We start from the raw sequence: 57671 nt of genomic DNA on the forward strand, positions 1-57671 counted from the left end.
TGAGGGTCCACCCGTTCCCATTCCGAACACGGAAGTTAAGCTCATCGATGCCGAAGATACTTGGCTGGCAACGGCCCGGGACAATAGGAAGGTGCCAACACATAGCGATAGGGACGCCCGAAAGGATGTCCCTATGTTTTTGTTTTGCATCAATTTATACATGAAATTTTTTTAAACCCCGTGATGGGTTGACATAAACTTGCTTTTTCGGTATTATAAAATATGTGCTGTAAAAAAATAAAATAATTCCACGTATAACCCCGCAAATTGGTAGGGCGGGGGTTTCTACAGGGAGCCTTAACTTCCTAACTACGGATACTTTTATCGGTAGTTAGGATTTTTTTGTCTATTGAAAGCTTTTTACATAAATCAGGAGGGAAATGAATGAAGTATTACGTTTCAGTTTTTTTAGGAGCAATGAGTTATGGAATTTTATCAACGATCGTTGTGCTGGCCTATGGAGAAGGGTATCACCTCGGCGAGGTGGTAGGCTCCCAAATGTTCATGGGCTTCGTCTTGTCATGGCTGCTGGCATTTTTTATCAAAATGAAAGAACGGTATTGCCGCAGGAAGGGCGCCTTGTCAACATCCTGCGGTTCTGCTAAGGCTTTAACATGGAAAAATCGGCTGCTCCTTATGCTGGCCGGAACGGCGACCGTTGCAACCAGTTTGGTATACTATCAATCACTCCGCTACAATTCAGCGTCGCTGGCGGTCGTGCTACTATTCCAGTTTACGTGGATGACTACACTAATTCAGGCGGTTTCCAGGCGTCAGCGGCCTAATCGCGTCATGATACTGACGCTGCTGATTCTTCTTGGAGGAACCGTGTTTGCTGCCGGATTACTGGAACAGGGTTCAACGCACCTAAGCATGCCAGGGATCGTGTTGGGGCTTCTTTCGGCAGTCACTTACACCCTGTTCGTGTTGTTTAACGGAAAAGCCGTGCCGGACGCCCATCCCGCTTACCGTAGCGCCTGGATGATAACCGGAGCATTCACCGTTCTCTGTATTGTTTTTCCGCCGCGCTTTTTGTTTCAGGGCTTTTTTGGTGGGAAATTGATGTTATTCGGTTTCCTATTAGGAACATTCGGGGCTTTTATTCCACCTTTATTATATGCCTTCGGGGTGCCGCACATCGGTGAGAGTATGGCCGGTATTTTAGGGGCTGTGGAGCTTCCGGTTGCTGTATTTATGTCTTCCACCGTTTTACACGAGCAGGTCAGTTTTGTGCGGTGGGCCGGAGTCGCCTTGATTTTATTCGGCGTGATGTTCCCTAAACTGCATACGTTAAAACAAAATCGGGATACTTCCCAGTTAAAAACAAAAGCCCATAAGTCCGTATAGAAAACAAAATTTGTTTCAGAAGTCTGGAAACCCGCCCTTTTTTGGGGCGGGTTTTTCGGTACAAAACTGAAATGTGTATGGGAGTAAATTTCTTTTTTCTCGAACCGATATACTATAGGAACGATTCCCTTATCCGGCTGAGAACAATAAATCCTCGACTGGACATCCTGTTTCCGCAAGGGTACTGGATCGCTCTTTCGTAAGCATACGTTTATAAAATGCGAATTTCACAGTTAGGAGAATGCATCATGGTACGAATCGGAATTGTAGGTACGGGCAATATGGGAGCCGTACATCGCAGCAATTATGCCCTTATGGATGACTGTCAGGTTGTTGCGGTGGTAGGGAAATCTTCCCGGGGAAAAGAGAGGGCGAAGGAGTGGGGATTGCCGGTGTATGACTCCATTTCCGAGATGGTTCAGCAGGAAACGATCGACCTGGTAGATATCTGTACGCCGACTTTCCTGCACAAACAGCAGGTCATGGAAGCGCTGGAACTGAAAAAGCACGTTATCTCGGAAAAGCCGCTTGCCCTTTCAAAAAAGGACGCGGAAGAAATGTATCGTACTGCTTCGGAAAAGGGGGTACAGCTATACGTAGCACAAGTGCTGCAGTTTACGAAAGAAACAGAGATATTGCGCAATCTGGTGCAAAGCGGGGTATACGGTTTGGCATTGGACGCGCAGTTTGAGCGCCTTTCGGCTTGCCCGCGCTGGTCGCAGGGAGGATGGCTGTTCGACAGGGAAAAAAGCGGCCTTTTGCCGTTTGACCTGCATATTCATGATCTTGACCTGATGGTCAGCCTGTTTGGAAAACCGGAGGCTTTTTCCTATACCAGCTGCGCCGGCAGGGGAAGAGATTATCCGGAGCATTGCCGCTTTCTGTATTCCTATAAAGACCGGAATGTTTGCGCCGAAGCGGCATGGCTGCATGCGGATATTCCCTTCATAGCCCGATGGAGGGTCTATTTTGAAAACGCAATGGTCATCTATGATGGAACGCGGGTTACAGCATATTTGTTAGCTCACGAACCGCTCGTGCTGGTTGCAGAGGATAAAGTGCAAACGGACCGAAAGAAAGCCCTGTCCGACGGATGGTATTACAGGGAATTGAGCCATTTTATCGAGTGCGTAAAAAATGGTGTCCCTTCTCCCTATGTCCGACGCGAACAGGTGCTCACGGTTCTGGATATACTTGAAAACATTGCAAGGGATATTCCTTCGTAATTTCATATCGTTTGTTGTTAAATGGAAAAAGCGCCCGTTATCCGGACGCTTTCCTTTATACCTATATTTTTGCTTCTACACGGGGTTCCGTATTTCGCGTTTGCCCTTTTCCCGGCATAATTTTTTTCACAATGCTTTTGATTGTCTGCGTAGCTTCTATCAGCGCGGCTTTGTCTTCTTCGGAAATTTGCTTAAACTGTAACCGGAGAAGCTCGACCGCCTGCTGCGTTGATTTTTGTATTTGGACGCGCCCGAACTTAGTTAGCTGGATGAGAACAAGGCGGCGGTTCGTTTTATCTTCCACCCGTTCCACATACCCCTTCTCCACCAACGCATTGATGATTTTGGTCATATGCTGCTTGGAAATATCCATTTCGGTTGAAAGCTGTGTCATACTGAGCAGTTCCCTTGACTCCAAAATGCGGATTGCGCGAACCTGCGTAGGGGTAAGATTGCCCAGCGACTTTTGTTCGATCGGCCGTAAGAAGGTTTCGTTAATCTGCGGAACAATGCTTAATAAAGCGGCAATCAGCTCGTTAAAGTTTGCGGAATCCATCTATATTCACCTGCCGGTTGTGTTTATTTGCTTACGTATTATAGACTTAAAGTAAACAAATGTCAATAATTAACTTTTTGTTAACTTTCAACCATGGTTTACTTTCCTATTTACTTTGAAAAATAAATGCGCTATACTACAATACACTGGAGGAAAAATACGACATAAAGAGGTGATTTCTTGTGAAAGGAGTGGGGTAGCCATACTGTTTTACAGGAAAAGGACTGAACACGAATTTTTATCTCATCCATGAAAGGAAGGGTATCGAATATGAAAAAAGCCGTCAGTTTTCTTATCATGTTTGCGTTTGTGTTGTCCATCACGGTTCCGGCGTATGCAAAAACAAAATCGGAAACCGTTACCGTATCGCTGGACAAAATAGAGGATCTTCTGATAAACCCAACCAGTGAAGAACTGCTAAACGCTCAGCTGCTATACCTCACCTGCTGCAATGACGCGCTGAAAACTGCTACCAATGCCAATACATATGACAGCAAGGCGCAGGAACTGGCCATTGCAGAAAAAAAGCTGGAACTTGGCTATATCTCCCAGAAGGAGTATGAAGACATAGCAAAAAGCTTGAAAGATACGTCCACCAGCCAGGTAACGGATACCAACACCCGCGCCCAGAACCTGCTGAGCCTTCGGCATATGTTCGGTTTGGACGACGATGACAAGATGATCGTTAAGGCGGCGGACTACAGCAAAATTAACCTTAATAAAATCAATAACGCAAGCTATAAGAGAGATTTAAAGGACAATGATTTGAATGACCTTTCCGGCAGCGACGCGACCGACACGGAGCTTACAGGGAAAGTGGAAGCGTTAAAGCGTTCGTATGACGCCTTATATCAGGCCAGCCTGACGTATCAGACTTCGCTGGCGGATTACCAGAAGAAAGAGGCTGACGCCAAGCTGACGCAGTCCAAGTACCAGCAGGGATACGCAACCAAACAGGAGGTTGACGATATTAACCGGGAGCTTTCCACAATGAAAATCACGGTGGATATAAACAGGAATAATCTGTACGCCGCATATTTGAAATATGATTTCCTGCGCAATAACCCCGACGAATATCAATCCTTTCATTAATGAGTAGAATGGTGTTCGTTGAATAGGAGTATTTTAGGGATGAAATTGAATATTTTCAGTAAATTGTTCGGTAAATTGAACTTCAAAAAAATTAAAAAGAAAAAACGTTTTCTTATACTTGGCGTTCTTATACTTGTTGTAGTGGGATTTTTTACGCTGAATAAACCGGCTGCCGGCAAAGAGATGGGGCTGGCGAAAACCAGCACGACGGTGCTGCAAAAAGGGAACCTTCGGGATACCGTGAATGTGTCCGGAACGGTAAAAAGCAAAACGTCCAAAAATGTTTATACAACGCTGACCTTTCCGATAAAGGAAGTAAAAGTCGAGGTAGGGGATAAGGTGAAAGCCGGTGACGTACTGGCGATTTTGGATACCTCTACGCTGGATAAGGAATTGGAAAGCGCCAAATCTAGTACAGATTCCGTGGAGGCGACCAATAAGCTCACTCTTGAAAAGGCAAAAGCGGATTATGACAATGCCCTTTATCAGTACAAAAACAACCTGAACAGCGAGCTGATTAATGCGAAATCGGCTGTCGATGCCGCCCAGCAGGATCTGAAAGCAGCACAGAATAGCTATAATTACAATAAATTTATGTATGATCAGGGGCAGCTTTCCAAAATGGCGCTGGATCAGGAACAGATCAAGCTGCAAAATGCGCAGAATGCATATGACAAAGCTGTTGTTAACTTGAAAGCTACACAAAATAAGGTGCAGCAGGATTTGCAGACAGCGAAAAATACATATGAAGCCACGTTGGCGAAATCAAAGGACAAGAGCCAGCGAATTACTTTGGAAAAGCAGCAGAAAACCTTGCAGGATTCCATTATCAGGGCGCCTGTGGACGGTACCGTTACCGCTTCCAATGCAACCGTCGGCTCCACGCCAAATGGCGCTCTGTTTACCATTGACGACACAGACAATTTAAAGGTAATCGCGGAAGTGAAGGAATTCGATATCGGTAGGGTTGCTGTTGGCAAAAAAGTGGATATTAAGACAGACTCCACCGGAGATAAGGTTTTTTCCGGCGTCGTAACGAAAATCGCCCCTGCGGCAACGGCCAGCACACAGGGAACCAGCAACGTTACTTTCTCGACCGAGATTACGATTACTGACAAAAGCAAGGAAATCAAAATTGGAATGAAGGCGCGTATGAATATTATTATCAATGAAAGAACCGATGTTTACACCGTTCCTTACGATGCTGTACAGTACAAGGAAGACGGCAGCGCGTTCGTATACACAGCGGTAAAGGAAAAGGACGTTTACGTAGCCAAGGAGCTGCCGGTTAAAACCGGGCTTGCCAACGATATTTCCATTGAAATTTCCGGTCCCGGCGTCAAAGACGGGGTGCAGGTTGTCAGCAATCCGGATAATATAAAAGCCGGTTCCCCTCTAAACCTGTAAAGGGGGCTGAGGTATGAGCGGTAAAGTAATTATTGATATGCAGCACATCGTAAAAAATTTTTACATCGGGACACCGAACGAGCTGCATATTATTAAGGATATCAGCTTGACGGTAAACGAAGGGGATTTCGTATCGATCGTCGGCGCTTCCGGTTCCGGTAAAAGCACCCTGATGAATATGATCGGTGTGCTGGATCGCCCCACTTCGGGGGAATATGTGCTGGACGGTATTCCGGTTGCACAAATGTCGGACAATGAAATGTCCGACGTTCGCAATCGGAAAATCGGGTTTGTGTTTCAGACCTATAACCTGATTCCCCGCAGCAGCGCATTGAAAAACGTGGAGCTGCCGATGCTGTATGCGGGCGTGGACAGAAAGATGCGCACAAGGCGCGCTAAAGAGCTGCTCGATCTGGTCGGAATGAAGGAGAGAATCCACCATAAGCCCAATGAGCTGTCCGGCGGACAGAAGCAGAGGGTGGCCATCGCAAGGGCGCTTGCAAACGATCCGGCAATGATACTGGCGGATGAACCCACCGGCGCGCTGGATTCTTCAACCGGCCGCATGGTCATGGATCTTCTGCATAAGGTTCATAAAGAAGGCGGCAAGACGATCGTCCTGATTACCCACAACAATGATTTGGCCTCCGAAACAGAACGGATTATAACCATTAAGGACGGGATGATCATATCCGACGTTTCCAATAAGCCGAAGCAGGAAGAAAAGGTGGAAGCTTCATGTTCCTGAAAGAAAACATACTTCTTGCGATTGCAGGATTAAAATCAAATAAAGTCCGGGCGTTGCTTACCATGCTCGGCATCATCATCGGCATCGGCTCGGTCATTGCCATCGTTACCATCGGAAATGCGGTAACTTCCAGCGTGTCGGATACGTTCTCGTCCATGGGCGCCAACAATATCATGGTGAACGTGGCGGAGCGGGACGACCAGGATGGCAGGGGCCCGAGCGGAAAAATCGACGATGACGATTTAATCTCCCTGGAACAGCTGGAGCGGTTTCAGGAGCGGTACGCTGATCAGATCGGCGCGCTGTCGGTTACGTGCGGCGGGGGCAGCGGCAAGGTAAAGGATGGTCGGCTGTACGCAAATGTAAGCATTGAGGGCGCAAACGAAGGCACCAAGGAAATTAGTAATATAAAAATGCTCAAGGGTCGCTTTCTGAAGGCGAAGGACGTCAATGCCATGCGCAAGGCGGCGGTTGTATCGGATAAGCTGGTACACAATATCTTCAAGGATAAAACGGACCCACTAGGAAAGGAAATCAATATCTACAAGGATGACGGCGTTGATTCCTATACGATCGTCGGCGTGTACAAGTACGAGCAGAACGCCTTTCAGGGAGGGGGGCAGACCGCTTCGGATAAGGATATCAGCACCACGCTGTACATTCCCGTTACGGTCGCGCAACAGACGGCGGAAAATAAGAATTTCCAGTACTTTATGGTAAAATCGAAGCCGACCGTCGACACAGCCGTATTCGCGGATACCGTGCAGAAGTACTTTGACGGGCTTTATGCCAACAATGAGAAATACACTTGCCAGATTCAGAATATGGAAAGTTATTTGGAACAAGCTACCTCTACACTAAATACCATTTCCGTCGCTGTTGCGGCGATCGCGGCGATTGCGCTTTTGGTAGGCGGAATCGGCGTAATGAATATCATGCTGGTTTCCGTAACCGAAAGGACGCGCGAAATCGGTACCCGCAAGGCGCTGGGCGCGCGAAGCATTTATATTAAAATGCAGTTCATCGTGGAATCGATTATCATTTGTGTAATCGGTGGAATTATCGGCGTGCTTTTAGGAATAGGGTTAGCGTCCATCGGCGTGAACCTGCTCCATGCCACCTTAAAGATTTCCATACCGGTCATCATCATCAGCGTGGGCTTCTCCATGTGCATCGGCATATTTTTTGGCTACTACCCCGCAAGCAAGGCGGCGAAGCTCGATCCGATCGAAGCACTGCGTTACGAATAACCAAGCAAAAGGCGGGCGCATTTGCACCCGCCTTTGAACTTGTTTTCCATTGGCAGGGCGGAAATTTACACCGCTCTGCGCTTTTTTTTGCTTACTCCTGATTTTATAATATATTCAAAAAATGTAATTGCGAAAAGAGAGCAGCTACGCTATAATGGTAACAATTATAACTTGGAAAAGCGCGCCGGGGATGCGCGCGAGTAAAGGAGGAAATAGAAAATGTCATACAACCGCGTTATTGAAACATTGCTCGAACGGCGCTCTGTCCGCTCCTACCGGCCGGAACAGGTTTCAGAAGAAGAGCTGGCCGATATTCTGCATGCAGCAAAATATGCACCAACGGCAAGGGGGCTTCAAGCGAGGCATTTTACCGTTATTCAGAATAAGCAGTTCCTTGCGGAAATCGCTGCCGCAGCTACTGGAAACGAAAACGATTCCCCGTTCTATCATGCGCCGACGGTCATTGTGCTCTCCGCTCCGCAGGAGGCGAAGTATGGGCGCGAGGACTGTGCCTGTGCAATTATGAATATTATGCTTGCTGCCGAGGCGCTGGGGATTGGCACGTGCTATATCTGTTCCGCTTTGGATGCTTTGCGGAGCGACAAAATTCTTAGCCGTCTGAAGCTGCCGGAGGGGTATGTCCCATATGGCAGCGTTGCGGTAGGTTACGCAAAGGAGCACGCGGCGCCTCCCAAGGAACGCTGCACCGACGACATCAGTTATATTCAGTAAAGCATTGAAAAACGGGGGCGCCGCAATCGGCGCCCCCGTTCTCTTATATTTCTTAACTTTCCGGCTGCCGGCGGATGATTCCGCGCGGCAGTTTTATTTTTTAATAAGCTGGACCAGAAGCTTCTCCGCTTCGATTGCATCTGCTTTTCCTCGTGTAGCCTTCATTACGGTGCCCAGAATGGCCTTCAGGGCTTTTTCTTTGCCGCCAAGGTAATCGGATACCGCGTTTTGATTCGCGGAAATTGCTTGTTCGCAGGCGGCTCTGAGCGCATCCGGATCCAAGCCGCCCATATCGCTTTCGCTGATCAGTTCACTAGGTTTTTTTCCGGTGTCGAGCATTTTTTCAAGCGTAGCCTTTAATAGGTTCATCCGAATTTTTCCTTCATCCAAAAGGCGTACCAGAGCGTTCAGATTTTCAGGTGTTACCTTTACCGAGAAGTTTTCTTTCGCGCCTTCGCCTTCCAGACGGCTGAACATCTGGCCGATTATGCAGTTTGCGACGGTTTTCGGATTCTTTACGCCCTTTATGGCCGCTTCAAAATATTCGGAGATCCTGCGGTACTGCGTCAAGAGCAGGGCGTCGGCTTCCGGAAGCCCAAGTTCTTCCATATAGCGTTTCGCCTTTTGCTGCGGAAGTTCGGGAAGTTTTTTCTTAAGCTCGCTGATCATTTCCTCCGATACCTGAATGGTGACCAGATCCGGCTCGCGGAAATAGCGGTAGTCATGCGCGTCCTCTTTGCCGCGCATGCTTTCGGTGCTTTCTTCCTCTTCGTTATAGCGCCGCGTTTCCTGCACAACTTGTTCTCCGCTTTCCAAAAGGTCAATCTGGCGGTTTATTTCATAATCCATCGCTTTTGCCATGTGGGCGAAAGAGTTCATATTTTTGATTTCGGTCCGTGTACCGAATTCCTCCGACCCCACCGGGCGTACGGATATGTTTACGTCGCAGCGCATGGAGCCTTCCTGCATTTTGCAGTCGGAAACGCCGATAAAACGCATGATGAGCTGCAATTTTTCAAGGTATTCCTTCGCTTCGTCAATGCTGCGGATGTCCGGCTCCGAAACAATCTCAATCAGCGGCACGCCGCCGCGGTTGTAATCCACATAGGTGTTGCTGCGCTGATGGACCAGCTTACCGGCGTCCTCTTCAATATGGATTCTTGTCAGCCGGATTTTCCGGCCATTGCTCAGTTCCACCCAGCCGTTTTTGCACAGCGGCATGTCGTACTGGGAAATTTGGTACGCTTTTGGCAAGTCCGGGTAGACATAGTTTTTACGGTCCATTTTGGAAATGCGGCTGATTTCGCAGTTCGTTGCAAGACCGGCCAAAATTGCGTACTCCACCACCCGTTTGTTCAGCTTTGGCAGCGTGCCGGGAAGCCCAATGCAGATGGGGCAGCAGTGCGTGTTCGGCTCGCCGCCGAATTCGGTGGTGCAGGAACAGAAAATTTTCGTTTTGGTAGCGAGTTCAATATGTGTTTCCAGTCCGCAGACCAGTTCATACTTTGTCATAGCTTAACCCCCATTTCCGCCGTGCGGAACATCTGGCCGTCTGTGGCAATTTCATACTGGTGCGCGACATTCAGGATGGTTGCCTCGCAGAAGCGGTTGCCGATCAGTTGCATGCCGATCGGAAGCCCGGCAGTGTCAAACCCGCAGGGAATGGAAACAGCGGGGAGCCCGGCAATATTCACTGGAACGGTGCAGATATCCGTCTGATAGGTTTCGACTGCGTCCTTCGCTGTGAAATTCAGCGGAAAGGCGGTCATGGGGACGGTGGGCGCCAGCATGACATCACATTTTTGGAACGCGTCTTCAAACGCTTTGATCAGCTCGCCGCGCAGGTTCTGCGCCTTTTTATAGTAAGCGTCGTAATACCCGGCGCTCAACACATAAGTGCCGAGCAGAATCCGGCGCTTCACTTCTTTTCCAAAGCCCTCGTTGCGTGTTTTGCACACCATTTCGTTGCGGTCGGCGTAATGGGCGGTTTTGTAGCCGTAGCGAATGCCGTCGTAACGTCCCAGATTGGAGGAAGCCTCCGCACAGGCCAGAATATAGTACACCGGCAGGCTGTATTTCAAAGAGGGCATATCAAAATAGACAATCTGTGCCCCCAGCGATTCGAAAACCTTAATTGCGTTTTGTATCGCGCTGTTCACGTCGTCTCGGATGCCGTTGAAATATTCCTTCGCAATGCCGATTTTTCTGCCCTTGATGCTGTTTTTTAGGCTTTCGCAGACCGGCGCGTTGACTTTTCCGCGCGAAGTGGAATCTTTTTCATCATAGACCGAAATAGTGTCGTAAACGATGGCAGCGTCTTCCACGTTCTGCGTAATCGGTCCGATCTGGTCGAAGCTCGACGCATAGGCGATCAGGCCGTAGCGCGAAACCGCGCCGTAGGTCGGCTTTAGGCCGGTCAGCCCGCAGAAGCTGGCGGGCTGGCGGATGGAGCCGCCGGTGTCGGAACCCAGCCCGTAAACGGCAAGATTGCCGCCGACTGCCGAAGCGACGCCGCCGGAGCTTCCACCCGCGACGCGGGACGTGTCGTGCGGATTCAAAGCGCCGCCGAAGCAGGAGGTTTCACAGGAAGAGCCCATGGCGAACTCATCCATGTTTGTCTTGCCGAGCAGAACGGCATTCTGCTTTTGCAGCAATTCCCAAACCGTCGCGTCATAGATCGGCACATAACCGGTCAGAATTTTGGAACAACAGGTTGTTTCGATTCCCTTTGTGGAAATATTGTCCTTGAGGGTCATCGGAATCCCTTCCAAAGGGAGAAGGGGTTCGCCGGACGCAATTTTCCGGTCGACGCGTTTTGCCGTTTCAAGTGCCGTTTCCGGAGTGAAGCGGACGTAGGCGTTGATTTTTTGATTGTCCTTTTCCATTGCCTCAAGGTAGGCCTTTGTAAGCTCTAGGCAGCTAATCTGCCCGGAAGCCATCTGTTCGCTTAGTTTTTTAATCCGACTTTCCATCCGTACCTCCTACATGCGTTTTTTAACCAGAAAATATCCCTCGTCCTGGCTTTCCGCGTTTTTAAGAATTTCCTCCCGGTCATAAGAAGGAACGACAATATCCTCACGGAAGGCATTGGACAGGCCGTTGATATTATCAAAATCGGTTGCCTGCGGGCAGGCGTCGTTAATGGTATTGGCAAAGCCGATAATCTCATTCATATCCTTTGTAAGCTCGTCTAATTCTTCGGGGCTGACGGAAAGCTTCGCCAGATTTGCAATATTCAGGATGTCTTCATGCGTGACCATAAAAATGCCTCCTTCGGCTTTACTTTCTCAGGCGGATATGCACTTCGCGCAGCTGCCGCTCGGTTACCTCGTTCGGCGCGCCCATCAATACGTCCTGCGCGTTAGAATTCATCGGGAAAGCGATAACTTCGCGGATGTTTTCCTCGCCGGTAAGCAGCATAATCATGCGGTCCACGCCCGGCGCCATACCCGCGTGCGGCGGCGCGCCGTACTGGAAGGCGTGATAAAGCGAAGTGAACTTATTTTTAATGTCTTCTTCCGTATAGCCGGCAATTTCAAAGGCTTTCACCATGATTTCCAGGTCGTGGTTGCGAACTGCGCCGGAAGAAAGCTCAACGCCGTTGCAGACAATGTCGTACTGGTAGGCAAGGATATCCTCCGGCTTTTTGTTCAGAAGCGCGTCCATACCGCCCTGCGGCATGGAAAACGGGTTGTGGGTGAAGACATAATTGCCGGTTTCCTCATCGATTTCATACATGGGGAAGTCAACGATGAAGCACAACTGATAGGAATCCTTGTCAATCCGGTTCAGCCGTTCACCAAGCTCGGTGCGGATTTGCCCGGCAAACTTCGGCGCGTTTTCGCGGTCGTCTGCAATAAAGAAAATGACGCAACCGGGTTTTAGCCCTGCGCGGCGGATAAGCTCTGCACGGTCTTCCTCGGACAGGTATTTGTTGATTGGGCCTTTATATTCGTTTTCACCGGTTACGCTGATGTAGCCGAGCCCCTTCATGCCGATATCTGTTGCAAATTTCAGCATGTTCTCAAAGAAGCTCTTCGGCTGGGAAACGCAGTCCGGCACGTTGATTGCCCGGACGGTTTTGCCCTTAAACGGGGCAAAGTCCGTGTTTTCAAATAAATCGGAAATATCGATGATTTCCAGCGGATTGCGCAGATCCGGTTTGTCTGTGCCGTATTTCAGCATGGCTTCCTGGAACGGAATGCGCGGAAACGGCGCTTTGGATACGGTTTTATCGGAAAATTTCGAAAATGTCTCGCTCAGAACTTCCTCCGCAACGGAGAAAACATCCTCCTGCGTGGCAAAGGCCATTTCGAAGTCCAGCTGATAAAATTCGCCCGGAGAACGGTCCGCGCGGGCGTCCTCGTCCCGGAAGCAGGGCGCAATCTGGAAATAGCGGTCAAAGCCGGATACCATCAGAAGCTGCTTGAAAATTTGCGGAGCCTGCGGCAGCGCGTAGAATTTGCCCGGGTGCTTCCGGCTTGGAATCAGGTAATCGCGCGCGCCTTCCGGAGATGAAGCGGAAAGAATCGGGGTTTGGATTTCCAGAAAGCCCAGCTCCGTCATCTTGTTACGCAGAAAGGAAAGAATCTGCGAACGCAGAACAATATTTTTGTGCACCTTCGGGTTGCGCAAATCAAGGAAGCGGTACTTTAAGCGAAGATCCTCCTTGGTTTCTTTCGACATTTCCACCTCAAACGGCAGGTTGGAAAGCGATTTGCCCAGAACGGTGAGCGAAGTTACCTTCACTTCCACAGTACCGGTCTTTATTTTGGGATTAATGGTATCCTGGTCACGCAGCACGACTTTACCGGCGGCGGAAACAGTGGATTCTTTTGTGACATTATTCAGCAGATTATTGTCGTAGATGACGATCTGAACGATGCCGTAATGGTCACGCAGATCGACGAATTTTACGCCGCCGTGGTCGCGGATATTTTCGACCCAGCCTGCGACGCGTACTTCGCGGCCAATGTCATTCTCGCTGATTTCACCGCACAGATGCGTGCGATATTGGTTGACACAAATCATAATCCCATAGTCCCCTTTAGCATTTCTATATTATAAAACAAAATTATACCATAAAGTACCTTGCGCTTCAATGAAAATTCAATAATCTTCGGGAAAAAAGCAACTGCACTTTATCACTTTACTATATCATATTTTTGAATAAAATGCGATACAAAAATTCAAAATGCTTTCAAGATATTAATTATTACTTCGACCATGCTGTCCATTGCCTGTACCGGGATGTACTCGAAACGGCCGTGGAAATTGTGCCCGCCGGTGGAAAGGTTGGGACAGGGCAGCCCCATAAACGACAGGCGCGCGCCATCCGTTCCGCCCCGGATCGGCACGATTTCCGGCTCCACGCCCGCGTCGCGCATGGCTTTCTTTACCCGGTCGATGATGTGCATATGCAGTGAGATTTTTTCCTTCATATTATAGTAGGAATCCTTTAGGTTCAGTTCAACCGTATTTTTCCCGTATTTTTCATTCAGGTACACGGCGATTTTCTCGAAACGGGCTTTCTTTTCGGTGAATTTGTCCATGTCATGGTCGCGGATTATATAGTGGAGGACTGCCTTTTCTTCGTCGCCTTCCATGTGGCACAGGTGATGGAAGCCTTCGTAACCTTCCGTGCAGGAAGGAATTTCGTTCGGCGGAAGCATGGAATTGAATTCTATCGCCATGAGCTGTGCATTTTTCATCCGGTTTTTCGCGTCGCCCGGATGAATGTTTACGCCGTTAACCGTTACGACGGCGGACGCCGCGTTAAAATTCTCGTACTCGATTTCGCCCAGCTTCCCGCCGTCCACCGTATAGGCAAAATCCGCTCCGAAGCGTTTTACGTCGAACCTGTCCGCCCCGCGCCCGATTTCCTCGTCCGGCGTAAAGGCAACCGCGATTTTTCCATGTTTTATTCCGCTGTTTTGCAACTGTTCGACGGCGGTCAGGATTTCCGCAATACCGGCCTTGTCGTCGGCGCCCAGAAGAGTGGTGCCGTCCGTCACAATCAGGTCCTTGCCTTTGTAATCCACAAGGCTTCCGAACTCCGCCGGGCTAAGGACAATATTGCGTTCCTTATTGAGCAGAATGTCGCCGCCGTCGTAATTTTTCACAATCCGGGCGTTGATATCCGCGCCCTTTGCGGAGGGGCTTGTATCCATATGGGCAATCAGCCCGATTACAGGCGTTTTTTCGCCGCAGTTGGCGGGGAGCGTGCCGTAAACGTAGCCGTCCTTGTCCATTTCGGCGTCGCTGATGCCGAGGGCTTTCATTTCCTCCACCAGCGCCTTTGCCAGCAGCTTTTGGTTGTCCGTACTGGGACAGCGGTCCTCCGGCGCATTCTCGTCCGAGGTCGTGTCAAAGGTCACATATTTTAATAATCTTTCATATGCTTTCATCCATTAATGCTCCTTTTGTCGGTATTTTTTTCTATTTTACTCCTTCGAATAGGAAATAACAATTCAGAGCTGCAAAAGTACATCCCTTCATGATTCGATTTCTATTTGCAATGGCTATAGGGCAAATTTCCATGCGCTTTTCAGGTACGCAACCGCATCTTCAATGTCATCAATGGGAATGCCCGCAAATCCGAGCATCACCTTTGGAAAACTGGAACCCTTTGCCGGCATAATGGCAACGCCCTGTTTTTCCGCGAGCTCGCACAGCTTCGCCGCGGTTTTATCGGTTTTTACCGTCAGGATTACACTAAGGAGGGTTTCTTCCAGCAGGATTTCAATTCGGTCTCCGAATGCGTTTTTTAAGGCCTTTATCAGCTGCGTGCTTTTTGCGGCGTAAAGCTTGCGCAGCCGCCGAAGTTGGCGCTCCATTTGCCCGCTTTTAATATAATTGCTCAGGGCGAGCTGTTCGGTTTTTGAAGCGGTTTGATTGTAGCGGTTTGCCCGCGCGCGGTAGCGTTCCAACAGCTTCGGGGGAAGCACCATGTATCCGATTCGGACGGAGGGCAGAAGCAGTTTGGAAAACGAACCAATATAGACGATCTGCTCCCCGTTCATGCCCTGCATAGCGGGGATGGGTCTGGCCTTATAGCGCAGTTCGCCGTTGTAGTCGTCCTCAATAATAATCGCTCCGGTTTCCTGCACCCAGTTTAACAACTCGTAGCGTCGGTTCATCGGAAGGCTCATCCCGGTTTGAATCCGGTTGGACGGACTGATAAACAATACTTTTGCTTCGCTTTCCTTTAGTGCGTCCATGCGGATCCCGCTCTCGTCGGAGGGGAGACGCACAACCGTCAGGCCACAATCGCCGAATACCTGTTCCGCCTGTAAAAAGCCGGGCTCTTCCATCGCAACGCGACGGCTGGTTTTGCCTAGCAGGCCGCACAGAATGGAAAGCAGCGGCTGCGTACCCGCGCCGATGACGATTTGCTCTGGGGCGGCGACAACGCCGCGCACGCCATAGCTGTACGCCGAAAGGGCTTCGCGCAGCGCCTGCTCGCCCTGGTGCTCGCCGTAGGAAGCTAAGACATCATGTCGGTTCAGCACGTCGCGGATATGGCGGCGCCAGGCTTTGAGGTCAATGTTTTCACTATCTACGCTGTCGCTTCCGAAATTGTAGCGGATTTTTGCGCGGCGGGTCGGATTCGGGCTGATCTGTACGGACTTCTGTCTTGCGGTTTCGTCGCGGACAGAGGTCAGCACGAAATATCCGCGCCGAGGGCGGGATTGAATGTATCCTTCCACGCTGAGCTGCTGATAGGCCGTTTCGACCGTCGTGCAGCTTAACTTCAAATCTTCCGCCAGTTTCCGTATGGAAGGGAGCCGGTCCCCTTTTTTCAGATGTCCCGCATGAATGGCAGACTGAATGGAAAGGTAGAGCTGCTGATACAGCGGCGTATCGGATTGATTATCTAAAAGAAGAAAGTCGTATGTCATGCTTTGCTCCTTGAACTGTACTGGTCAAATTTTTATAAACTGTATATTTTAATACGAACAGTTATCCGCTATTATTATAGCACAGCTTTAAAGCAGTTCAAGAAAAGGAGTGGTTTTTATGGAGACGAAACAATACAATACAAAAACCTATGTTTTGACGGCTTTGTTTGCCGCACTGATTTTTTTGGTTACAGCATATGTTCTTCACATTCCAACCCCGGCGACGGGCGGATATATCCATTTGGGCGACGCGGTGCTTTACCTTGCGGCAAGCGTCCTGCCTACGCCGCTTGCCGTTGCGGCGGGAGGAATCGGGGAGGCGCTGTCCGATGCGATGACCGGAAGCGTTGTTTACGCCCTTCCGACCTTCCTGATAAAATCGGCAATGGTTCTTTGCTTTGCTTCGGCGGGCAGGAAAATTGTTACGAAGCGGAATATTGCCGCTGCGGTTTTTGCAGGTGCTATCTGTGTCGGCGGATACTATCTTACGCAAGTGTTTCTCTACCACAGCTTTGTATCCCCGCTGGTGGAAATCCCCGCAAACCTGGTTCAGGCTGGTTCGAGCGCGGTTATTTATATTCTTGCCGGCAATGCGCTGGACAGGGTGAATATCAAAAACCGCCTCGGCGGGACGGAACTGCGTGGCTAAGGAGGACTTTTTATGAATATGCTGAAGAATAAAAAAACGACGGTAAGTATTGCCTTAACTGGGCTGATGGGTGCTTTGGTGCTGGTTGGAACCTATATGAATATCCCAATTCCTGTTTTGGGCGATAGAACGATGCTCAGTTTGGGAAATGTGTTCTGTATCCTGTCCGGCCTTGTGCTCGGGCCGCTTTACGGGGGTCTTGCCGCGGGAGTCGGTTCGTTTATTTTCGACATAACCGGAGGCTGGGCCTCCAGCGCGCCTTTTACGCTTGTCTTTAAATTTATCATGGCGTTTGTGTGCGGAACCATAGCAAACGGCGGGAAGCAGGCGAAGAAAAAACTTTCCCGCCTGATCATAGCCGCGGTTTCCGGGTCCCTTACCTATAGTATTTTGTACCTGACCAAATCCTATATTGAAGCGGTGCTTTTGGGAAATTCCGCACAGGCGATTCAGATGCTCCTAATAACCAAGGGCTGCGCAAGCCTGACCAATGCCATTATCGCGGACTGCGTGGCGGTCCCCTTATTCCTTGCCATCTCTAAGGCTCTGTTTGATTATAAAATTACCGGCCGCCTGCGGCAATAATTCCCCAAATATTGTTATCTTTCATCTGCCATGCTATAATATACCTTATGCATGTTTGTACAGATTAAGGTATTAGGAGTTTCGTTGATGAAAGATAAAAAAGAACCGAAAATCAGAAGTTCGATCGTGCGTGATGCACTCAGTACCTTCGGAACCACCCTTTTCGGCGCGGTTATGGGCTTTGTTTCCTCGCTTGTTATCACCGGCATTCTGGATCCGGCTTCCAAAGGGTATATTACCCAATTGCAGTATGTAGGCACGCTTTTGGTTACTTTCCTATCCATGAGCGTCAGCTCGGCGGTTATTTATTACACCTCTCGCTACGGCTTGAAAAATGTGAGAAAGGCGCTCACAACCATTTGTATCTGGATTATTGTGCTGATTGCCGTTGTGGGCTTTGCCAGCGTGTTCATCCTTCGGGACAGTTACTTTGCCGATACTCCGTTTCTTTACAGCGCGCTCGCCGTTGTTTACGGTGTCTTTTCCTTTTTATCCACGATTTACACCTGTGTTCTGCGCGGGGAAAATAAATTCAGCGCGTACAATATCATTACGCTGATTCAGCGGATTCTGACGACGGTTTTCGCGTTCAGCGTATTTTTCTGGAAAACGCCGATGGTGATTATCCTTTCCAGCATCCTGATTATGGTTGCGATGATTTTTATGTGCATTTTTGCACTTCGTCGCGGCCCGGAGCAAGAGATTCCGGAGGAAAACGACATTGTTGTCGGCGCCGGGGCGATTGTAAAATACAGCTTGAAATCCCATATTTCCAATATTTTGACTTACCTAAATACTTACGCCGCAAATTTTATTGTAAAGGGGTATTATAAAGTCGCTGCGCTCGGCGTTTATTCCTTTGCGTCCACTTTGATGGAGCAGGTTTGGCTCTTGCCGAATGCTGTCAGCATGGTCATCATGTCGCGGATTGCCGGAATGAGGGTACAGGAGGATAAGGTGAAGCTGACGCTGATGTCCTGTAAAATCGTGACCTATATCACTTTCATCTGTGCCTTTTTGCTGACTGTAGTCGCACAGGTTTTCGTACCGATTATATTTCCGAAATATATTGCGGCTGTTCCCGCGCTACGCATCCTGATTGTGGGTTCTATTTTTATCACTTACGCGAAGGTGCTTAATAATTCCATCGCGGCTTATGGCAAACCGGAATTGAACATTATCCCTACTGCCATCGGCGTGGCGTTTAACATCATCTTTAGTTTTTTGCTAATTCCCGGTTTGGGGATCAATGGCGCGGCATTGTCGACCTCTGTTTCCCTGACAGCGCAGGGGGTAACCTCCATTGTTATTTTCTGCCGTTTTACACAGACGCCGTTTTACAAGTTGCTTTTCCCCAGCAAGGAAGAAATTGCAATCGTAAAGCGGGTGCTGAAAAGATAAATACAGATTGTATTTATTTCTGAAATATTACAAAAAGTACTTACAAGCAAATTACAGAAGGTATAATTTAAGCCATAATATACAAAGCCGCTCCGCGTTTTGCGGGGCGGTTTCTCTTTTCGGAATTTTAAAACCGAAGTAAAATGCAAACAGCGGAGCAAAAGTAGACAATCAAAGGGGCGTACCGTACATACGGGACGCCCGATTTATGCTTTCATACTTTTGTACTTGCCGCTATGCAAAATAAGGATTAATTTTTATCTTGACTTTTCACAATAATCGGATTAAAATAGTTAACCGGTTAATTTTTAACCGGTTAAATTATAAGGAGGGGATTTTGATGAATGACGATATACGCTTTATCGTTGGTCTGTTGGGACAGATCCATATCCTTCACCGAATATACGTTCACCGCGCACTTTCGGCGACGGATATTTATTTTGGGCAATTTCCAATTTTGGAATATGTGGAAAAGCACGAGAAATGCACGCAGAGAGAGCTTGCGGATACGCTTCAAGTGTCCCCGCCTTCCATAGCGACTTCCGTTAAGCGTATGCAGAAAACCGGACTGCTGGAAAAAGAAAACGATGAAAATGATTTGCGGCGCACCCGTATTTCGATTACCGAAAAGGGAAGGGCTCAGATGAATCAATGCCGCCGGGCGTTTGATATGATTGATTTGCAGATGTTCGAAGGTTTTTCGGAAGAGGAGACCGCTCTGTTTAAAGAGTATCTGAGCCGTGTGATAGCAAACTTGACAACGGATGAATTCCGAGGTAAAACGATGTTCTCTCTTATTCAAACGATGACAAATGAAAAACATGCGCAATTGCGGGGAAAGGAAGGATCCATTTGATAAAGAGGCTTGCACCTTTTGTGCGTAAATATTGGTGGGCTACGCTCCTTGCGCCGGCAACCATTATTTGCGAGGTGTTAATTGAAATTCGGATCCCGGTGTTAATGGCCGAGATTGTCGATAAAGGGATTTCCAGCAAGGATATCTCCTATGTGGTTAGGACCGGCGGGATTATGGTTATCATGGCGCTGCTATCCCTTTTGATGGGAACTGTTTCCGCGCGCTTTTCGTCGGTTGCCAGTATGGGCTTCGGCAGCGAGATACGCGCCGGATTATTTGAAAAAGTACAGGAATACTCCTTTTCGAATGTGGACAAATTCAGTACCGCGTCGCTGGTTACCAGGCTGACAACGGACGTTAGCAATGTGCAGATGGCGTTTATGATGCTGATTCGCATTGCGGTGCGCGCGCCGATTATGCTGGTGGGTGCTACCTTTATGGCGTATTATATCAATTCCAGGCTGGTAACCATTTTCTTGGTGGCGATTCCCGTACTGGCGTTCATGCTGTTTACCATCGGAATTGCCACATTTCCAAAATTTCAGGCGATGCTGCGGAAATACGACGCGATGAACGCTTCGGTGCAGGAAAACCTGATATCCATCCGTGTGGTAAAGGCTTTTGTGCGTTCCATGCATGAAAAGATGAAATTCAAAAATGCAAACGATGGCCTGATGACCGCCTCTATTAAGGCGGAGCGCATCCTTCAATTGAATATGCCCGTCATGCAGTTGACCATGTATGCCTGCATTGTGTCCATCATGTGGTTCGGGGGCAACATGGTTATCGTCGGCGGGATGAAGACCGGTGAGCTGATCGGCTTTGTCAGTTATGTTACACAGATTCTCATTCAATTGATACTTCTCTCCATGGTGTTTATTCAGATGATTATATCCAGGGCTTCCGCAAGCCGCATTGTGGAAGTGCTGGAAGAACGTATTGATATAACGGACGAGGGAGCGGAGGAAGGGCTTAAGGTCAAGGACGGCTCCATTTGCTTCGAGGACGTTTCGTTCCGCTACAACCGCAGCGCGCACGAGAATATCCTCAAGCATATTAATCTGGATATTAAATCGGGGGAAACCATCGGCATTATCGGCGCGACGGGTAGTGCGAAAAGCACGCTGGTCCAATTGATTCCGCGCTTGTACGATGCGACCGAGGGCCGGGTGCTTGTCGGCGGCAGAGATGTTCGGGACTATAAAATCAGGGAGCTTCGCGACGCGGTAAGCATGGTGCTGCAAAAGAATGTGCTGTTTTCCGGAACGATCAAGGAAAACCTGAAGTGGGGAAATGAAAACGCGACGGACGAGCAGATTGTGGAGGCCTGTAAAGCAGCACAGGCGCACGACTTCATTATGAGCTTCCCGGACGGTTACGAAACCGACTTGGGGCAGGGCGGCGTCAATGTGTCCGGCGGGCAGAAACAGCGCCTTTGCATTGCGCGCGCGTTGCTGAAGAACCCGAAGATTCTGATTCTAGACGACAGCACCAGCGCGGTGGATACCGCAACGGACGCAAAAATCCGCGAAGCCTTTCGGGAAAAGCGCCGGGATATTACCACCATTATCATTGCACAGCGCATTACCTCGGTATGCGATTCCGACCGGATTATCGTAATGAACGAAGGAGAAATCAGCGCGGTTGGAACCCATGAGGAATTGCTGCACACCAGCGAAATTTATCGCGAGGTATACGAATCCCAACAGAAAGGGGTTGCTGACTGATGCCGGGACCGAGAAGAGCTGCAACGGGTGCAAAGCCGAAAAGCATCCGGAAAACCTTATCCAGAGTTATGGGCTACATTGTCCGTCAGAAGGTAAGGTTCATTCTTATCATTCTTTTTGTTTTGATTGCTTCCTGCGCAAATGTTGCGGGTACGTATTTTATAAAACCTGTGGTGAACAGCATTGTGCCGCTGATCGGCAAACCGGTTACGGCCCAGGATCTTTTGCTGTTTGTAAAGATGGTTTTCATAATGGGTGGCGTCTACTTTGTCGGCGTCCTCGCCACATTTCTATATACCCAGCTTATGGTAAAGGCGGCAAACCGGACGCTGAATGCTGTGCGTACGGATTTGTTCAACCGGCTGCAGGACCTTCCAATCAGCTACTTTGATACGCATACGCACGGGGAACTGATGAGCCGTTTTACGAGTGATGTCGATACCCTGCGCGAGGCAATTTCCATGGGCGTAACGCAGCTTTTGTCCTCCGCGATTACCGTGGTAGGAACTTTTATCATTATGCTCGTGCTCAGCCCGATCCTGACGCTACTTATTGTGCTTATGCTTGCGGTTATGCTGCTGATTATTAAGAAAGTCGGTGGCAATTCCGCCGATTACTTTAAAAAACAGCAAAAGGCGATCGGCGCCGCAAACGGATATATTGAAGAATTGATTGAAGGGCAGAAGGTGGTTAAGGTTTTCTGCCATGAAGACCAGGTGAAGAAGGAATTCGGCGTACTGAACCAAAATCTGCGCCGGGCGGCGACTAACGCGAACTTTTTCGCAAATGTCCTGATGCCGATTATGGGCAACCTTACCTATGTAAACTACGCAATGACGGCCGCCGTCGGCGCGGCGCTTGTGATTACCGGAAGAATGGACATCGGTTCGATCGCCTCCTTCCTGCAGTACACAAGAACCTTTTCGCAGCCGATTACCCAGATTTCGCAGCAATTCAACGTGGTTCTGGCGGCGCTTGCCGGTGCGGAGCGTATTTTTGAAGTAATCGACGCCGAGCCGGAAACGGATGATGGCTACGTAACGCTTGTCAATGTAAAAGAAAATGAGGACGGAAGCCTTTCGGAAACGTCGGAGCGCACAGGGCTCTGGGCATGGAAGCATCCGCACAGCGACGGTACGACCACGTATACGAAGCTGAACGGCGACGTCCGTTTCCAAGACGTTACCTTCAGCTATGACGGAAAGAAAACCGTTCTGCATGACGTTTCCCTTTATGCGAAACCGGGGCAGAAGATTGCGTTTGTGGGTTCCACCGGAGCGGGGAAAACCACCATTACCAACCTGATTAACCGTTTTTACGACGTAAACGAAGGAAAGATCGTATACGACGGCATAAATATCAAAAAGATCCGCAAGGACGACCTGCGCCGTTCGCTTGCCATGGTTTTGCAGGATACCCATCTGTTTACCGGGACCGTGCGGGAAAATATCCGCTACGGTAAGCTGGATGCCACCGACGAAGAGGTTGTTGCGGCGGCAAAGTTGGCAAACGCCGATTACTTTATCCGGCATCTGCCGCAGGGTTACGATACAATGTTGACCGGCGACGGCTCGAACCTGAGCCAGGGCCAGCGCCAGCTTCTGGCTATTGCCCGCGCGGCGGTTGCCGACCCTCCGGTACTGATTCTGGATGAAGCGACAAGCTCGATTGATACCCGGACAGAGGCCCTAATTGAAAAGGGAATGGATAAGCTGATGAAAGGGCGTACGGTGTTCGTAATCGCGCACCGCCTGTCTACGGTTCATAACGCGAATGCCATCATGGTTCTGGAGAACGGGGAAATCATTGAGCGCGGTAGCCATGACGATCTGATTCAGCAGCGTGGGAAATACTATCAGCTTTATACAGGGCAGTTTGAACTGGAATAAAGAAAGAGAAAGAACGGGCCATCCGCGGGAGCAATTCCCGCGGATGGCCCGTTTTGGCTGTGTTTTGTTTCACCAGTTTCCGCCTTAAATGCACTTTTGATTTCTTAAATATCTTCCGAAAGGCTTTTGCGCTCTTCGCTTGCCTTTTTAAGACGGATGCCGGGTATGAACGAAAGAAAGGAACCAATAATAATCAGAAGAATGCCGATGGACATTTGCATTGAGATGGGTTCTTTCAGCACAATAAAAGCAAAGATCGGCGCAAGCACAGGTTTAATATAGAAAACAAGGGAAGCGGTTGCGGCTGAGGTTTCCTCCATTGCGCGGAAGTAAAAGGTGTATCCCAGACCGGTGACAAATATACCGACGTAGATCAGCCCCGGGAGCAAAGACGGTTGGATTCCGGCAAGGATCGGCACGTTTGCGAACATGGGGAATCCCACGCCGGCAAACCAATCTGCTGCGGCGGAAATGTGCGTAACCGCAATAAAAATAAGCATTTCGGCGCATCCGAACAGAAAGCTGAAACAGGTCAGCGTAATGCCTCCGTAACGGTCGCTCCTTGTCCGGCCGATTACATTATATAGAGCGAAAGTGATTGCCGCGCCGATGGAAAAAACAATCCCCGCCGCATTGCCGGATAGGTGGGCGGGATTAATAATGACAAGCATACCCGCGACGCTGATCACAATCGAAAGGATTGTATGGCGGTATATTTTTTCCGCTAAAACCAGATAAGCAAACAGGATAACAAAAACCGAGTTGCAGCTGAACAGGACAGCAACTACGGAGGCTTTGGAAAATACAATCCCGAGCTGATATAAAATCATACTGACAACGACGCAGATGAATCCGGTTAATGAGAAGAATTTCCAGTCGCTAAAGCGGAAAGAAATCTGCTTTTTCCGGATTTCACGCACCGCCAGCGGCAGCAGCACCAGCGCGCCGATCAAGAACCTTAAAAAAGTTAGCTGAATGGGGTTGTAACTACCGGCGGAAATTTTCAAGGCGATTTCCATTGAGCTGAAAAAGAAAGTTGCGAGAATGATGTAAAGATAGCCTTTCTTCAAAAAATAGACCTCCTAACGTAATAGCCAATATATAAGTTTAGCACAAAACAGGATTTATGCAACGCGGCGGGCGTTTGAAAACGCACGAAGATGGGGAGCTTTTTTAAAAAAATTTAGATAAAATCCAGTTGACAAAAGGGATATCCGAGCTTATACTGACTATACACCCCACCGGGGTGGGAGGTGTTTTGATGAATCAAAAATTTCAAGTTACAGGGATGACCTGTTCCGCCTGCTCGGCGAATGTGGAAAAGAGCGTCAGCAAGCTGGAAGGCGTGCAAAAGGTTAATGTAAATCTGCTGACAAACAGCATGACTGTTGATTATGACCCCGCGCTGACCGGGGACAGCGCCATTATAAAAGCAGTAGAAAAAGCGGGCTACGGCGTGTCGGTTTTTCACCGGGGGGAAGTGCAGGCCCAAAAAGATACGCGCAGCAATTCCGTCGAAGAACAGTACCGATCCATGAAATTCCGGTTGCTTGTTTCCTTCGCGTTCCTGATTCCGCTTCTGTATCTTTCCATGGGGCATATGCTGGGCTTTCCCCTGCCGGATTTGGTGCATGGGACCGAGAATGCCTTTGCCTTCGCGTTTACCCAGTTCCTGCTCACCCTTCCGATTGTGTATGTCAACCGGAAATATTATCAGGTTGGATTTAAAACCTTGTTTCACGGAGCGCCCAATATGGACTCGCTGATCGCCGTCGGTTCGTCGGCTGCTCTGCTGTACGGTGTGTTTGCCCTTTATGCAATCGGCTACGGGCTTGGGCACCATAAGATGGAACTGGTAATGCAGTACAGCATGGATTTGTACTTTGAGTCGGCCGCAACCATTCTGACATTGATCACGCTTGGCAAATATCTGGAAGCGCGGTCAAAGGGAAAAACATCCGAGGCGATTGCAAAGCTGATGAACCTGGCTCCGAAAACGGCGACCGTCCTGCGCGGGGAAACCGAAGCGGAGGTGCCGGTCGAAGAGGTTGTAGTGGGGGATATCGTGCTTGTCCGGCCGGGACAGAGTATTCCGGTGGACGGCACAGTCATGGAAGGAAACTCGGCGGTTGACCAGTCCGCGCTTACGGGCGAAAGCATTCCGGTAGAAAAACAAGCGGGCGACAAGGTGGTTGCCGCAACTATGAATAAGTCCGGCTTCTTAAAATTCAGGGCGGAAAAAGTAGGAAACGACACCACGCTGGCGCAGATTATTGCGCTTGTGGAGGACGCAAGTGCCTCCAAAGCGCCGATTGCCAAGCTTGCGGATAAAATCAGCGGCGTTTTTGTTCCGGTGGTCATCGCGATTGCCGTGCTGTCCGCAGCCGTATGGCTTTTTGTAGGACAATCCTTTCCCTTCGCCCTGTCCATAGGAATTTCCGTGCTGGTTATTTCCTGTCCGTGCGCGCTGGGGCTGGCCACGCCGGTGGCGATTATGGTAGGAACCGGTCAGGGGGCGTCGAACGGTATCCTTATTAAATCCGCCGAGGCGCTGGAAACCGCCCATATGGTAAAAACGATTGTCCTCGACAAGACGGGAACCATAACGGAGGGCAGGCCGGTTGTAACGGATATGGTCGCTTCCAAAGGTGTGACGGAGCAGGAATTGCTTACAGCGGCGGCATCCATTGAAAAGCTTTCGGAGCATCCCCTGGCAGAGGCAATCGTAGAGAAAGCAGAGGAAATGGGAATCCACCCTCAACCCGTACAGAATTTTAACGCCTTGTCCGGGCTGGGAATCACGGCGGAAATCAACGGAGAACCGTACTTCGCCGGGAATTTGGCCTATATGAACCGCATGGAAGTGGATGTGTCGTCTCTTGGGGAACAGGGGGATGCGTTCGCGGAAAGCGGGAAGACACCTCTGTATTTTGCAAAAAGCAAAAAGCCGATGGGCATCATCGCCGTGGCCGACGTGGTAAAACCCACTAGTGAACAAGCAATCCGGCAATTAAAATCCATGGGACTGGATGTTGTCATGCTCACGGGCGATAATCAAAAAACAGCCGAATCCATCCGGAAACAGCTTGCGATCGACCGGGTTGTGGCTGAGGTGCTCCCGCAGGATAAGGAAAGCGAAATCCGTAAAATCCAGCAGTCCGGCCGGAAGGTTGCCATGGTGGGGGACGGCATCAACGACGCGCCGGCTCTAGCAAGGGCGGATATCGGCATCGCCATTGGCGCGGGAACGGATATTGCAATGGAATCGGCGGATATTGTGCTTATGAAAAACGATTTGCAGGATGCGGTAACCGCCATTCAGCTTAGCAAAGCGGTTATCCGGAATATCAAGGAAAACCTGTTTTGGGCGTTCTTTTACAACAGCATAGGCATTCCGCTTGCGGCCGGCGCGTTTTATTCCCTGTTCGGCTGGAAGCTGAACCCGATGTTTGCCGCGGCGGCAATGAGCCTGAGCTCGGTCTGTGTGGTGACAAACGCACTCCGGCTGAAGTTTTTCCGGCCTGACTGGGGCGTGCGGAAGCAACAATTATTATCAGAAACGGAAGGAGATTCAATGATGAAAAAAGTAATTCAAATCAACGGCATGAGCTGTGAGCACTGTAAGGCTAGGGTGGAAAAAGCCCTGAACGCCATCGAGGGGGTCGTGGCGAAGGTGGATCTGAAGCAAAAAAAAGCCACAGTAACGCTGAAAGCGGATGTCTCCGACGAGGTTCTGAAAAATGCGGTAAGCGAAGCCGGCTACGAGGCGGTTTCTATTCAAGAGAAAAAGGGATTGTTCGGGAAATAATGAAAGAAAAGGCGGAGGGCAAAAATGAAAGCGGATAAAGCGAAAATAACCCGCTTGTTGAAAACGGCCAGAGGCCAGCTGGACGGGCTTCTGAAAATGGTGGAGGACGACCGCTACTGTATTGATATATCCAACCAGTTGATGGCAACGCAGGCGATTTTGCGCAAAACAAACCTTGAAATTATGCATGCGCATCTGGATTCCTGTGTGCGGGAAGCCCTTGAAAAGGGGGATTCCACCGACTCAAATGAAAAATTGAATGAAATTATGAACATATTAGATAAAATTCTAAAGTAGCAAATAAATTCAGAAAAAGCTTCCATTTCTTTGGAAGCTTTTTTACTAATCTGTTTAAATATTCAGTATATTTCACCAAAATTTAAAAAAATATTCATAAGGTAATTTTAATTGACAAAATTTTACACCTGAAATATAATACATATAAGTTTGTCGTTGTGAAATTTAAACATGGAATAAACGTAAAAGAGTAAAATTTTAATCAGTTTTGAACTGAATTTCAAGGCGGTAGGGAAATGAATACGACTTTCAAAAAACCTTTGCTGATTTCCTTAGCGGGAATTGTTCTCCTGCAGGGAATAGCATTGCTATTCCATTTTAACGGTGTGGCGGGGTTCCTTTTCTCTGTTATCGGCAGCGCTCTTATTCTTTTCGGCGCCAACGCTATCTTTGGCGAAACGGGCGAAGTTTCCTATTCTACGGCGCAGAACCCGCAAAACGAAAGTGATTTAGGCGAGGAACTGTTTCGTGTGGCGGAGACGATGGGGTTTGATTCCCAGCAGCTCATTTGGCTTTCAAAGGATAATATGAAAACGTTTGAGAAACTTACGGAGATTTCTTATGATATTGAAAGGCTGAGTGAGCAGAATGCCGCCAGTACCGAAGAAATCAATGCAAGCATCAATGAATTGGCTGGCATATGCAACGCGCTAAATTCCGGTATCGTGAAAATCAAGGAGCATTCCGAAACCTCGGTGGAAATGCTGGATAAAAACGAACAAACCCTGCGCGGGATCGGCGACTTTATTCTCGACCTTACCTCCAGGGTGAAAGTGGCTTCCGACAGCAATCTTGAGCTTCAGGAATCCTCCAATAAAATTAATGAAATTGTGGATTATATCCGCAAAATTTCCAGCCAGACAAATTTGCTTGCCCTGAACGCCGCGATTGAAGCGGCCAGAGCCGGGCAGGCGGGGCGCGGGTTTTCGGTGGTTGCCGGCGAAATCAGAAGGCTTGCGGTTCAGACGGACGAAGCGATTTCTGTTATTGAAGGCGTTGTTAAAAACATTATCGAAAAAATCGATACGTCCAATACGGCGATGTCCGATATCCGGGATAAGATGAAGAATGTGGATAATATCGTCAATGAGTCGACGGAAATTATTCAAGGCATCAATTCAATTTTAAAAGATGTTCAAAGTTCGCTTGTTGCCATTACGGAAGAGTCCATCATGCAGAAAAACACGGCCAGCGAGATTGAAAGCGCCGTCAGTACTGTTGCGAACGCCGTACAGGAAACGCACGATGTTTCCTACAAAGCGATACAGATGGTGGATGTACAGCAAAAGAAAAACCAGACGGTTCTTGATTTCTGCAACAAAATCGGGGAAACGTCGGAATCGCTGCAGCTTAACGCTTTGCATTTTAAAAAGGCAAACGAAATCATCTTTGGAGTCAATCCTTTTGTTGAGCCAGAGCGCATAAAAAAGACTTATGTGCCTATTTTGGAGCGTGTCTGTTCCAGCATCGGGCTGAAATGCCGCACGCTGATTGTACGAAGCTACGACGCGCTGAGTGAAAGTGTTGGAAAAGGGATTATTGATATCGGCTGGTTTTCTCCTTTTGCGTATGTAAATGCACACCAAAAATTCGGTGCGAATGTTCTGGTAACGCCGAAGGTCAATGGCCGCTGTTCCTATAACGGCTTCATCATCGCGCGCAAGGACGGCAGGGTGCGCTCCATCAACGACCTCCCGGGAAAAACTTTCGCTTATGTCGATGAAAAAAGCGCTTCCGGTTATTTGTATGCTAGGGATATGATCAAGCAAAACCATATGAATCCTGATACGATCTTCGAAAAGGTTGTCTTTTTGGGGAATCATAATAATGTTCTAAACGCGGTTCTTTCCGGGGAAGTGGATGCCGGAGCGACCTATGACGAGGTTTATGACCAGGCCCGCGCAGACGGTTTGTTTACGGATGAGATCTGTATTATCGCCCGCACCGAAGAGATTCCGAAGGACGCGCTTGCCGCAAGAAAGGATTTCCCGCAGGAGCTTGCGGATATGCTGAGCAACGCTTTTGTGGAATTCAATGATTACAGCGGCATTGATACGACTGTGCAGGGCTTTATTAAAAATACGGATCAGGCGTATGATATTATTCGGAAATTGAATTCCTAACCAGAATATGGATTAGTTTACATAATTTTCAGTATTGTCTTCTTAACCCGATGGTGTTACTATTGGTAATAAGAAAAGTTACAAATATGTAACCTTTCAATCGGGGACCCCAGAAGAAAAGAAAAGGAGATAATACATGAAAACGAAAATACTTGCTTTAATAGCTTGTGTGTTTGTGTCCGGTACAGTAGGCGCGATTATTAATAACAACGCATCGGCCATACCAACCAATGGTAACACGGTAACAAGTACCGTTGCGAAGAATTCTCCTGCAGTAGCGGCAATCACACAAAACAGCAACTGTATTTCCACGAAACAGAACGCCAGTACTTCAAGCACCTGCCGACAGGCGGCGGGCAAAACAGCAGATACAGCTTGCCAAACGGCTTCTGACTGTGCGGGGAATACTGTATGCAGCAGCGGAAGTTGTGTGACTGCAAACTGCAAGACAGGGAATACCTGCGGCAGCACTTGCAGCTTGGGAAATTATACAAATAGCGCAAGCAGCAATTGCACGAAAAACGCAAACGGGAACGGTATATGTGTTATTGGCAACAAGAAAATAACGGTTAGTGAAATCCTGTCGAAATTCAATTGCACGTCGGGCTCCGGCTCTTTGTCAAAACCGAATTCTTCAAGCTCCAAATCCGCAACCAGCTCCAAACCTGCTTCCCAGAGTGATTCTTCAAACACAGCCTTAACCGGAAGCTATTCCTCTTTCCAGAATCAGGTCGTTCAGCTTGTCAATCAGGAAAGAGCAAAAGCCGGTTTAAAAGCGCTTACGGTAAATTCTCAGCTTACTAAAACAGCAACCCTGAAGTCCGAAGATATGGCGAAGTTAAACTATTTTGACCATACTTCCCCGACTTATGGTTCGCCGTTTGATATGATGAAGCAGTTTGGCATCAGCTACCGTACTGCTGGTGAAAATATTGCAATGGGCCAGACTTCTCCCCAGCAGGTTATGCAGGGCTGGATGAACTCCTCGGGCCATAGAGCCAATATTCTGAATTCCTCCTTTACGCAGATCGGCGTAGGCATTGCAAAAAATGCAAAAGGACAGTATATCTGGACACAGCAATTTATCGGGTAAGTAAAAAATCAGGGGGCTGCCATTTGGCAGCCCCCTTTTTTAACCCCGTTTTACATTACCCTGACCGGGAACAGGGCGTCCAGAACACCAATTACCAAGGCACCGAGTATTGCGCCGATAATGGAAACACTCATACCGGGCACCAAAAATTGTGTGACGTATATAATGACCGCGGAAATGAAGAATCCAGCTAATCCTTTGCCGAATGGCGAAGCATCAATGCCCATGATTCTTTCCACAAGATAATCGAGTAGGCTGATCACTACCGCAGCCAGTAAGAACGACCACAATCCCTGGATGGTAAATCCGGGGGTTAAGAAGGATACAACCATAAGGATAATTGCTACAATGACAAACCTTCCTATCCACCGTAAAAGTTCTGAACCTCCGCTTGATGGTTTGGTTTCTGTACGCGTTTCATGTGTCGTCATTCGCTTCTCCTCCTAAATATAAAGTCTGCGAACAGATATAGCTTTGCCAGAATCGCGAGCACTATCCTTCTGAACCGCTAGTATATTTTGTTATAGGAAAATGGAAAAGAATATATGGAATCGAGGCCTTGCACAAAAATTCGCCTGCTGCATTATTATAGAAATAAAAGCGCTTGGCGGGTGAATGCATGTGAATTTTCTTTCTGCGTTTCTATTTGCTCTTTCTGCAAATCTAGACAATTTTGCCGTTGCAATCACATTTGGCATGCGTAAGATTAAAATTGGATTTTTTATTAATTTTTTCATTGCCGCCATTATTGGCGCCGGTACTTTTTTTTCTATGTCGATTGGGAAAACGGTATCCGGATATCTTCCTGCAGGCGCATCCAATCGAATTGGCAGTATTTTATTGATCGGAATTGGGATCTGGTTCTTAAAGGATTTTTTTAAAAAGCCGCAGAAGAAGGAACCGGAAGAACAAGGACAAAAAATCGATCTGAACCGTATGCTGAAAGAGCCTGAAAAAGCGGATATGGACTGTTCGGGCACGATTGATGCAAAGGAATCCGCCGTTCTCGCTCTGGCACTAACGATTAATAATTTCGGAATGGGCGTAGGCGCAAGCTTTGCAGGCCTTGAAATTTATACCACAACCCTCTGCACTTTTATCGTAAGTATGCTGTTTATTGCCCTGGGATACCATGTGGGAGAACGCTGCATCCCAAAATTTCTGTCCCGTTACGTTTCGCTTCTGTCTGGCGCGATTGTCATTCTTCTTGGCATTTATGGAATGCTGTTTTAGCCGCCGAGCGTGACGTCCTGTTCCTGATACCATTCCAATGCTCTGTAGAACTGTTCCGGTTTAAAATCGGGCCAAAGCTCATCCAAAACGTAAATATCCGCGTAGATCGACTGGATCGGCAGGAAACCGCTTAAACGCCGCCGACCGCCCCAGCGGATAATCAGGTCGATTCTTGAAATATCGGCGGATGCGATCGTATTTGCCAGATTTCCGTTAAATTTTGCATCCGTATTTTTCAGCGAACAGCTAAGATCCCAGTTCCAGCCGTAATTTACGAGAAAATTGATTTTCATAAGCCCGCGGCCGAATTTGACCCGCTCGGAATAGGGAAGCAGTTCCGGAGGAAACAAAGGGGAATTCGTATTGCCGACGATCAGAAGGTCGGCGTCCTGATTTGCCAAATTCTGAACCGCGTCCACGCAGGCTTTCTGAAACGCCCAGGTCTGTACAGCTGGGCGTTTGGTATTGTCAATCGTAAAGCCATAAAATGTCATTTCCTGAATGCCCAGTTCCAGGCAAAGCCTGTAAAGCTCAAAACCGGGCTGGATGCCGAACCGGTATCCGTCCTGTTTTTCATATCCGTTTTTTACCGCCCATCTTCGATTTCCGTCGGGAATAATTCCAATATGCCGGGGCAGCCTTTTAAAGCGTTTTTCGTTCATTATTTTCTCCGATTCTGTTATTGTTATTTGAATAGTTTATGTTTTTCTTATGTTTTTATACCGCTCCGGAAGAAGAATCCTGTAGAAACAAAACTGCACCTGTGTTCCAATGGAACAACGGTGCGGTTTCAGTAAATCGTTCAGTTTTCCTGTTTCAGACTGACGGCGCTCAGCGCAACAACCGCCGCGCCGCATAATGCGGTAATGATTCCGAGCACAAACTCGGCAATGGACAAGCCTTTTCTCAATTTTATCACCTCTTTTTTAGTATAGCGTAAAGACGTGCATATGGCAATGAAGAATTATATATCCTTTGGAAACCCGAGTCGGTTAGACGGACGGCCCCGATTATGTTATAATTCAATACAACGAAAACCGGATGGAGAAACCCGATTTCCCGCAAAGGTTTTTCATCGATACGGGCTAAAAAAAACCGCCGTGAAAATTTCGCGGTGGTTTTTTATACCATAGAGGTGCTGTTTATAGTTTAAAATCATCCGCGCGGTAGCGCTTTAAAGGCGGAAGATTATTCGGTGAGCGTTTCAGCGGGTCGTAGGAGAAACGGCTGCAGCTTCCGTCCGGCTGAAGATACCTTCCAAGGGTGCAGACGTCCGCTCCGTCAAAGTCGGTACTGTTTGCGCAGTATTTGCAATTGATTTCAATATTATTGCCAAATAACTTTTCTTTTTTCTTCCCAAACATTTTCTGCTCTCCTAAAATTCAAAAATGTAATCTTCGGGTGTATAGAATTTCTTTGACAACCCTATTATAGCATTAGGTATCTTCAAATTCCAGTTTTTCACGAGGAAGGCAGATTATGAGTGCGATGCAAAGAAAAATTAATGCCGCAGAAGCGGGAACCGAGCCGGAAAGAGCCGGAGTAAGCGGTTTTGCGATATTGCTGAACGCTTCGGTATCAACCGGAAATGCCCGTATCAGCAGTACGGTGGTCAGCGCGGCGAGCAGCCCGTGCAGCACGCGGTAAAAAACAAATCGGGCAAGAGGAACCTTGACGTTGGTAAAAAAGGAGAGAATCTGGAAATGGACGCTGACCCCGCCCCAGCCGATGGCAAGCGAAAACGCCCACAGCGGAACCCCAAGCTTTGTAAGGTCGGAGCATCCGCCCGTTACCTCCATGAATGCCGATAGTGCCGCCGAGGCAGCCGGGTGCGTTACCCAGATTCGGAACAGATTTAAAAAAGCGGCGAATAAGATGACAAAGCAGCACATCCCGACCATTGCGTGAGCGGCGTCTGCCGCCGAAAGCACAAGCGCGTCCGCCATCCCGGTTTTCCGCTGCTTTCCGGTTCCGCGTGGCACCGTTTCATTTTTTGCCGGGATGCTGCACAGGATGCTTAGGAAAAAGGAGGCAATCAGCTGCGAAGCAAAAAGAATCCCGCCTGCGCGGGCATTCCTTAAAAAACCGGCGCCTACCGCGCTGATTACAAAGGCGGGCCCGGCGTTTACACAGAAGCACAGCATGCGCGCCGCCTGCTTTTCCGTTAAGGAGCCGCGTTCATACAGGGAGGCGATCCCGCGCGCGCCGGTGGGGTACCCGCCGACCGCGCTCATAAGAATGGTCGCGGCGGCGCTTCCCGGAAGCTTTAGGACCGTGCGGCAGGGGCCTTCAAATATTTTTCCAATTTTATCGGAAAGTCCGGATTTTACAATGAATACGGATAATACCATGAATGGGTACAGGGATGGAACCAGGATTTGCAGGCAGTAGCAGATTCCGTTTTTTGCGCCGGTTGCCGCTTCCGCCGGGAAAATGAGCAGCGCACACGCGGCGAGAAATGTAAGAATGAGCAGAAGGCTCTGTCTGATTTTCATATATCTACCACCATTTCTACCATTATTCCCTGCTTTATCTGAGCACTACAAAATTATATATATGCCGCCGCGCGGATATTTACGCCACCGTTCGCATAGGCTTTATGTGACAAAACGTTGAGGGCGGCGATGAGATTGGTTAAAAAAGTGAATATCCAAAAGCTGACGGCGCCGCTGAAAATGCCGTCCCATATGGAAATCAACGGGAATCAGGAAGTAATTGTAGACGGCTGCAGCGGCGTGCTTGAGTATGATACCGATGTAGTTCGGATTAAAACGGGCAAGCTGATTGTCCGCTTTTCCGGCCGTGGCCTTGTGATTAAATGCCTTACCGCAGACTCTTTGGTGGTGACGGGCTTTTTAACCGGGATTGAGTTTATTGTGTGAGGTGGAGGGATGATTTCTTTACGTCTGACGCGCTGGCTTCTGGGCTACGTGCACTTCAAAGCGCCCGGCGGCAGTTCCGAACGTTTTCTGAATCACTGCGCCCGTTCCGGAATCAATTTATGGAATATTAAGGGCGGCAGGGAATGCGAAGCCTGCGTGGCCGTTCAAAACTACCGCGACCTTCGCTCCTGCGCGCGAAAGGCGAACGCGAAGCTAAAGGTGCTGGATAAACACGGCTTTCCGTTCGCGACAAAGGGAATCCGGAAGCGCAAAGGGATTCTTTACGGTGCGGTTCTGTTTTTCCTTGTGCTGTATCTGCTTTCCATTCGTGTCTGGAGTATCGAAATTGTTGGGAATGAAACCATCCCAACCCAGCAGATCCAATTGGAGCTCACCCAGCAGGGGATAACCACCGGCACTTTGAAGTCAAGGGTGCGTCCGTTGGAGCTGCAGCAAAAGCTAATGCTGAAATTTCCGAAAATCAGCTGGATGTCGGTGAACACAAGAGGCTGCTGCGCCGAAATCCATCTTCAGGAAAAGATCGATCGGCCGCCCATAATCGAAAAGGAAAAGCAGAATTTCTGCAATATAAAAGCCTCCCGGACGGGACAGATCGTTTCCATGGAGGTTTATACAGGTACTCCGCAGGTGAAGGAAGGCGACGCCGTCGTCGAAGGGCAGCTTCTGATCAGCGGTGTGGTGGAAAATAATGCGGGCGAGGTCTCCCTTAAGCATGCGGGAGGGAAGGTGATTGCGGAAACATCACACAATTTTACTACAGAAGTCGATTTAAAACAGATGGTTAAAAAGCCGACGGGAAAGACGGTAACCAGGCGCAGCTTCTGCCTGTTTGGTGCCCGCATACCGCTGACTTTTGTTGGGAAACCGGACGCGAGCTATCAGGTGGAAGGGGTACATACCGACATAAAGCTTATGAACTCGGTTCTGCCGATTAGCATCTACGAAGAAACGTGGACGCAGGAGGAGATGCAAGCGGTCACGCTTACAAAGGAGCAAGCGGTGGCGCAGGCGCAGAAAATGATACAGGAGAAGATAAAGGGGGAACTGAAAGATGCAAAAATCATTACCTCCAGTACGACGGAAAGGATAACCGGAACAAGACTGAATTATGATTTGTTTATAAAATGTGAAGAAAATATTGCCCAAGAATCAGAAATATTAATAGAATAGAAACAATTTTTAACATTTATTGTGGTGACGAAATTGAATTGTTGTGTTATAATAAAAACAATTTATCGAGTGACATTTGCCGCCGATACTTCTTTAAGGTGATTGGATGTTTGAACAAAGGATTAATATAGACCGTATGGAGCAAGCGGTTGCCCTTTTCGGCAACTTTGACGAAAATATCAAGCTGATTGAGAAAGAGTACCATGTCAGCATCGTTGGAAGGGACAGCGAAATAAAAGTTTCCGGGGAACCGGAAGAGGTGGCTTTGGCGGTTCGCACCATCGACAGCCTTTTAACGCTGATCAACCGCGGAGAAGCATTGAGCGAGCAAAATGTACGCTACTGTAATTCGTTAGTAAACGAAGGCAGTGAGTCAAAAATTGAAATGCTTGCAGGCGACTGCATTTGCATAACATCGAAAGGGAAGCCGGTCAAGGCGAAAACGCTGGGGCAGAAAAAATACTGCAACGCGATTAAGAAAAATACGATTACGATTGGGATTGGCCCCGCAGGAACCGGCAAGACTTACCTTGCCGTGGCGCTCGCGGTAACGGCGTTCCGTGCGCAGGAAGTGAACCGTATCATCCTGACGCGCCCGGCGGTAGAAGCCGGGGAAAAACTGGGGTTTCTGCCGGGGGATCTCCAGCAGAAGGTAGACCCCTATCTGCGCCCCCTGTATGACGCGCTGTTCGATATGCTTGGAGCAGAAACGTATCAGCGGTATGTCGAGAGGGGTAACATTGAGGTGGCCCCGCTGGCATATATGCGCGGAAGGACGCTGGACGACAGCTTTATTATCCTGGATGAAGCGCAGAATACCACGCCGGAGCAGATGAAGATGTTTCTTACCCGGCTGGGGTTTAATTCGAAGATGGTCATAACGGGCGATGTAACGCAGATTGATCTGCCCGACGGCCGCAGATCCGGTTTAAAAGATGTTATTAAAATTTTACGGGATGTGGACGATATAGCACAAGTAAGGTTTAATGAAAAAGATGTTGTGCGCCATAAGCTGGTGCAGGACATAATTAAAGCATATGAAAAAAACGAGGAGGCCGGGCGTTAATTAATTATGGAAAAGATTAGAGTAATTATTGAAAACAAGCAAAAAGAAGTAAAGATTCCAACGGGCTTACGCATGCTGGTTCGCAGGTGCTGCAACGCCGTACTTAGGCTGGAAAAATTTGATTCGCCTGCAGAAATCAGCGTAACCTTTGTAAACAACCAACAGATTCAGGAGCTGAATAAACAGTACCGGAATAAGGATGTTCCAACGGATGTTCTTTCTTTCCCAATGGGGGAAAACGGTGTTTACGATATTAATCATTCCACCGGCGCAAAGATTCTGGGCGATATCGTTATTTCCATGGAAAAGGCCGTGGAACAGGCGGAGCGTTACGGGCACAGCCTTGAGCGCGAGGTAGGGTACCTTTCTGTACATTCCATGTTGCACCTTCTTGGTTACGACCATGTGAACGGTGGCATTCAAAGAGTCCATATGCGCGAAAAAGAAGAATTGGTCATGACGCAGCTTGGCCTTCCGGGAACAAGCAGTTATGTACTGGACGAGGATGAGGAATAAGGTTTGCGACTTTTTAAAAGCTTTAAATATGCTTTTCGAGGGATCGTTTACTGTGTTAACAATGAACGGAATATGCGAATACATACAGTAGCAGCGCTGTATGTATTCGTGTTTTCGCTTTTTTTCGAAATGTCGCGGACAAGCTATGCGGTGGTATTCTTGGCCGTTGCCATGGTGATGGCGGCGGAACTGTTCAACACGGTGGCGGAGGAGCTTTGCGATATGAGTGCGGCCAGCTTTAACCCAGTTGTCCGTATCGTAAAGGATATGGCGGCAGGGGCGGTTCTGGTTTGTGCTGTTTTTGCCGTTGCCGTTGGAATATGCGTATTCTGGCAGCCGGCGGCCTTTTTGCAGATCTTCCAGTTTTTCACCTCAAAGCCGCTGATGCTTCTTGCGCTTGCCGTGTCCCTCGTAATTAGCATTGTCTTTATCATATCGGGTCCGACTGGAATCCGTGACCGTATCCGCAGAAAACGTGAAGAATAAGGAGAAGCACATGGTAGAGCAAACAGGGCAGAAATCGGCCTTTATCGCGATTGTAGGCCGTCCGAACGTAGGAAAATCCTCCCTTTTGAACGCGATGCTCGGGCAAAAGGTTGCGATTGTTTCCAATAAGCCGCAGACAACGCGCACGCGCATTATGGGCGTGCTGACGCAAGGGGAATATCAGCTTGTTTTTATTGACACGCCCGGCCTTTTAAAGCCGCACAACCGGCTCGGCGAGTATATGGCGCGTTCCGTAAGCGAGTCTGTTGCTGGTGTGGATGCATGCCTTTTGGTTGTGGAAGCGGGGAGAAAAACGTCCCCTGCGGATTTGACGCTGATTGAAAAATTCAAGGCGCTCCAAATGCCGGCGGTTCTTGCAATCAATAAAATCGACCTGCTGGCGCAGAAAACCGAACTGATGTCCCAGATTTCCGAGCTTTCCGCTCTCTATGAGTTTGAAGCGGTCGTACCGGTTTCCGCGATTGACGGCAACGGCATAAAGGATTTAACGGCGGAGCTGGAGAAACTTGCCATGCCCGGCGGCCATTTCTTTGAGGAAGACACGCTGACCGATCAGCCGGAACGCGTTCTGGCCGGGGAAATTATACGGGAAAAAATTCTTCGTTTGTGCAGCAAAGAGGTTCCCCACGGTGTTGCTGTTGTGGTGGAGCGGATGCATGAGCGGGGCGACAAAAGCGGCATAACCGATATCGATGCGACCATCTATTGCGAAAAAGACAGCCATAAAGGGATTATCATCGGACACGGAGGCGCGATGCTCAAGAAGGTTGGTACCCTTGCGCGCTCGGATATGGAACGCTTTTTTGACTGCAAAATCAATCTGAAATTATGGGTCAAGGTAAAAGAAGACTGGCGCAACCGCGCGGAGGTTTTGCGCAGCTTCGGCTTTGACAGCAACAGCTTTGACCAATAGCAAAAGCATATTTTTAGAGTGAAATTTGTCATTTTATGGGTATAAAACATTTATTTACCGCTCATATAAGAGGATTTAAGGCAAATACTTTGATTAGCACAATGAAAAAGGAGCGGGAAAAATGGATGAAAATACTGCATGGAATTGTTTTCAACATACGGGAAATATTAGCGATTATCTAATTTACAGCCAATGTAAGCACAATCATGAGGAAATGCAGATGCGGGAGGACTTGGATGCGAATCGAAACCAAGGGCCTGGTGATTCTGGAGAAATGCGTGGGTGAGAATGACCGCCTTGTAACCGTTTTGACGGATCGGGAAGGCGTTCTGCGCGCATTTGCCCAGCAGGCGAAAAAATTAAAAAGCAGTAAGCTTTCCGCTACGCAGCTTTTCAGCTATTCCTGCCTTTCCATTTTTAAAGGGCGGGATAAATACATAATCGATGACGCTCAGCCCATCGAAGTCTTTTTTGACTTGAGGAAAGACATTGAGCGCCTGTCCCTTGCCCAGTATTTCTGCGAGTTGGCGGGTGCGCTGGCTCCACAGGAAGCGGAGGCGGGGGATTTTTTGCGTTTAATGCTGAATTCCCTGCATTTTTTAAGTAAGGGAACACGGCCGAACGCGCTGATAAAGGCGATTGTGGAAATGCGGATGCTCTCGTTGGCGGGCTATATGCCGAATCTGGTCTGTTGTGCAGGCTGTTCGTGCTATGAAGCGGATCAAATGTTTTTTCTTCCGCGCAGCGGGCTGATTTACTGCGGGGACTGCTATCGGCCTTCCTCCGAGCAGGCGGTCGTTCTGGGCCGCGGCGCGCTGACTGGGATGCGCCACATTATTTATTCTGAGTTTGAAAAGCTTTTTTCTTTCACCCTTTCGCCAAAGGGATTAAAGGAGCTTGCAAAAGCTAGCGAATATTTTACGCTGTGTACGCTGGAACGTGGTTTTCAAACGCTTGATTTTTACCGCCAGATGAAAACGGGGCAAGAGTAACAGGAGCACAATGGAGCCGTTTTACCGGAGCTTTGCTCCCTATGCTTTTGATTCCGTCTGTTTTTTTATAAATAAAATTATTTATTAATAAAATCGAAGGAAGAACATAGAAATAAAAGAGGTACCTATGGAAGACATGCAAAAACATTACCGGTCACTTGAGCTCGATAAGATACTCAAAATGTTGGCGGGGGAAACCGCCTGCGACGATGCCGCGGAGCTCGCCTTGCAACTTTCGCCGTCCCACTCCTTAAGCGAGGTTCAGCGGCTTTTACAGGAAACGGATGAAGCCCATACCCTGATGGCCCGATTTGGCGCGCCGTCCTTCGGCGGGCTGAAAAATGTCAGCAATTCCCTGCGCAGGGCGGAAGCAGGAGGCACCCTTACGATGGCGGAGCTTTTGCGTATCGCCGGGGTTCTTCGTACGCTGCGCGGGATTGTAGATTGGCGCGCGAAAAGCGCAGGGCAGAAAACCTGCCTTGATTGGCGCTTTGATTCCCTGATGCCCAATAAATATCTCGAAGACCGTATTTTTGGCGCGATTCTTTCCGAAGAGGAGATGGCGGACAGCGCGTCCCCACAACTTGCCTCCATCCGCCGCAAAATCCGTTCCGCTTCGTCCCGTGTAAGGGAACAACTGGATCAGATGATTCATTCCACCGCCTATCAGAAATACTTGCAGGACCCGATCGTAACGTTGCGTGGAGGACGTTTTGTCGTTCCGGTCAAGGCGGAATTCCGCGGGGAAATCGCCGGGTTGGTGCACGATACCTCCGCGAGCGGCGCAACCGTATTTGTGGAGCCGATGAGCGTGGTGGAAGCCAATAACCAGGTGAAAGTCTTACAGTCGGAGGAACAGGCGGAAATCGAGCGGATTCTCGCGGAGCTTTCGGCTGAAACAGGGAATTTCGCAAGCGGCATTATCAGCGGATATCAGGCGGCGGTAGAGCTGAACCTTATTTTTGCAAAAGCGAACCTCGGTTATAAAATGAAAGCAACGTTGCCCCTTGTAAACGATAAAGGGGAAATCCTGTTAAAAAAAGCGCGCCACCCCCTGATTGACCCGAACCGCGTGGTGCCGACCGATATTGAGCTGGGAATCGGCTTTGATACCCTCGTCATCACCGGCCCGAACACCGGTGGGAAAACCGTATCGCTGAAAACCGTCGGCCTTCTAACGCTGATGGCTATGTGCGGCCTGCTGCTACCCGTAGCCGAAAACAGCCGCATCTCCGTTTTTCAGAAGGTGCTGGCGGATATCGGCGACGAACAGAGCATAGAGCAGTCCCTGTCCACGTTTTCCGCGCATATGACGAATATCATTAAAGTTATCGCACAGGCGGACGAAACCAGTTTGATCCTTCTGGATGAGCTGGGGGCGGGAACCGACCCTGTCGAGGGTGCGGCGCTCGCCATGTCGATTCTGGAGGTATTGCGCAGGAAGGGTGCGCGGATTGCTGCAACCACGCATTACGCCGAATTGAAGGCCTACGCGCTGCAAACGGTGGGCGTGGAAAACGCATGCTGTGAATTTGACGTAAACACACTTCGCCCGACCTACCGCCTGCTTATCGGCGTGCCGGGGCGTTCCAACGCGTTTGCAATTTCCCAGCGCCTTGGAATGGATGAGGAAATCGTGGAGCGTGCAAAGGAACTGGTGTCCAGCGAAAACGTCCTTTTCGAAGACGTGGTGCAAAGTTTGGAAACCAGCCGCCAGAAATTGGAGGCCGAGCGCGCGCAAACCGAGAAGGTTCGCTTGGAGGCCGAGCGCGCACGGCAGGAAGCGGAGAAAATCCGCGACAGCATTCAGAAAAAAGCGGATCAGGAGCTGGAAAAGGCACACCGCCAGGCTTCCGAGCTTGTTTCTCGCACACGCGGCCAGATTGACGCATTGTTGAACGAAATGGAAGAGCTGAAAAAGCAGCGCGATAAAGCGCTCAGCGCCGAACAAAAAGCAAGGCTGAAGTCCGGATTGCGCAGCCTTGAGGAAACCGCCGACCCGGTTCACAGCCGCGAGGAACAGGGCGCTTATGTCCTCCCGCGTCCGCTGAAGGTGGGCGATTCGGTTTTGATATACGATATTGACAAACAGGGAACCGTGCTGCAGCTTCCGGAAGGAAACGGGCAGAATGTGCTGGTGCAGGCCGGGATTATCCAAACCCGCGTTCCGCTTTCCAATCTTCGCCTGATCGAGAAAAAGAAAATCGCCAATAAACCGCGCAGAACGGTTACACGCAGCATGACAAGCCGGGCGGAGGCAAAGGTCACAACCGAGTGTGACCTGCGTGGGCAGACCGTCGAAGAAGCCCTTATGAACGTCGATCGGTTCATCGATTCCGCGCTGCTCAGCGGGATCGAACAGCTTACCATCATTCACGGCAAAGGAACGGGCACCCTGCGCGCCGCAGTACAGCAGCATCTCAAGCGCCATCCGAACGTGCGCGCTTTCCGCCTCGGTACATTCGGCGAAGGCGAAGCGGGCGTAACCGTTGTGGAGCTGAAGTAAGCAAGCGGGTGAGTAAGCGGCCTTGGGCGGGAATAATATTTGCGGGAGGGACTTCTATGAAGACAGCCCGAAAGCGCAGTAAAATACCGATTATCATGCTTTCCGTTTTTGTATTCCTGCTGTCCGCAGTTGGAATCGCATATGCCCTTGCGCGAAGCGACCCAAATCCGCCACTTGCCGCGGCGGAGCATACAGACGGCATTGCCGTCAGAATGATGAAGGCCGCCGTTACGGGAGAGCCTGCGCTCCTAACGGAGGAGGAAGCCAGTTTGCTCTTGTCCCGTAGCCTCACACGGGACGAAAGGATTCAGGGCGTGCGGCTTTCCATCAATGATGATCAGACGGTAAACGTCTATGTTCCCGTGCTTTACAAGCAAATGCGCCTCGGCATCAGCACCGTCGTAGCGCCCGGCTGGGACAGCGCTTCAAAACAGATAACCGCCACCGTGCAATCCGTCCGGATCGGGCGGCTGTCGGTGCCGCGCGGCTGGTTTTTGTCCCGGGTAAAAAGGGAAGTTCCGGATCGTTTTCAAGTGCAGGGCAATACCGTCTTGGTGCAATCCCCCCTGCCGAGCGGGCTTTCCCTGTCAAACGGCAATATTCTGTATCTCAGCGGCTTGTCCGTATCGGATGATGGTTTCCTTGTAAATATTACAGCGGATATGAATACCCTAAGAAATTATCTTGAGAAATTTTTAAAGCGATCGTAGGTAAAAAGGTGCGGTGCTTTTCCTCTTGACAAGCACTACGCTTTATTGTATAATGCATACCTGTAAAGCAATTAACTTTACAGGCGAATGGAGGGCGAGCTGTGACAAAAAATTTGGAAATATCGTTGCTGCTCGATTTTTACGGTGATATGCTGACGGAAAAGCAGCGCGAAGTAATTGAATGCTATTATAACGAGGATTTGTCACTCTCCGAAATTGCGGACAACCAGGGGATTACCCGTCAAGGCGTCCGCGACTCCATAAAGCGCGCGGAATTCCAGCTTCTCGACATGGAGGAGCGTTTGGGCCTTGCCCGCCGCTTCCGTGAAGTGCGTAAAGGGTTGGAACAGATTCATGCAGCCGCGCAGCGCATAAAAGAGTTTAACCAACATTCCATCTATTCCAATGAACTCGAAAGGGATGCAAATCTCATATTGGAAGTTACCAAAAAGCTTTGCGAATAGGAAGGAGGGGCTCCATTGGCATTTGAAGGACTTGCCGAAAAATTGTCAGCCGCGTTTAAGCGCCTGAAATCAAAAGGAAAACTGAACGAAGCCGACGTAAAGGAGGCAATGCGCGAAGTACGCCTTGCTTTGCTGGAGGCCGACGTTAACTATAAGGTAGCAAAAGATTTTACAAACAGAGTTAGTGAGCGCGCCGTCGGCGCCGAAGTTATGGAAAGCCTGACGCCGGCGCAGATGGTGATTAAGATTGTCAACGAGGAACTGACCGCTCTGATGGGTGGGAGTGACGCGAAGATTGCCAGCCCTTCTTCTCCGCCGACCATCCTCATGCTCTGCGGCCTGCAGGGCTCCGGTAAAACCACCCATGCGGGTAAGCTTGCGGTAATGCTGAAAAAGAAGGGGCACCGCCCCCTCCTTGTCGCGTGCGATATTTACCGCCCCGCGGCGATCAAACAGCTGCAGGTTGTCGGCGAAAAAGCGGGCGTTCCCGTTTTTGAAATGGGAACAGAAAAGCCGGTGGAAATCTGTAAAGCCGCCATTCGCCACGCAAAGGATTACGGAAACGATATGGTGTTGATTGATACCGCCGGTCGTTTGCAAATCGACGAAGTATTGATGAACGAATTAAAAGATATCAAGAGTACGATTTCCCCGCATGAAATCCTACTGGTGGTGGACTCCATGACAGGGCAGGAAGCGGTCAATGTTGCGAAAACTTTTGATGATATGCTTGATATCACCGGCGTTATCTTGACGAAGCTGGACGGCGACACCCGCGGCGGCGCGGCGCTTTCCGTACGCGCTGTAACAGGGAAGCCGATTAAATTTATCGGTACCGGCGAAAAATTGCAGGATCTTGAGGTGTTCCACCCCGACCGCATGGCTTCGCGAATCCTTGGCATGGGCGATGTCCTGTCCTTGATTGAGGACGCGCAGAGCAAGCTGGATCAGAAGGCTGCGGAGAAAACGGCCCAGAAGCTGATGCAGAACAAGTTCGACTTCAACGATCTGCTGGATCAGCTTATGCAGGTAAAAAAGATGGGGCCGCTAAAAAATGTGCTTTCCAAGCTGCCGGGAATGGAAAAGCAGTTGAAGGATGTGGATATTGACGACCGGGAAATGGACCGTATCGCCGCCATTATCCTTTCCATGACACCGGAGGAGCGTAGCAAGCCCTCAATTATCAATCCTTCCCGGAAAAGGCGCGTGGCCGCCGGAAGCGGTATGAAGGTGGAGGACGTTAACCGGCTTTTAAAGCAGCTTGAGCAGATGCAGAAGCTGATGAAGCAGCTAAAAGGCCGCGGCAGACGCCGGTTCCCCGGAATAGGTATGCCGTTTTAAGCTGAATTCATCCAAGAAGGAATTTTTGGTGAAGATATTTTATCAATTCATGGAGGTGAAACATTATGTCCGTTAAGATCAGATTACGCAGAATGGGTGCAAAAAAAGCTCCTTTCTATCGCATAGTTGTTGCAGATTCCCGTTTCCCGCGCGATGGTCGTTTTATCGAGGAAATCGGTTACTACAATCCGTTGGAGCAACCTGCTGTTGTAAAGGTTGACGCCGAAAAGGCCAAGAAATGGATTGCAAACGGTGCGCAACCAACAGATACCGTAAAAGCTCTTTTAAAGAGCAACGGTGTACTGTAATCGCGGAGGGTTAATCATGAAAGAACTGCTGGTTACAATCGCACAGGGGCTTGTCGAAGATCCGTCTGCCGTTAGTGTGGACGTTGACGAACCCAAAGAGGATGGTACCGTTGTTTATCACCTCCATGTTGCTGAAGACGACATGGGTAGGGTGATCGGAAAGCAGGGGCGCATTGCCAAGGCGATCCGCACGGTTATGCGCGCTGCCGCGACCCGTAACAACGGTAAGGTATCCGTTGAGATTGACTAAGTATGAAACAGGGCTGCAACCGCTTTTTTGTTGCGGCCCCGCTTTGTAGGAATTAAAACCCTAAAATTATGGCAGAGTAGAATTTTGAGCGTTAAGTGCCGCCTGAACGGGGAGTTGTCAGGTGGACGAAAAGGAAACTTGCGGTTCAAAATTCGCATCCCGCTGCTGCATACTTTGAGGGAAAGCCTCTTTTATGTAGCAGAAAAAAACATGAAGGAGGCTTTTTAATGTATACTTTTTTTCAGTCTGTAAAACAATCCGCTGAAGAATTGAAAAATGCGTCAACCATTGCCGTCTGCGGCTTGCTGATTGCTTTAAATGTGGTGCTTGGCCTTTTTTCCATTGTTATATCCAATGTGCTGCAGATTCGCTTTTCGTTTCTTGCAATTGCGGTATCGGGCGCTCTTTATGGTCCTTTGGTGGGCGGTATTGTTGGCGCCGTGAGCGATCTGGTGAATTTTGTTGTCCGCCCGACGGGACCGTTTATCCCGGGTTTCACCCTGGATGCGTTTTTAACCGGATTTATCTATGCGCTGGTTCTTTATAAAAAGAAGATAACCGTAAAGCAGGTTTTTGCAGCGAATACGGTTGTAATGCTTGTGATTAATATTTTCCTTTCTACCATTTGGCTTTCGCTTGCGTACGGGAAGGCTTTTTATGCCATTGTTTCCGCACGAATTATAAAAAATCTGATTATGCTTCCGATTAATACCGGTATGCTATATGTCGTGATTCGCTTTATTGAAAAAGTTCCAAGCTTTCGTTTTGGAAAGCAGAGGAGATAACGGCGGAAGGCATAAACAGGCAATAGAATTGTGGAGGTCATTATGCTGCATCAGTTTTTAGAAGCGGGAAAGGTCGTGGGCACCCATGGCCTTCACGGCGAACTCCGGGTCGATCCGTGGTGCGATTCCGCCGCGTTTTTGACGGGGTTTAAAAGGCTGTATTGGGATAAGGGCGCAAAAGAAGGGCTTGTTGAATCTTCACGCGTTCATAAAAATCAGCTTTTGCTGAAGCTGAAAGGGATCGATACCGTTGAACAGGGCGATACGCTGCGCGGAAAGGTGCTTTATATCCGCCGTGAGGACGCGAAGCTGGATGAGGGTTCTTATTTTATGCAGGATCTGATCGGCATGGATGTGTACGATGCCGATACCTTTATTTACTACGGTACGCTGACCGATATTCTTCAAACCGGTGCAAACGACGTTTATCAGATTACTTCGGTAGATAAGAAGAATTATTTGATTCCTGCTATACCGGATGTAATCATTCATGTTAATTTAGAAGGCGGTAAAATGCAAATCCGGCCGCTTAAGGGGATTTTTGACGATGCGGATTGACTTTCTAACTCTTTTTCCCGATATGTGCGAAGCGGTAATGTCCGAAAGCATTATCGGACGTGCCCGTAAAAAAGGCGCAATCGAAGTGCATTGCCACCAAATCCGTGATTTCGCATATGATAAGCATAAACGGGTCGATGACGCCCCCTTCGGCGGCGGAAAGGGGATGCTCCTGATGGCGGAGCCGATCGCCCTCTGCATCGATAACCTGATTGAGGAACTGGGGGAAAAGCCGCATCTGGTGTATATGTCCCCGCAGGGGAAAACCCTGACGCAGCAGCGGGTAAGGGAATTGGCGGAATATCCGAACCTTGCTTTGCTTTGCGGGCATTATGAAGGAATAGACGAACGCATTATTGACCAGTATGTGGATGAAGAAATCTCGATTGGGGATTATGTTGTTACTGGCGGGGAGCTTCCTGCGCTCGTTCTGGCGGATGCGGTCTGCCGCATGATCGACGGGGTGCTTTCGGGTGCGGAATGTTATCAGGAAGAAAGCCATTTCCATTCGATTTTGGAGTACCCGCAGTATACCCGGCCGGCTGTTTGGAGAGGAATCAAGATACCGGAGGAGCTTGTTACCGGGCATCATGAAAACGTGCGCAAATGGCGCAGGCAGCAGTCGTTAATCCGTACCGCTTTAAAGCGCCCGGAATTACTGGAAGCGGCGGATTTGACAGAAGAAGACTATAAGTTTTTATCTGATTTTCAGGAAAAATTGAAAAATATGGGAGATAAAAAAGCTGAAATCGAATAAAATGGAAGATCGTCATAGCAAAGGGGCCAAAAGTTTTCAACAATAACAGCATATTGCACAAAGCAAGACCAAACATAAACGTTCCGATTCGGTCATCAATCCAAAGTTTTTTTATTTTGTTGACGGTTAACCGAATTGTGCTATAATAGCCTTGAATCTTAAAACTTAGCTAATGATGTTAGGCGGAATGGATTTTCTGTTAGGAGTGAATAAGTAATGTGTGTTAAAGAAGTTCTGGTCCAGAATCAGGTGGGACTCCATGCCCGTCCGGCGACTTTCTTTATTCAAAAAGCAAATGAGTTTAAATCCTCCATTTGGGTTGAAAAAGAAGAAAGACGTGTGAATGCGAAAAGCTTACTGGGTGTATTATCTCTTGGAATCGTCGGCGGAACCACCATCCGGATTATTGCAGATGGTACGGACGAAGAAGAAGCTGTAAATAGCCTTGTAGAATTGGTAGAGTCCGGCTTCACCGAGTAATTTTTCCGACAAATAGCACCGCTTAGTCAGCGGTGCTTTTTTTGTATTGTTATCCTCGAGGGAGAATGTAATGACCGATCATGAAAAACATATAAAAGAGCTGCGCAAGCGTGCCATGCGGCTTCCCATGAATCCGGGCGTTTATATTATGCACGATAAAACCGGAAAGATTATTTATATCGGCAAGGCAAAGGCACTAAAAAACCGGGTGAGCCAGTACTTTGGCTCGGAAAAGAACCATGACAAAAAGGTGCGCCGCATGGTCGCGAATGTCGAGTATTTTGAATATATCCTTACGGACAGCGAATTTGAAGCCCTTGTTTTGGAATGCAGCCTGATCAAGCAGCATATGCCCAAATACAATATTCTGCTAAAGGACGACAAGGGGTATCATTATATTAAGGTAACCGCGGGCCCGTGGCCGCGGATATCCGAGGCAAAGCAGATTGCCGACGACGGCGCGCGCTATATCGGCCCCTACGTCAGTTCGTGGGCGACGAAGCAATCCGTGGATGAAGCGCTGAAAATTTTCAAGCTGCCGACCTGTACTCGGAAATTTCCGCAGGATATCGGGAAGGCAAGACCCTGCCTGAACTATTATATTAAGCAGTGCTGCGCGCCTTGCCGCGGGAAAATTTCCGAAGAGGAATACAATGAAGGCGTTGCGGAAGCGATTGACTTTCTGCGCGGCGGCAGCGCGCAGTGCGTGCGGCAGCTCACCCAGAAAATGGAGGAGGCTGCCGAAGCGATGGAATTCGAACGCGCGGCAAGAATCCGCGACCGCCTTGCGGCGATTAAACGGATGGGCGACCGCCAAAAGGTTGTTGCCACGCGCGTGCCGGAGCAGGATGTGATCGCGCTGGCACAGGGAGCGGGGACAAGCTGCTTTGAGGTTTTCCGCTTTTTGGACGGACGCCTTTGCGACCGGGAAACCTTTTTAGTGGGGGAAACGGGAAATCCGAAGGCCGCCCGCGGCGAATTCATCGAGCGCTACTATTCCATGCGGGACCGTGTTCCTCCGCGTATCTGCCTGGACGGGGTAGCAGAGGGAATGGAGCTGTTAAGGGACTGGCTTTCGCAAAAAGCGGGAAGGAAAGTGGTTCTGTCCGTTCCGCAGAAAGGCGAGCAGGCGAAGCTTGTGGAAATGTGCCGCAACAACGCCGCCGAGCAGGTGGCGCAGGCAACGGGGCGCACCGTGCGCGAAGCGTCGGCTCTGGATGAACTGGGACGGCTACTTGGAATGGAAAAACCGCCGATTTATATTGAATCGTATGATATATCAAATCTGGCGGGAAGCGAAAATGTGGCGGGTATGGTCGTTTTTGAAAACGGTAGGCCTTTAAAATCCGCTTACCGGAAATTTAAAATAAAAACGGTCGAAGGACAGGATGATTACGCCTCTATGCATGAAGTCATGGAACGGCGTATCCGTGAATATTTTGATGCGCAGGGGAAGAATATATCCGACGGTTTCGGAAGGCTGCCCGATTTGATTCTGCTGGACGGCGGTCAGGGTCAGGTGAGCGCGGTAAAACCCGTGCTGGAAGCCGCCGGCCTGCAAATCCCGCTTTTCGGGATGGTAAAGGACGACAAGCACCGGACGAGGGCGATCGCCTTTGACGGTGGGGAAATCGCAATTCATTCCAACCGGAAGGCTTTTACGCTGGTTTCTTCCATTCAGGAGGAGGTTCACCGGTTTGCCATCGGATACCACCGGCAGACGCGGAAAAAATCCACGATTTCTTCCACTTTGACTTCAATTGAAGGGATCGGCCCTTCGCGGGCAAAGGCGCTTCTAAGGCATTTTAAGATGATTACAGCAATCAAAAATGCGGATTTGGAAGAACTTTGCGCTGTGCCGGGCATGACGAAACCGGCTGCGCAAAAAGTGTACGATTCTTTCCACCCGGAAGCGGAAAAAAGTTGACACAGCGGCGGTGAAATGGGATAATATCGGATATAAAGTTGTATTATGCAATTTAAGGAGTTTTTATAAATGAGAGTAATAACCGGACTGGCGCGCGGGAAACGGTTGACCACGCCGGAGGGGGAGGATATCCGCCCCACGCCCGAAAGAGTGAAAGAAGCATTGTTCAGCGCTATACAGTTTGAAATTGAAGGGCGGCGGGTTCTGGACCTTTTCGCGGGAACCGGCCAGCTTGGCATTGAGGCGCTGAGCCGCGGCGCGAGGGAAGCGGTGTTTGTCGATGCAAATAAAAACTCCCTTGCCGTAGTGCAGAAGAACCTTGAAAACACGGGCCTGCTTGAAAGCGCCCATATAAAAAATATGGATTTTGCTTCGTTTTTAATGCAGAATGAGGAACCTTTTGACATAGCGTTTCTCGACCCGCCGTATCGTACCGGCCTTTTACAGCGTGCGCTGCCCATGGTAGCCGGCCGTATGAACAAGGGCGGAATCATTATCTGTGAGTATCCTTGTGATGACGACATACCCGAAACGGCAGGAGAATTTGTTCGGGGACGTAGCTACCGCTATGGAAAAATCCAGATAACATTCTACAGACATAAGGACGTGACCTCACAATGAAAACAGCAATTTGCCCGGGCAGCTTCGATCCGGTTACATTAGGCCATTTGGACATTATCAATCGGGCACGTAAAGTCTTTGACAAAACCATTGTCGCCGTTCTTGTAAACCCTGAAAAACATACCATGTTTACGGTGGACGAGCGTATTGCTCTTCTGAAAAAGTGCACCAAGGATATGGACGATGTGGAAGTCGTCGGGTTTGACGGCCTGTTGGCCGATTACGCACGGGAGCGCGGGGTAACGGCGATTGTAAAAGGTTTGCGGGCGCTGTCGGACTTTGAGTATGAATTTCAGCAGGCGCTGACCAATAAGAAATTGAATCCGAATCTTGAAACCATGTTTTTAACCACGAATTCGGAAAATATGTTTTTAAGCTCCAGTATTGTAAAGCAGATTGCATGTTTCGGCGGCGATATTTCTAACTTTGTGCCGGACTGCATCTTGGACGATATTAAAAAACGTTTATACGCAGGGGGAGGAAAAACGAATGAGTGAGCTAAACACGGAAGAATTGCTTGACGAACTGTATGAAATGGTTGAAAAGGCATGGAGTTTTCCCCTTAGCCGCGGACGTGCGGTTCTCAACGCAGAAGAAGTAAGGCAAATCCTCGATGAAATCCGCAGCAGCCTTCCTCAGGAAATCCGCCAGGCGCGGGCAATCTGCGCGGATCGCGCCCAGATTATCGCTGATGCGAAGCGCGAGGCGGAAACTATTGTCCGTGTTGCGGAAGAACGGGCTAAGGCTATGGTGAATCAGGATGAAATTGTGAAGCAGGCGCAGCAGAAAGCAAACGATATCCTTAGTCAGACGCAGGCAAGGTGCCGCGAAATGCGGAAAGCCTCCAATGATTACATAGACGACCTGATGAAGCGTACGGACGACGGTCTTTCTGCCAACCTTGCGGAGCTTCGCCAGACACGCCAGAACATCAAAGCGTCGCAGCGGTCAGGTCAAAATTAACAAATGTTTTGTCGTTTTTTGCAAAGCACACCACAAGATCTTGTGGTGTGCTTTTTATTTCTTCAAAATAAGTAAAAGCGTGAAAAATCAAGGGAAATTGGTAATAATAATCAAAAAATAAATAGTTGCAATTATTCAATAAATACGTTATAATCAAAACACAAGTGGTGAAAGGTGGGGACAAGTAGCACAATGTGGGTAATATGACATGTTGCGCTATTGCTCGGTAAGTGGCTTGCTATGTTGATCGGTGAGTACCAACATAATATTGACACGAAGGGCCGTGTGATTGTTCCGGCCAGATTCCGTGAGGATCTGGGCGAGCATTTTTATATCACAAAGGGTCTGGACGGTTGCCTTTTTGTTCTTCCGCCCGAAGAGTGGGCAAAGCTTCAGGATAAGGTAAAAGCGATGCCGATTTCCAAAGCAAGGGGTCTTCAGCGCTTCTTCTTTTCCGGTGCGGCGGAGGCTGAGCCGGACAGGCAGGGCCGCATCCTGATTCCGCAGGTATTGCGTGAGCACGCGAATCTTACCAAGGACGTAACCTTCATCGGGGCTTCCAGCCGGGCGGAAATTTGGGATACCGGTCGCTGGAACGAATTCAATTTGAACTTAACAGAAGAGAGCATAGCCGAAGCAATGGATATGCTTGAACTGTAAACAGGCGATATTATGGAATTTCAACACAAACCGGTACTGTTTGACGAAACAATCCAAAGTTTGGCGATTCGTCCGGACGGGATTTATATTGACGGTACAGCCGGTGGGGGCGGGCATTCCAAGGCCATTGCGGACAAGCTCACAACGGGCAGGCTCCTGTCCATTGATCAGGATCCGGATGCCATCCGCGCGGTTACCAAAAGATTGAAAAACAATCCCTGTTCTACGGTTTATCAGGCGAATTTTTCCGAGATGGCCGAAGTGGCGGAGAAGCTTCATTTGGTTCCCGTCGACGGTGTTCTCTTAGACATAGGCGTTTCTTCCTATCAGCTTGACAACCCGGAGCGCGGGTTTTCCTACCATAGCGACGCGCCGCTGGATATGCGGATGAGCAAGCAGGGCGTTTCCGCCAGGGATTTGGTGAATACCCTTACGTGGCAGGAACTGGCGCAGATCATCAGCCGCTATGGCGAAGATAAAAATGCGCGCAGCATTGCAAAGGGTATTGTTAAGGCAAGGGAACATGCGCCGATTGAAACAACGCTGCAGTTGGCGGAAGTGATTAAAGCTTCCGTTCCGGCGGCGGTAAGGCGGGAGCAGGGACATCCCGCGCGCAAGACCTTTCAAGCGCTGCGGATTGCGGTGAATGGGGAACTGGACAGGCTGTCACAGGGATTGGACGCCGCGTTTTCCATTTTAAAACCGGGCGGAAGGCTTGCAGTTATTACTTTCCATTCGTTGGAAGACCGTATTGTAAAACAGAGAATGGCTTCGTGGTGCACGGGGTGCACATGTCCGCCGGATTTTCCGGTTTGCGTGTGCGGGAAAAAGCCGCAGGCGGAGCTTCTTTATAAAAAGGGTCTGGCACCATCGGAGGCGGAGTTGGAACAAAATCCGCGCAGCCGAAGCGCAAGGCTCCGGGTTTGCATCAAACTGTAAATACGAATATTCAGACAAGGGAGTGGAAGTATGGCTGCATCAAACAGCAACGGGGCTTATGATTTTGCGTTATTTGAGCCAAAGCGGCAGCAGGAGGCGCCGCGGAAAAAAGACAATATCATAGAGATTCCTAAGGAAAAACTGGAACAAAACCGCAAAACCGGGGCAAAGCCGTTCCGGGCCGTATCTTATTTCCTTGCTTTGACCGTTATGCTCGGGATTGTCGGTACATATGTTTACGGCCAGGTACAGCTCACCGAATTAACAGACAACCTGAACGCAGCGGCAAAAACGCTGAGCGAAAGTGAAAGCGTGTACACACAGACGCAGATGAAGGCGAATTCAAAGCTTTCCCTTGAAACGGTGGAAAACTATGCAACCGGGAAACTCGGATTGCAAAAAATAGCACAAAATCAGGTGGAACCGATCTCCCTTTCCAAAGGGGATAAAATACAGGTCCTTGAGAGTGACGCCGGGGAAAACTGGCTTTCTTCCATTTGGAATGCGATCCGGCATTTGTTGTCATAAAAAAAATAGTTGATCAATAAGTATTACTACCCGAATTCGAGAGATGTTCGGTTAGGCATGCGATAAGGGAGAGTTGAGAGCGAATCTTAACTCTCATTTTTGTAACGCAATGTATTTGGAGGAAAGAAAATGTCAAAAGGCACAACAATACGAATGTGGCGCCGCACTATTTTTGTGCTGCTGGCTTTGATCATCGTTGGTTTTGGCGCAATTGTATTCAGCCTGGCAAGGCTGCAGCTTGTGGAAGGCTCCAGCTTGCAGACGCGCGCAGTTGACCAGCAACTGAAGGACACCGTTTTCAGCGCACAGCGGGGAACAATTTATGACTGCAATATGAAGCCGCTTGCCGAAAGTGCCAGCGTTTGGAAGGTTGTGCTGGAACCCGCGTTTATAACGGATAAAAACCGCGAGGTGATTGCGGAAGGGCTTTCTAAAATCTTAGGAATGGATAAAAACGAAATCATCAAGCGCAGCATGAAGAAAACCTACTATGATGAATTAAAACGGAAAGTGGAAACCGACGTAAAAGACCAGATTATCAAATTTAAAGTTGAGCATAAAATTGACAACGGGATACGTTTAATCGAAGATTTTAAAAGGTATTATCCCTATGGGGAATTTGCGGCTTCTGTTCTTGGTTTCACAGGAACGGACAATCAGGGTTTGTACGGCCTTGAAAAGCAGTATGACAGCTATTTGACCGGTGTGCCGGGAAAACTGGTCACTGCAAAAAACGCAATCGGAACGGATATGCCATTTCAGTATGAACAAAAGGTGAATGCTCAGAACGGCAACAGCCTTGTCCTTACCATTGACGAGGTCGTACAGCATTTTTTGGAAAAGAACCTTGAAGAAGGCGTAAAAGAAAATAAGGTTGGAAACCGCGCCTGCGCGATTGTTATGAATGTGAAAACGGGCGCAATTCTCGGTATGGCGGTCAAGGGGGATTTTGACCCGAACAACCCGTTTGCAATTGCTGATAAGGAAGAAGCGGCGAAAATTGCCGCTATGCCGGATGGCGATGCGAAAAAAGCCGCTTTGAAAGCCGCGCAGGAAAAGCAATGGCGGAATAAATCCATCAGCGATACCTATTACCCCGGTTCCGTTTTTAAAATGATTACGGGTTCAGCCGCCATGGAAGAAGGTATTGTCAACGAAAATACGCCGTTTTTCTGCAACGGGTCGATTAAAGTTGCTTCCGAAACAATCCATTGCTGGCGTTCCTACGGTCATGGAAGTGAGACTTTTGTACAAGGCTTATGCAATTCCTGCAATCCGGTTTTCATCCAGATCGGTGAAAAACTAGGACCGCAGAGATTTTTTAAATATTTCTCCGCCTTTGGCTTCACAAGCAAAACGGGCATAGACCTTCCCGGCGAGCCGCTGCGGACGATTTACTATACGCCCGAACAATTGAACCCGGTTGAACTCGCGACCGAATCGTTCGGGCAGAACTTCAGTATTACGCCGATTCAAATGATTACGGCAATCGCCGCGGTTTCCAACGGTGGTTACCTGGTGCAGCCCCATGTCGTCAGTCAAATTCTGGACGAAGACGGGAACATTGTTAAAACGGCGGACACAACGCCCAAACGCCAGGTGATTTCGGCGGATACTTCCGCCCGCATGTGCAAAATTCTACAGTTGAACGCTACCATCGGCACGGCGAAAAACGGTTACCTGCCGGGGTACCGCATTGGTGGAAAAACAGGGACCTCCCAGAAAATGGACGTTAAGCAGAAGACGGGCGTTATGCAGTACATCGCTTCGTACGGAGGTTTTGCTCCGGCGGATGATCCCCAGATTGCCATGCTAGTGTTTTTCGACGAACCGCATGGAGGCAGTTACTACGGCGCAGCCGTAGCGGGGCCTGTCTTTGCAAAGACAATGGAGGAAATCCTTCCGTATCTCGGCGTGCAGCGAAAATATACCGACAGCGAATTGGCAAAGCTCGACGTAAAAGCGCCGGATGTCGTCGGAAAAACGATTGACGAGGCAAAATCCATACTCAATAAGCAGAAGCTTACGCCGAAGATTTACGGCAGCGGATCGAAAATTGTTTCCCAGGTGCCGGAGTCCGGTAAAACCATACCCCAAAACGGCACAATGGTACTCTTCACAGATGAGAAAAGCTCGGATACAATAGTGACGGTTCCAAAACTCACCGGAATGTCGCTTGCAGCGGCAAATAAGACGGCGGCAAACGCCGGGCTGAATATCAGTATTACCGGTGCGGCGCTGACCGGAACGAATCCGGTTTCCAACTCGCAGAGCATTGCCGCGGGAACCAAGGTACCGCCGGGCACGGTAGTCGTGGTTGGCTTTATTGAGCCGAACCAGGTTGAGTAGAAGGATAAAGGAGATGGCCGCATGGAAAATCTTCATTCTGTCAAAAAACAGATTGCTGTAAGTGATAAAAAGGGGAATACTTTATCCATACTGAATGCGATTCTGGCGTTTTGCGGAAGGGAGAATTACATCGCGCAGCCCGCCGGAGAACCTGCCATGGAAAACACACAGCCGGCGGTGCTGCTTCTTTGCGGCGCGGATGACATTCCTTCCGCTTCCGGCTTTGCGGCCTGTGTGGCGGAATACAGTTTGTCCGCCCTGCCGGAAGTGGCTGAGTATCATCCGATTACGTATTCCGTTTCCAGCGATAACGCGGATTTCACCGCCAGAAATATTCGGAAAACGCCGGAGGGATTTGCCGCGTTTGAAATCATCGGCGTGGGGGTTATCGGCCGGGCGCGGCTTTCTTCGCCGACGCTAGAACCGGTCGGCGACGCCCTTGCGGCTTCTGTTGCGGCGATTACTGCGGGAATCTCTTTTGCAGATGTGCTTGAGGCTTTAAACAACATTCATCTTGAAAGAGAAATGCTTGAAAGAATATGATATAATAAAAAACAAGTCCGTTCCGGCTTGGCGGGCAACAACAACTAAAGGTGGAGTTAGAATATTATGAATTTGTTTTGGACTGCGTTAGCAGCCGTGCTTTCTTTCGCAATTACTGCAATTATCGGGAAGTGGATGGTGCCTTTCCTTCACAAAATCAATTTTGGACAGACGATTCGTGAAGTGGGTCCCAAATGGCACAGCAAAAAGAACGGAACACCAACCATGGGCGGCTTTATGTTTATCATAGGAATTGCGGTAGCGATTCTCCTTTGCGTGCCGATGTATTATACGTATACAAAACAGAATTCGCTTGCCATGCTGATGCGCACGAAGATATTCGGCGGTTTATTAATGGCGGTCGCTTTCGGCGCGGTTGGCTTTTTCGACGATTACATAAAGGTTGTGAAAAAGCGTAATTTGGGCTTAAATGTGCGGCAGAAGCTGGTCCTGCAATTTTTGATTGCGGCGGCATACCTCTATTCGCTGTATCTTGCAGGGGGTACTGCCGTAACGCTGATTCCCTTCTGGGGCAGCGTGAACCTTGGCATCTGGTACTGGATAATTGCGTTTTTTGGCATTGTCGGAATGGTGAACGCCGTCAATTTTACGGATGGAATCGATGGCCTGAACGCGACAGTAACGTTTTTTGTATGCTTGTTCTTTATGCTGCTTTCCGGCATGATGGGCGTAAACGCTTTGAGTATCTTCGCGGCGGCGTCTGCGGGTGGCTGCCTTGGTTTCTTAATCTGGAATTTTAATCCGGCAAAGGTGTTTATGGGCGATACGGGCTCGCTGTTTTTGGGCGGTATTGTCTGCGCGCTGGGCTTTGGCCTGAACCTGCCGATTTTGATTTTGCCCCTTGGTATCGTCTATATCTGCGAAATCCTCTCCGTTGTTTTGCAGGTTTCGTATTTTAAGGCTACACATGGAAAAAGACTGTTTAAAATGAGCCCGATCCATCATCATTTTGAGCTTTGCGGCTGGAGTGAAAT

The 57671-nt window shown here is 49.1% G+C and carries 57 protein-coding genes, 1 rRNA gene and 2 riboswitches (1 of these 60 running past the window's edge); of the genes, 46 read left to right on the forward strand and 12 right to left on the reverse strand.

Going from position 1 to position 57671, the window contains the following annotated elements; genetic code table 11:
* The 3 genes from rrf to P9B68_RS03460 all read left to right on the forward strand — a co-directional run.
* Positions 1 to 100 (forward strand): 5S ribosomal RNA (gene rrf, locus P9B68_RS03450); the annotation flags it as partial.
* A 130-nt stretch (positions 101 to 230) separates the two neighbouring features.
* Positions 231 to 332, forward strand: a riboswitch (purine riboswitch).
* A 52-nt stretch (positions 333 to 384) separates the two neighbouring features.
* On the forward strand, positions 385 to 1347 hold the full coding sequence (locus P9B68_RS03455) for an EamA family transporter (protein WP_277668455.1): 963 nt from the start codon (positions 385 to 387) through the stop codon (positions 1345 to 1347).
* 248 nt (positions 1348 to 1595) lie between these two features.
* Complete coding sequence (locus tag P9B68_RS03460) at positions 1596 to 2573, forward strand: Gfo/Idh/MocA family protein (protein WP_277668456.1); 978 nt, start codon at positions 1596 to 1598, stop codon at positions 2571 to 2573.
* 61 nt (positions 2574 to 2634) lie between these two features.
* On the opposite strand, the gene P9B68_RS03465 is transcribed toward P9B68_RS03460, so the two are convergent.
* Entirely contained in the window at positions 2635 to 3129 is a 495-nt protein-coding gene (locus P9B68_RS03465) for a MarR family winged helix-turn-helix transcriptional regulator (protein ID WP_135660664.1), read from the reverse strand.
* Between the two features lie 270 nt (positions 3130 to 3399).
* Between P9B68_RS03465 and P9B68_RS03470 the strand changes: the two genes are divergently transcribed.
* The 5 genes from P9B68_RS03470 (at position 3400) to P9B68_RS03490 (ending at position 8358) form a co-directional block, all read left to right on the forward strand.
* Positions 3400 to 4221 carry a hypothetical protein gene (locus tag P9B68_RS03470; RefSeq protein ID WP_277668457.1) on the forward strand — a complete coding sequence of 274 codons (822 nt, stop codon included), beginning with the start codon at positions 3400 to 3402 and terminating at the stop codon, positions 4219 to 4221.
* Between the two features lie 39 nt (positions 4222 to 4260).
* On the forward strand, positions 4261 to 5628 hold the full coding sequence (locus P9B68_RS03475) for an efflux RND transporter periplasmic adaptor subunit (protein WP_135660659.1): 1368 nt from the start codon (positions 4261 to 4263) through the stop codon (positions 5626 to 5628).
* A gap of 13 nt (positions 5629 to 5641) precedes the next feature.
* Positions 5642 to 6376: an ABC transporter ATP-binding protein gene (locus P9B68_RS03480; protein ID WP_277668458.1), complete on the forward strand. Its 735-nt coding sequence runs from the start codon at positions 5642 to 5644 to the stop codon at positions 6374 to 6376.
* The gene (locus P9B68_RS03485; RefSeq protein ID WP_135660655.1) at positions 6367 to 7626 is read left to right on the forward strand and encodes an ABC transporter permease; all 1260 of its coding nucleotides are present in this window, start codon (positions 6367 to 6369) and stop codon (positions 7624 to 7626) included. The genes P9B68_RS03480 and P9B68_RS03485 overlap by 10 nt, the downstream gene beginning before the upstream one ends.
* Positions 7627 to 7845: 219 nt before the next feature.
* Entirely contained in the window at positions 7846 to 8358 is a 513-nt protein-coding gene (locus P9B68_RS03490) for a nitroreductase family protein (protein WP_135660653.1), read from the forward strand.
* A 93-nt stretch (positions 8359 to 8451) separates the two neighbouring features.
* On the opposite strand, the gene gatB is transcribed toward P9B68_RS03490, so the two are convergent.
* From gatB to pdxR, 6 genes are all read right to left on the reverse strand, one after another.
* Positions 8452 to 9870, reverse strand: coding sequence for an Asp-tRNA(Asn)/Glu-tRNA(Gln) amidotransferase subunit GatB (gatB, locus tag P9B68_RS03495; RefSeq protein WP_135660651.1), 1419 nt, complete (start codon positions 9868 to 9870; stop codon positions 8452 to 8454).
* Entirely contained in the window at positions 9867 to 11330 is a 1464-nt protein-coding gene (gene gatA / locus P9B68_RS03500; RefSeq protein ID WP_277668459.1) for an Asp-tRNA(Asn)/Glu-tRNA(Gln) amidotransferase subunit GatA, read from the reverse strand. Before gatA ends, gatB begins: the two co-directional genes overlap by 4 nt.
* A 9-nt stretch (positions 11331 to 11339) precedes the next feature.
* A complete protein-coding gene (gene gatC / locus P9B68_RS03505) occupies positions 11340 to 11618 on the reverse strand; it encodes an Asp-tRNA(Asn)/Glu-tRNA(Gln) amidotransferase subunit GatC (RefSeq protein WP_135660647.1) in 279 nt (92 codons plus the stop codon).
* 19 nt (positions 11619 to 11637) lie between these two features.
* On the reverse strand, positions 11638 to 13389 hold the full coding sequence (gene aspS / locus P9B68_RS03510) for an aspartate--tRNA ligase (protein ID WP_277668460.1): 1752 nt from the start codon (positions 13387 to 13389) through the stop codon (positions 11638 to 11640).
* Positions 13390 to 13547: 158 nt separating this feature from the next.
* Positions 13548 to 14765 carry a peptidase T gene (gene pepT / locus P9B68_RS03515; RefSeq protein WP_277668461.1) on the reverse strand — a complete coding sequence of 406 codons (1218 nt, stop codon included), beginning with the start codon at positions 14763 to 14765 and terminating at the stop codon, positions 13548 to 13550.
* Positions 14766 to 14879: 114 nt separating this feature from the next.
* Complete coding sequence (pdxR, locus tag P9B68_RS03520; RefSeq protein ID WP_135660641.1) at positions 14880 to 16259, reverse strand: MocR-like pyridoxine biosynthesis transcription factor PdxR; 1380 nt, start codon at positions 16257 to 16259, stop codon at positions 14880 to 14882.
* A gap of 118 nt (positions 16260 to 16377) precedes the next feature.
* Here pdxR and P9B68_RS03525 point away from each other — a divergent pair, with 118 nt between their 5' ends.
* The 6 genes from P9B68_RS03525 (at position 16378) to P9B68_RS03550 (ending at position 23366) form a co-directional block, all read left to right on the forward strand.
* The gene (locus tag P9B68_RS03525) at positions 16378 to 16908 is read left to right on the forward strand and encodes a TIGR04002 family protein (protein WP_135660639.1); all 531 of its coding nucleotides are present in this window, start codon (positions 16378 to 16380) and stop codon (positions 16906 to 16908) included.
* Positions 16909 to 16920: 12 nt separating this feature from the next.
* On the forward strand, positions 16921 to 17493 hold the full coding sequence (locus tag P9B68_RS03530; RefSeq protein ID WP_135660637.1) for an ECF transporter S component: 573 nt from the start codon (positions 16921 to 16923) through the stop codon (positions 17491 to 17493).
* Positions 17494 to 17580: 87 nt separating this feature from the next.
* Positions 17581 to 18894, forward strand: a complete 1314-nt coding sequence (locus P9B68_RS03535) for a lipopolysaccharide biosynthesis protein (protein WP_167875223.1) — start codon at positions 17581 to 17583, stop codon at positions 18892 to 18894.
* A 340-nt stretch (positions 18895 to 19234) separates the two neighbouring features.
* Complete coding sequence (locus P9B68_RS03540; RefSeq protein WP_135660634.1) at positions 19235 to 19750, forward strand: MarR family winged helix-turn-helix transcriptional regulator; 516 nt, start codon at positions 19235 to 19237, stop codon at positions 19748 to 19750.
* On the forward strand, positions 19747 to 21477 hold the full coding sequence (locus tag P9B68_RS03545) for an ABC transporter ATP-binding protein (RefSeq protein WP_277668462.1): 1731 nt from the start codon (positions 19747 to 19749) through the stop codon (positions 21475 to 21477). Before P9B68_RS03540 ends, P9B68_RS03545 begins: the two co-directional genes overlap by 4 nt.
* Entirely contained in the window at positions 21477 to 23366 is a 1890-nt protein-coding gene (locus P9B68_RS03550; RefSeq protein ID WP_277668463.1) for an ABC transporter ATP-binding protein, read from the forward strand. Before P9B68_RS03545 ends, P9B68_RS03550 begins: the two co-directional genes overlap by 1 nt.
* A gap of 104 nt (positions 23367 to 23470) precedes the next feature.
* Here P9B68_RS03550 and P9B68_RS03555 read toward each other — a convergent pair whose 3' ends face one another.
* The gene (locus P9B68_RS03555; RefSeq protein ID WP_135660628.1) at positions 23471 to 24436 is read right to left on the reverse strand and encodes a DMT family transporter; all 966 of its coding nucleotides are present in this window, start codon (positions 24434 to 24436) and stop codon (positions 23471 to 23473) included.
* A gap of 191 nt (positions 24437 to 24627) precedes the next feature.
* Between P9B68_RS03555 and P9B68_RS03560 the strand changes: the two genes are divergently transcribed.
* The 4 genes from P9B68_RS03560 to P9B68_RS03575 all read left to right on the forward strand — a co-directional run bounded on the left by P9B68_RS03560 (position 24628) and on the right by P9B68_RS03575 (position 30687).
* Positions 24628 to 27174: a heavy metal translocating P-type ATPase gene (locus P9B68_RS03560; protein ID WP_277668464.1), complete on the forward strand. Its 2547-nt coding sequence runs from the start codon at positions 24628 to 24630 to the stop codon at positions 27172 to 27174.
* 24 nt (positions 27175 to 27198) lie between these two features.
* Positions 27199 to 27471 carry a metal-sensing transcriptional repressor gene (locus tag P9B68_RS03565; RefSeq protein WP_135660626.1) on the forward strand — a complete coding sequence of 91 codons (273 nt, stop codon included), beginning with the start codon at positions 27199 to 27201 and terminating at the stop codon, positions 27469 to 27471.
* 236 nt (positions 27472 to 27707) lie between these two features.
* Positions 27708 to 29594: a phosphate/phosphite/phosphonate ABC transporter substrate-binding protein gene (gene phnD / locus P9B68_RS03570; RefSeq protein WP_135660625.1), complete on the forward strand. Its 1887-nt coding sequence runs from the start codon at positions 27708 to 27710 to the stop codon at positions 29592 to 29594.
* A 136-nt stretch (positions 29595 to 29730) separates the two neighbouring features.
* On the forward strand, positions 29731 to 30687 hold the full coding sequence (locus P9B68_RS03575; RefSeq protein WP_277668465.1) for a CAP domain-containing protein: 957 nt from the start codon (positions 29731 to 29733) through the stop codon (positions 30685 to 30687).
* 50 nt (positions 30688 to 30737) lie between these two features.
* On the opposite strand, the gene P9B68_RS03580 is transcribed toward P9B68_RS03575, so the two are convergent.
* The gene (locus tag P9B68_RS03580; protein WP_135660621.1) at positions 30738 to 31118 is read right to left on the reverse strand and encodes a phage holin family protein; all 381 of its coding nucleotides are present in this window, start codon (positions 31116 to 31118) and stop codon (positions 30738 to 30740) included.
* A gap of 190 nt (positions 31119 to 31308) precedes the next feature.
* Between P9B68_RS03580 and ytaF the strand changes: the two genes are divergently transcribed.
* Positions 31309 to 31920 carry a sporulation membrane protein YtaF gene (gene ytaF, locus P9B68_RS03585; protein WP_277668466.1) on the forward strand — a complete coding sequence of 204 codons (612 nt, stop codon included), beginning with the start codon at positions 31309 to 31311 and terminating at the stop codon, positions 31918 to 31920.
* On the opposite strand, the gene P9B68_RS03590 is transcribed toward ytaF, so the two are convergent.
* The 3 genes from P9B68_RS03590 to P9B68_RS03600 form a co-directional block, all read right to left on the reverse strand.
* On the reverse strand, positions 31917 to 32582 hold the full coding sequence (locus P9B68_RS03590) for an undecaprenyl diphosphate synthase family protein (protein ID WP_277668467.1): 666 nt from the start codon (positions 32580 to 32582) through the stop codon (positions 31917 to 31919). The genes ytaF and P9B68_RS03590 overlap by 4 nt on opposite strands.
* 480 nt (positions 32583 to 33062) lie before the next feature.
* On the reverse strand, positions 33063 to 33284 hold the full coding sequence (locus P9B68_RS03595) for a hypothetical protein (protein ID WP_135660615.1): 222 nt from the start codon (positions 33282 to 33284) through the stop codon (positions 33063 to 33065).
* A 72-nt stretch (positions 33285 to 33356) separates the two neighbouring features.
* On the reverse strand, positions 33357 to 34415 hold the full coding sequence (locus P9B68_RS03600; protein WP_277668468.1) for a sporulation protein: 1059 nt from the start codon (positions 34413 to 34415) through the stop codon (positions 33357 to 33359).
* Positions 34416 to 34544: 129 nt separating this feature from the next.
* Between P9B68_RS03600 and P9B68_RS03605 the strand changes: the two genes are divergently transcribed.
* From P9B68_RS03605 to mraY, 27 genes are all read left to right on the forward strand, one after another.
* Complete coding sequence (locus tag P9B68_RS03605) at positions 34545 to 34802, forward strand: YabP/YqfC family sporulation protein (RefSeq protein WP_135660611.1); 258 nt, start codon at positions 34545 to 34547, stop codon at positions 34800 to 34802.
* Between the two features lie 9 nt (positions 34803 to 34811).
* Complete coding sequence (yqfD, locus tag P9B68_RS03610; RefSeq protein ID WP_277668469.1) at positions 34812 to 35993, forward strand: sporulation protein YqfD; 1182 nt, start codon at positions 34812 to 34814, stop codon at positions 35991 to 35993.
* Positions 35994 to 36099: 106 nt separating this feature from the next.
* Positions 36100 to 37059: a PhoH family protein gene (locus tag P9B68_RS03615; protein WP_277668470.1), complete on the forward strand. Its 960-nt coding sequence runs from the start codon at positions 36100 to 36102 to the stop codon at positions 37057 to 37059.
* Positions 37060 to 37065: 6 nt separating this feature from the next.
* Positions 37066 to 37575, forward strand: a complete 510-nt coding sequence (gene ybeY / locus P9B68_RS03620) for an rRNA maturation RNase YbeY (protein WP_135660604.1) — start codon at positions 37066 to 37068, stop codon at positions 37573 to 37575.
* A gap of 3 nt (positions 37576 to 37578) precedes the next feature.
* Complete coding sequence (locus P9B68_RS03625; protein ID WP_277668471.1) at positions 37579 to 38061, forward strand: diacylglycerol kinase family protein; 483 nt, start codon at positions 37579 to 37581, stop codon at positions 38059 to 38061.
* A gap of 10 nt (positions 38062 to 38071) precedes the next feature.
* A complete protein-coding gene (gene era, locus P9B68_RS03630; RefSeq protein ID WP_135660600.1) occupies positions 38072 to 38995 on the forward strand; it encodes a GTPase Era in 924 nt (307 codons plus the stop codon).
* Positions 38996 to 39231: 236 nt separating this feature from the next.
* Positions 39232 to 39987: a DNA repair protein RecO gene (recO, locus tag P9B68_RS03635; RefSeq protein ID WP_135660598.1), complete on the forward strand. Its 756-nt coding sequence runs from the start codon at positions 39232 to 39234 to the stop codon at positions 39985 to 39987.
* Between the two features lie 136 nt (positions 39988 to 40123).
* Positions 40124 to 42493, forward strand: a complete 2370-nt coding sequence (locus tag P9B68_RS03640) for an endonuclease MutS2 (RefSeq protein ID WP_135660670.1) — start codon at positions 40124 to 40126, stop codon at positions 42491 to 42493.
* A gap of 56 nt (positions 42494 to 42549) precedes the next feature.
* A complete protein-coding gene (locus tag P9B68_RS03645; protein ID WP_135660596.1) occupies positions 42550 to 43203 on the forward strand; it encodes a hypothetical protein in 654 nt (217 codons plus the stop codon).
* A 101-nt stretch (positions 43204 to 43304) separates the two neighbouring features.
* Entirely contained in the window at positions 43305 to 43667 is a 363-nt protein-coding gene (gene ylxM, locus P9B68_RS03650) for a YlxM family DNA-binding protein (RefSeq protein WP_277668472.1), read from the forward strand.
* Positions 43668 to 43682: 15 nt separating this feature from the next.
* The gene (ffh, locus tag P9B68_RS03655) at positions 43683 to 45008 is read left to right on the forward strand and encodes a signal recognition particle protein (protein ID WP_135660592.1); all 1326 of its coding nucleotides are present in this window, start codon (positions 43683 to 43685) and stop codon (positions 45006 to 45008) included.
* 65 nt (positions 45009 to 45073) lie between these two features.
* Entirely contained in the window at positions 45074 to 45316 is a 243-nt protein-coding gene (rpsP, locus tag P9B68_RS03660; protein WP_135660590.1) for a 30S ribosomal protein S16, read from the forward strand.
* A gap of 16 nt (positions 45317 to 45332) precedes the next feature.
* Positions 45333 to 45566: a KH domain-containing protein gene (locus tag P9B68_RS03665; RefSeq protein ID WP_135660588.1), complete on the forward strand. Its 234-nt coding sequence runs from the start codon at positions 45333 to 45335 to the stop codon at positions 45564 to 45566.
* 70 nt (positions 45567 to 45636) lie between these two features.
* Positions 45637 to 45733: riboswitch (THF riboswitch) on the forward strand.
* Positions 45734 to 45793: 60 nt separating this feature from the next.
* On the forward strand, positions 45794 to 46351 hold the full coding sequence (locus P9B68_RS03670; protein WP_135660585.1) for a folate family ECF transporter S component: 558 nt from the start codon (positions 45794 to 45796) through the stop codon (positions 46349 to 46351).
* A gap of 42 nt (positions 46352 to 46393) precedes the next feature.
* Positions 46394 to 46909 (forward strand): ribosome maturation factor RimM, encoded by a 516-nt coding sequence (gene rimM, locus P9B68_RS03675; protein ID WP_135660583.1) that lies wholly within the window; start codon positions 46394 to 46396, stop codon positions 46907 to 46909.
* Positions 46899 to 47666, forward strand: coding sequence for a tRNA (guanosine(37)-N1)-methyltransferase TrmD (gene trmD, locus P9B68_RS03680; protein WP_135660581.1), 768 nt, complete (start codon positions 46899 to 46901; stop codon positions 47664 to 47666). Before rimM ends, trmD begins: the two co-directional genes overlap by 11 nt.
* A gap of 216 nt (positions 47667 to 47882) precedes the next feature.
* Positions 47883 to 48146, forward strand: coding sequence for an HPr family phosphocarrier protein (locus P9B68_RS03685; protein ID WP_135660579.1), 264 nt, complete (start codon positions 47883 to 47885; stop codon positions 48144 to 48146).
* A 70-nt stretch (positions 48147 to 48216) separates the two neighbouring features.
* Positions 48217 to 50073, forward strand: coding sequence for an excinuclease ABC subunit UvrC (uvrC, locus tag P9B68_RS03690; RefSeq protein ID WP_277668473.1), 1857 nt, complete (start codon positions 48217 to 48219; stop codon positions 50071 to 50073).
* Positions 50074 to 50142: 69 nt separating this feature from the next.
* Complete coding sequence (gene rsmD, locus P9B68_RS03695; RefSeq protein ID WP_135660575.1) at positions 50143 to 50694, forward strand: 16S rRNA (guanine(966)-N(2))-methyltransferase RsmD; 552 nt, start codon at positions 50143 to 50145, stop codon at positions 50692 to 50694.
* Positions 50691 to 51191, forward strand: a complete 501-nt coding sequence (coaD, locus tag P9B68_RS03700; protein WP_135660573.1) for a pantetheine-phosphate adenylyltransferase — start codon at positions 50691 to 50693, stop codon at positions 51189 to 51191. The genes rsmD and coaD overlap by 4 nt, the downstream gene beginning before the upstream one ends.
* The gene (locus P9B68_RS03705) at positions 51184 to 51657 is read left to right on the forward strand and encodes an ATP synthase subunit B family protein (RefSeq protein ID WP_135660571.1); all 474 of its coding nucleotides are present in this window, start codon (positions 51184 to 51186) and stop codon (positions 51655 to 51657) included. The genes coaD and P9B68_RS03705 overlap by 8 nt, the downstream gene beginning before the upstream one ends.
* A gap of 240 nt (positions 51658 to 51897) precedes the next feature.
* Entirely contained in the window at positions 51898 to 52317 is a 420-nt protein-coding gene (gene mraZ, locus P9B68_RS03710; protein WP_135660569.1) for a division/cell wall cluster transcriptional repressor MraZ, read from the forward strand.
* 12 nt (positions 52318 to 52329) lie between these two features.
* Positions 52330 to 53256, forward strand: coding sequence for a 16S rRNA (cytosine(1402)-N(4))-methyltransferase RsmH (gene rsmH, locus P9B68_RS03715; protein WP_135660567.1), 927 nt, complete (start codon positions 52330 to 52332; stop codon positions 53254 to 53256).
* Between the two features lie 30 nt (positions 53257 to 53286).
* Positions 53287 to 53784: a hypothetical protein gene (locus tag P9B68_RS03720; protein ID WP_135660565.1), complete on the forward strand. Its 498-nt coding sequence runs from the start codon at positions 53287 to 53289 to the stop codon at positions 53782 to 53784.
* A gap of 129 nt (positions 53785 to 53913) precedes the next feature.
* A complete protein-coding gene (locus tag P9B68_RS03725) occupies positions 53914 to 56133 on the forward strand; it encodes a penicillin-binding transpeptidase domain-containing protein (RefSeq protein WP_135660563.1) in 2220 nt (739 codons plus the stop codon).
* Positions 56134 to 56154: 21 nt separating this feature from the next.
* The gene (locus P9B68_RS03730; protein ID WP_135660561.1) at positions 56155 to 56676 is read left to right on the forward strand and encodes a hypothetical protein; all 522 of its coding nucleotides are present in this window, start codon (positions 56155 to 56157) and stop codon (positions 56674 to 56676) included.
* Positions 56677 to 56742: 66 nt separating this feature from the next.
* Positions 56743 to 57671, forward strand: partial view of a phospho-N-acetylmuramoyl-pentapeptide-transferase gene (gene mraY, locus P9B68_RS03735; RefSeq protein ID WP_135660559.1) — the 5' portion only. 79 nt of this gene lie beyond the right edge of the window; 929 of the gene's 1008 nt are visible here — the first part of the coding sequence; the start codon lies at positions 56743 to 56745; its stop codon lies beyond the right edge, outside the window.

The organism is Caproiciproducens galactitolivorans (assembly GCF_029266045.1).
Classification (GTDB): domain Bacteria; phylum Bacillota; class Clostridia; order Oscillospirales; family Acutalibacteraceae; genus Caproiciproducens; species Caproiciproducens galactitolivorans.

Coding starts and splice junctions, on each gene's coding strand:
- P9B68_RS03455 (WP_277668455.1), top strand. CDS start 385: ATGAAGTATTACGTTTCAGTTTTTTTAGGAGCAATGAGTTATGGAATT.
- P9B68_RS03600 (WP_277668468.1), bottom strand. CDS start 34,415: ATGAAAATCAGACAGAGCCTTCTGCTCATTCTTACATTTCTCGCCGCG.
- rpsP (WP_135660590.1), top strand. CDS start 45,074: ATGTCCGTTAAGATCAGATTACGCAGAATGGGTGCAAAAAAAGCTCCT.
- rimM (WP_135660583.1), top strand. CDS start 46,394: ATGCTGCATCAGTTTTTAGAAGCGGGAAAGGTCGTGGGCACCCATGGC.
- P9B68_RS03465 (WP_135660664.1), bottom strand. CDS start 3,129: ATGGATTCCGCAAACTTTAACGAGCTGATTGCCGCTTTATTAAGCATT.
- rsmD (WP_135660575.1), top strand. CDS start 50,143: ATGAGAGTAATAACCGGACTGGCGCGCGGGAAACGGTTGACCACGCCG.
- gatB (WP_135660651.1), bottom strand. CDS start 9,870: ATGACAAAGTATGAACTGGTCTGCGGACTGGAAACACATATTGAACTC.
- pepT (WP_277668461.1), bottom strand. CDS start 14,765: ATGAAAGCATATGAAAGATTATTAAAATATGTGACCTTTGACACGACC.
- uvrC (WP_277668473.1), top strand. CDS start 48,217: ATGACCGATCATGAAAAACATATAAAAGAGCTGCGCAAGCGTGCCATG.
- P9B68_RS03470 (WP_277668457.1), top strand. CDS start 3,400: ATGAAAAAAGCCGTCAGTTTTCTTATCATGTTTGCGTTTGTGTTGTCC.
- yqfD (WP_277668469.1), top strand. CDS start 34,812: ATGATTTCTTTACGTCTGACGCGCTGGCTTCTGGGCTACGTGCACTTC.
- rsmH (WP_135660567.1), top strand. CDS start 52,330: ATGGAATTTCAACACAAACCGGTACTGTTTGACGAAACAATCCAAAGT.
- mraZ (WP_135660569.1), top strand. CDS start 51,898: ATGTTGATCGGTGAGTACCAACATAATATTGACACGAAGGGCCGTGTG.
- coaD (WP_135660573.1), top strand. CDS start 50,691: ATGAAAACAGCAATTTGCCCGGGCAGCTTCGATCCGGTTACATTAGGC.
- aspS (WP_277668460.1), bottom strand. CDS start 13,389: ATGATTTGTGTCAACCAATATCGCACGCATCTGTGCGGTGAAATCAGC.
- P9B68_RS03565 (WP_135660626.1), top strand. CDS start 27,199: ATGAAAGCGGATAAAGCGAAAATAACCCGCTTGTTGAAAACGGCCAGA.
- P9B68_RS03720 (WP_135660565.1), top strand. CDS start 53,287: ATGGCTGCATCAAACAGCAACGGGGCTTATGATTTTGCGTTATTTGAG.
- P9B68_RS03460 (WP_277668456.1), top strand. CDS start 1,596: ATGGTACGAATCGGAATTGTAGGTACGGGCAATATGGGAGCCGTACAT.
- P9B68_RS03535 (WP_167875223.1), top strand. CDS start 17,581: ATGAAAGATAAAAAAGAACCGAAAATCAGAAGTTCGATCGTGCGTGAT.
- P9B68_RS03560 (WP_277668464.1), top strand. CDS start 24,628: ATGAATCAAAAATTTCAAGTTACAGGGATGACCTGTTCCGCCTGCTCG.
- P9B68_RS03580 (WP_135660621.1), bottom strand. CDS start 31,118: ATGACGACACATGAAACGCGTACAGAAACCAAACCATCAAGCGGAGGT.
- P9B68_RS03615 (WP_277668470.1), top strand. CDS start 36,100: ATGTTTGAACAAAGGATTAATATAGACCGTATGGAGCAAGCGGTTGCC.
- P9B68_RS03590 (WP_277668467.1), bottom strand. CDS start 32,582: ATGAACGAAAAACGCTTTAAAAGGCTGCCCCGGCATATTGGAATTATT.
- P9B68_RS03540 (WP_135660634.1), top strand. CDS start 19,235: ATGAATGACGATATACGCTTTATCGTTGGTCTGTTGGGACAGATCCAT.
- P9B68_RS03525 (WP_135660639.1), top strand. CDS start 16,378: ATGGAGACGAAACAATACAATACAAAAACCTATGTTTTGACGGCTTTG.
- P9B68_RS03685 (WP_135660579.1), top strand. CDS start 47,883: ATGTGTGTTAAAGAAGTTCTGGTCCAGAATCAGGTGGGACTCCATGCC.
- gatC (WP_135660647.1), bottom strand. CDS start 11,618: ATGGTCACGCATGAAGACATCCTGAATATTGCAAATCTGGCGAAGCTT.
- trmD (WP_135660581.1), top strand. CDS start 46,899: ATGCGGATTGACTTTCTAACTCTTTTTCCCGATATGTGCGAAGCGGTA.
- P9B68_RS03670 (WP_135660585.1), top strand. CDS start 45,794: ATGTATACTTTTTTTCAGTCTGTAAAACAATCCGCTGAAGAATTGAAA.
- P9B68_RS03490 (WP_135660653.1), top strand. CDS start 7,846: ATGTCATACAACCGCGTTATTGAAACATTGCTCGAACGGCGCTCTGTC.
- P9B68_RS03705 (WP_135660571.1), top strand. CDS start 51,184: ATGAGTGAGCTAAACACGGAAGAATTGCTTGACGAACTGTATGAAATG.
- recO (WP_135660598.1), top strand. CDS start 39,232: ATGCGAATCGAAACCAAGGGCCTGGTGATTCTGGAGAAATGCGTGGGT.
- P9B68_RS03530 (WP_135660637.1), top strand. CDS start 16,921: ATGAATATGCTGAAGAATAAAAAAACGACGGTAAGTATTGCCTTAACT.
- P9B68_RS03640 (WP_135660670.1), top strand. CDS start 40,124: ATGCAAAAACATTACCGGTCACTTGAGCTCGATAAGATACTCAAAATG.
- P9B68_RS03645 (WP_135660596.1), top strand. CDS start 42,550: ATGAAGACAGCCCGAAAGCGCAGTAAAATACCGATTATCATGCTTTCC.
- phnD (WP_135660625.1), top strand. CDS start 27,708: ATGAATACGACTTTCAAAAAACCTTTGCTGATTTCCTTAGCGGGAATT.
- P9B68_RS03595 (WP_135660615.1), bottom strand. CDS start 33,284: ATGTTTGGGAAGAAAAAAGAAAAGTTATTTGGCAATAATATTGAAATC.
- ybeY (WP_135660604.1), top strand. CDS start 37,066: ATGGAAAAGATTAGAGTAATTATTGAAAACAAGCAAAAAGAAGTAAAG.
- P9B68_RS03475 (WP_135660659.1), top strand. CDS start 4,261: ATGAAATTGAATATTTTCAGTAAATTGTTCGGTAAATTGAACTTCAAA.
- P9B68_RS03730 (WP_135660561.1), top strand. CDS start 56,155: ATGGAAAATCTTCATTCTGTCAAAAAACAGATTGCTGTAAGTGATAAA.
- P9B68_RS03665 (WP_135660588.1), top strand. CDS start 45,333: ATGAAAGAACTGCTGGTTACAATCGCACAGGGGCTTGTCGAAGATCCG.
- era (WP_135660600.1), top strand. CDS start 38,072: ATGGTAGAGCAAACAGGGCAGAAATCGGCCTTTATCGCGATTGTAGGC.
- gatA (WP_277668459.1), bottom strand. CDS start 11,330: ATGGAAAGTCGGATTAAAAAACTAAGCGAACAGATGGCTTCCGGGCAG.
- P9B68_RS03605 (WP_135660611.1), top strand. CDS start 34,545: ATGAGATTGGTTAAAAAAGTGAATATCCAAAAGCTGACGGCGCCGCTG.
- P9B68_RS03575 (WP_277668465.1), top strand. CDS start 29,731: ATGAAAACGAAAATACTTGCTTTAATAGCTTGTGTGTTTGTGTCCGGT.
- P9B68_RS03485 (WP_135660655.1), top strand. CDS start 6,367: ATGTTCCTGAAAGAAAACATACTTCTTGCGATTGCAGGATTAAAATCA.
- P9B68_RS03725 (WP_135660563.1), top strand. CDS start 53,914: ATGTCAAAAGGCACAACAATACGAATGTGGCGCCGCACTATTTTTGTG.
- pdxR (WP_135660641.1), bottom strand. CDS start 16,259: ATGACATACGACTTTCTTCTTTTAGATAATCAATCCGATACGCCGCTG.
- P9B68_RS03480 (WP_277668458.1), top strand. CDS start 5,642: ATGAGCGGTAAAGTAATTATTGATATGCAGCACATCGTAAAAAATTTT.
- P9B68_RS03550 (WP_277668463.1), top strand. CDS start 21,477: ATGCCGGGACCGAGAAGAGCTGCAACGGGTGCAAAGCCGAAAAGCATC.